Here is a 57,671-nt window from a genome sequence, read left to right on the forward strand (position 1 = left end):
TCCATAAACGTTACAAAGATAGAATTTTAAACATTTATAGAAGCTAAAGCCTTGTACTAAAGTACATAGTTTTAACTAGCGAACTTGAAAAATAAACAAATAGATACGATAGCTCGCAGTATCAACAAAAATACGTCTGCATCTTCTCTTAGTATGAAACAACGACAAGTGCAAGGATATGAAAAAGATATACAGAGTTTTCGTTCAAAAGTAGCTGATTACCAGAAAAAAGTAGCTTCTAAATCAGCAGAGTTAGGAAAGAAAAAGCAAGAATTACTAAAGGCTCAACAAAAGGAACAGAAAAAAATACAAGATGAGCAATTGAACTTTCAAAGAAAATTACAAGAAGATATTGCAATCCAAAAATCTCAATTAGAGACACTTATTGGGATAAACTACTCTGCACAAAACAATTCTGGAGATAACGAAGAAATTATAACTAACAAACAATATGATTTTTTATTTCTCATGCTTCCGAAGATAAAGATGATATCGTTAGAGACTTAGCCGAAGCATTAAGGAATAATGGTTTTGAAGTTTGGTACGATGAATTTGAATTAAAGATTGGAGATAGTCTCCGAAAGAAAATTGATTATGGTTTATCAAATGCTAATTATGGAATAGTCATTGTATCTCCTTCATTCGTTAAGAAAAATTGGACTGAATATGAATTAAATGGTATGGTTGCAAGGGAAATGAATGGGCATAAAGTTATTTTACCGATTTGGCATAAAATATCTAAAGATGAAGTTCTGAAATATAGTCCAACATTAGCAGATAAATTAGCACTAAATACTTCAATTCATACCATAGATGATATCGTTCAAAATTTAAAAAGTCTATAAGAAGGGGTCGCAAAAAGGGTCGCAATTTATCAATATAGAGCAAAGTATTTATTTCACTGGATTTTCAAAGGATTAATAAGGCTTTAATATTGAATAGTTAAAAACTCAATAATCAGATTATCAAATACATAAGTAGTTCGCCAGAAACCTCTAAGAGTATTGAAAGAGGCTGTCTCACAATAGAATTTTGCTATCTATATGATAGTTCCTGTAATGAAATAGCCTCTTGTCTTATTTGTAAAGCTATCAAATATTAAATTATTTGGCAAAGTTTAAACAAAAAGAAAGAGGCAACCTCATTGTGAGACGGCCTCTTTCTGTTTTTCAGAGAGTTGCATTTTTGCAAAAAGAAAGAATAGAAAGAAAAATTAGAGAAATTACACAATCTGTTGGTCGAAAATTGGTCGAACTTTTAAAACAATTTAGACATGAGAGCAACAGTAAAATTTGTACTACGTAACGATTACGTTCGTAAAGATGGTAAGCAACAACTTTGTATGCGTTACATCGCTTACCAAAAAGATTCCTATATTGGTTTAGGAATATCAATCTTACCCAAACATTGGGATGCAAAAGCAATGATGGTTCGTGCGGGAGAGCATCTGGCACATTTATACAACAAAATCATCACTAAGATTTATGAGAAGGCGAAAAGCCTTATTATGAATTTCTACGAGAAGCCTTTGCCAATTCCTCAATTCCGAAAAGAACTATTAGAGATCAAGGACGATGACAACACGGATTTTTATTCTTTCGTAGAACAGGAATTAGAGGTTCTTAAACTAGATAGAGCCAAAGGTACTATTTCGAATTACAAAAAGCTTATTAATACGATGAAGGAATGGAAGCCAACTCTTCATTTCCATGAAATTACATTAGACTTTATCGAAAAGTTCCATGCACACGAAATAGAGCAGGGAAATTTAGAATCAACAGTCAATAAGAAGCATGCTAATTTCAAGTTTTTGATTGGTCGGGCTGTACTTAAAGAAAAGATAGAAAAGAATCCATATGAACGGTTTGCTATAAAAAAGAAGATTAAAGCACAAAATAATGATGTACTGACAGAACAGGAGATTGATAAACTTTATAAAGTATATACAAGCAATACATACACCAAAGGAAAACAAACTGTTTGGCGTAATTTTCTTTTTTCCTGTTATACTGGGCTTTCTTATGCAGAGTTTGATGTAGTTACTTATGCCGATTTAAAACCTTATGTTGTTGATGGCAAGAATTGTCATTTACCTAGTAATGAGAGGTATAAAAATCAAATCCCCTATAAAATTCCGATTATTTCCGACAAAGTAAAATTGTTACTTGCTTCTGGTAAAGATTTTCAGAAGATTTTTATACCTATTACAAATCAAGTAAGCAATAGATATCTGAAAAAGATAATGAAAGACCTAAATATTGAAAAGAAAATGACATTCCATCGAGCCAGACATTCATTCCGAACAATTGCTGCCCGAAAAGGGATTCAAGATAATATTGCAGAACGGATGATGGGGCATGCAGAGGGTAATGACATTAAAGATATATACACGCATCTACATGATGAGGATATTATTCGGGAGATGCTAAATAAGTGGATTGCCTAAGATGTTAATTAAATGCCATTTGAGAGGTATTCTTGGTATATCCTCTCAAATGGCATTTATTGATTGGCATAGCGATTCTACTTAATCAGTCAAAATATAATAAGATACCGAAACTGTTTTATTGCTCGTCTCTGCCTTTTTAATTCCATCGACAAAAATAGAGCTAGTAAAGGTTAATTCATCAGAGATCGTTTCTCCGTCATCGCCATTGGCATATACCGAGATATAGCAATAATCGCCGTATTTCATTTCAAGTTCTGTCGAAAATGGAGATTTAACAAATACTTCTTTGGCGTCTTCCGAAATGTGTTCTATATCTGCATTTTTGGTGGTGTATAGGATGCGAAGTGTCGTGTTTGGGTTATCGCAAGATGCTTCATAACGGACTTTGTAGGTTTTACCAGTTGTATCGTCTCCATCGTTATCGCTACTACATGAAAATATAACGAAAGGGAGAAAAAGAATGAGTGTTCTGATAAGTTTAGTCATTGGATGTATATTTTTAGTGTGAATAATCATTTGATGTATTATTATTATGTAACAATATCGTTTTATTGTAATATGATATTGTTATAAAACGATATTATTGTTTTATTGTTTTATCATTTTATAGCATTGTTTCCCATCTGCTGAAAGGATAAACAAGGCATTCATTTCTTGTCTAGTCTGCAACTTAGGGTTCATAAAGGAAAAACGGGATTCGGCTTTTTGGGCAAGAATGTCAGACGGATTTCTGGATTCATAACGGCTTAAGTAGCCGGGCTTCCATTCTTGAGCCTTTTTTAGTTCAGTCTTGGCAATCTCAAGTTTTTCAGTGGAGTTTGAGATGATAGCTTTAGCAACAAGCTGATTTTTCTTTCCCTTTTGTTTTTCTATTGATTCTTGCCAATGCTTGATGCTCTTTTCGGCAGATTCTATTTTCTTGGTTCTTTCAGCATCAAAACGTTTTTGTAAGATGGCGATACTATCGGTAACAGTTATATCGGAGACTTTCATTTCAAGAAACTCAATCTTTAAATCTGTTTTGATACCGTTTCCCGTTTGCAGATAGTCTGCAATAGCCTTTTCATATTCGGATTGAGAAGTAGAACAGGAAATAACAAAAGGGAAGAAAAGGAGTAAGATATACTTTTTCATAGCAGGGCAGTTTTGACGATGAATACTGTGCTAGCATCTTCTAATGCTTTGTTATTCGACTTTCCTAAAGAAAGGGCTTCTTCAAATTTGTCATGTGCTGTATAGAGTAACTTCCATGCGAAAGGTAATGCGTCTATATCATCTTCGATTTGGTCGGCATGCGTTTGCCACACTTGATCAAAAGCGACTTTCATAAAGCGCTCTTGGATTAATTCTAATGATTCAATTTTAGTCATAAAATGATTATTTTGTGATTAATAATTATGAGCTCACTATTTCACAATAGCGATTCACTTAACCGCAAAAAAGATGCGGTACTCACTTGCTCGAACTAAAGGCACTGGTATACCCGCAAACGAAACAAGCAAGCCCGCACCAAACCGGCACGAGCATTGCACAGTTCATCTCGTTTGCTTATGAAATTACCAGTTTCCCGTTTCGAGGTTATGTGAACGCTAATGTTATGTTTTAATGCGACGCTTCGCATTGTTATTTTCTATGGCAGAGATAGTAAGATTCTTATAATAAGATCACAGAAACCTCTAAATATAAGGTTTTTGAATGAAAATTGGGCTATTGTTCAAACATTTAGTACTTTTGGAAGCGACAAGAGATAGAGTGTTATTCCAAAGTACACACTATTTCCGAATTCAAGTATGATTGGTGTAGTTGGGGTACACATATAAGTGAGTTAGTGGCAAGCCAGACGGTGTGAGCAATGAAATTAAGTAAACATAAAAGAATAATAATGGAAATGTGTAAAATTTGTTCAAATAAGCGTGAGCAAGAAAAGGTATTATGCTCTAGCTGTCAAAGTCTAATTGAAGATTTAGATTTTGACACATTTAATGCAGAAAGAAAGTGGCTTGAAGAACTATTTGTAGGAAGATTTAATAACTTTTTAGTGGTTTTTTCATTGATAGTTACGGCAGGTTTTGCAAATAATCTTGAGAATTGGAAATATCTTGTTTTTTACTTTGGAGCAATATTGTTATCTTTTTGCTGGTTACCTCTTGTTCGCGCTTACCATAAATATGACAATGCGGTAAAAATACTTTTAACTCTCAAAGAATTTAAAGGTAAACCAAATCAAATTGGAATTATGCAGGAGTTATATGGAAAACGAAAAAACAATATATTTAAGAATTTTACAATTTCAAGATGGTTGGCATTTTATATTCCTATTACATGTGTAGTTTTCTTGATTATTGTAGGGTTAGGTATAAATCTTTGTATTATCAAATGAAAACAAATAATGATCTAAATTCATTAGTATCCTAAATAATAGATAAAAAGCCAGCCACGAACATGCGGTTTGCTGTAATGCGGGGCGTATGCCCGCAGAAAATCCTGCCGGATTTTTAAGCGTTCACATCCGCGCGAACATTTGTGAAACCCTGTACTACAGCAAGCCGCCGAACGTTAACAGCAAGTGGTGGGTGATAGTGTGATATTCAAGAGATTCTTTTTTAGATACTTGAGACAATATAAAATACTTTATAGCTTTTGTTGAATTATAAACGAAATTATTGTGTATGACATTTACAGATTTTGAAAAAACAATCAATCTGAAAAATGAGAAAATAAGTGAGAAGATAAAACACAAAAATGTTGGAAACCTATTTTTTTATTTTGACAAAGATCTAAGTAGTGGTTTTCTTGACTATAAACAAATATTTTATGCAAATAACAAATTAATCGATATAAACTCTAATGAATAGTCAAGAATGAAATCTCCATTGATATCTGAAAAGTAATATGATGAAAAAGCCTTTCCATATTTTTGCTTTGTGAATTCGGATAAGGAACGTTTCGATTAACAAGTCTATCATCTGAGAAACATTTAAAACTTTTACTTCAGATTTTTGAGCCTTTTGAGTTTCAAAATAACGGGATAATTGTACTGGAGTCCAATTGTATTCGGTTCTTTCCCATTCAAGAGCCACTTTATGATACTTATTTTTGAGTTCCAGTAAGTATTCGTTCTTTTCCAGAAAATCGGGATCTTTGGCTTTGAAACATTGGGCTGTCTGATCCCAATCTTTGTAAAGGGCTAGAATATTGAGCACTTTTATCGCTCTCGGATAATTAGTACGAAAAAATATCATTTCAAGCTTTACCTGTTTTTTGTTCTTGGGGTTAGGCTTCCCCTTAAAGTTAATTGTGAACATAATTGATAGAGTTAAACCTTCATGAAGCGCAAAAAACGCTATACATAATTCTTTACATGAGAATAGGGTTTTCCTCTATTTAAGGTTTAAAATGGAAAATTGTCCATATAACCTTACTATTATAAATTTCACAATATCAACACCTTAAATACAAATTCATTATCTATGAAAGGTATACCACTAATTTCGTGATGACAACCTTTTCTTTTTTATAAAACATTGATTTCCAAATACCACTTCTAGTCAAATCTGTAGAATGCACATCTTAATGCATATTCGAGGGTTATATTGATATTTTGACTACCCTCAAATATATATTTTTAGGGCTAGCCGGTACATAAAGCATACTTATCTCCCAAATCGCGATGTATCTACACCCTCTACCTTCGGTTTTTTATAATTACCAAACCGATAGGTAAATGATAACCTGAATACAGGTGCATTTGCATATATCTTCATCGTATTGTATTGATTCATATAGTCGATAACCGTATTTGCCGTCCTGCTCTTGAATATGTCTTCTACTTTAAACATCAGTTCGGCATTCCTGTTCATAAAAGTCCATTTCACACCAGCATTCACATCCCACATTTTCTTTATGTCGTAAATGCCCTGTATAGCCCCATGCATATAAAAGCCAGAAAGATCGAACTTAATATCGGGTTTCGATGATATATTGAATGTATTACTGCTGCTAATTACAAACGAGTTCATGCCTCTCTTATATGGCGTGTCGTAAAAATTATCGTCTTTCTGTTCCTGGCGCATAAGGCTAAGTGTTGTTCTCGAATCCCATATTTTATTGATCTTGAACGGTACAACCAAAAACAAGCTGTATTGCTTACTGTAATCAAGGTTTACCATCTGGAATATATTTTCCAGAGCATTTTGCGATTGGTAAGGAAGCTGTATGTAGCGGTCGGGGTTATATTCATAACTTGCCCCAATAATATATTTCTGATTGGCAATGAACGTTAGCTGCGACTTATATTTTTTCGAAAATTTCAGTTCGGGATTCCCCACTGCTTGCGAATATGCGTTAATCTTAAACCTGTCGGTACTCAATGCCCAATAAGGCGGGTAATCTATGTCCGACGAAAAAGAAAACTGCAATATCCGCATAGGGCTGTACATATAAGTAAGGTTGACATTTGCAAACGGCTGAAAATCGTCCCACAATGTCTTTTTTGCTCCCATAATGTCGATAGACGCTTTGAAATAGTTGGCAGACACAGATGCCTGAGCCGACAGTTTAGAGTTGAATGATTTCGAAATCCCTGCAAAAACAGAACCCGTATATTCTTTCTGTTTTGTATCGCTTATCGAATCAAGGCTATTGCTGTCCGGGTCTTTATAATAATCATACTTGTTGTTATTATTCGACATCGAGAAATTTGCACCATAGTTGATTTTCCATGTTTTAGCTACCATTATATTATGGTTGGCATAAAACAGAGCCTTGTTTATTTTCTGTCCTGTCTCCGTCTTGAAAGCTGTTTGCAAGTTTCCATCGGGCAAATAGTCGAAATATTTATCGGTAGCCGGATCGTGATAATAGGTATAATCTACGCCGATATTGAACTGTTTGTGCGAATTATATTCCGTTTTCAGGTTGTGCATATAGTCGTTCCCTGCTTTATGGTTTTGCGAACGGATATCAGTATATGGGATATCGTCTTGCAGGAAGATGGTATGCGACGAAGGTGTATTTTCAGATTCTGACAGTTCGTTTGTGTAAGCCAGGCTTATTTTATCCTTGTTTTTGAATGTATATCCCAGCCCCAGCCTCATATTTATATCCTTATAGTCGGAAGTATGTTTGTTATTCTGCGTAATGTCGTACACATGGTCTTTCGATTCGTGTACAGCATACATGCGGGTTTTACCCCACCCTCGCGCTTTGTTTATCCCTACTGTAAGGTCGGCATTGAAAGATGGTTTTGCATAAAGCAGATTTCCTCTGAGGTTGAAGCCCTCGTAAAAAGCCTGTTTATATTCGGCGCTCCCTTCCCCTTGCAGGGTAGGCAGTTGGGCCGACTGTTCTTTCAATACTACATTGATAGCTGCGCCTCTTACATTATATTGAGGTGGAGCGCTGTACATTATTTCTACATTGGCTACACGCGATGCGGGCATAGATTTTAATAATGAAATAAGTTGCGATACACTCATGCTTGTCTTTTTCCCGTTTAGCAGGATTGCATATTCCGACGAGCCAGCCAGCTGTATTTCATCTCCACTACCCATTATTCCCGGTATGTTCTGCAAAGTTTCGAATGCATTCGATACAGTTTTACCCTGTATCAGTTGGGGAGCGTCGTATATAAGTTTTCCATCCATTGCTTTTACAATGGGGCGTTCGCCATTGACAACGATTTCTTTCAGTTGCTTGTTTACAGGCTCTAATATATAAGGAGGTGTTTCTATATCTGAGTTGCTGATTGATATGGCACTACTCTCAGTTTTGTAGACCATATGCCTCAGAGTTAACATATAATTGCCACTCTCCATACCGGAGAAATGAAACCGCCCTGTACTGTCTGACAATACGGTTTTCACCTTCGTACTATCAGCGACATTGTTGAGAATACAAGTCACACCTTCGACTATCTGGTTCGATTCGTCCATCACCGTACCTGTGAGATTATATTTTTGCGAATGGGAGAAAATAGATAAAGTTAGAAAAAGTAATAGTAGAGTAGGTTTCATAGTTGTATCGTTGTTGATTTTCATATGGCAAAGCTATATATATCGGCTCTAAATCTATGTTTCCGTTTTCCTACTTAGTGTTATCAAGTGTTATCGCCATTTTACTTTTAATTTTTTATTTCCATGTGAATTTAATTTTTATCTTTGACAATTATTGAATTATATAACACTAACGGCGAACAACTATGCAAGAATCTTTTAAGAGCAGGGTGGCTAAGTTCTGGAAATCTTTTTCGGAAGAAGAATATCAGATTCGGGAAATGATGGATAATAAAGCAGAAGGCGAAACTCTTCTGAATTTTGTAGACAGCATATTGCAAATAGCATTTCACAAGGTATATTTCGAAATGGGGATAAACCATGAAGGCAAATACGAACTGATACTCACTCCCGAAGGCGACCGGGCACAGTTGATGCTATTGCACTACTGGTTGCAACACGCGCCCGAACATCTCTGGGAGAAATGGAACTTCTATTCATCCAAGCCTGCACATGGTAAACCGGGTTCGGCAATAGAAATGTTCGGTGTCAGGATCAGCGACGACGATGTAACCATTTATCCCGAAACCGATGGCGACAGGCCGAAAGTCAATATAGAAGTATGTAGCCCTAAACTGATGGCATTGGAAGAAAACAAACGCTATTCCATGTTCTTTATATATATGGATCAGTTTATCGGCGAACTATACTCGATGGAATACATCGGTTATATCGACTTTGTAGAAAACAAGTTGGACAAACCATCGACCAATATGGTAGGCTTGAAAGGAGTAATAGATAAAGCCATAGAAGATAATAAATGGACAAAATATGAAAATCCTACCGAAATATATTCTACTTATAGGCTCGAACCAAGCGAAGAAGAAGACTGGACGCTTCGCGAAGATATTTTTTCGGGTTATACCTCCTGTATTCCCCTTATCAATGATTTCTATAATGGTGAAAACCGCCGGGTAGACGAAGCGAAGGAAAACGGGGTGCATTTCGGGTTCTTATTTTTCGAGAATATAAATATTCCCCGTGAGGATGTAGTCAATTTCAGAGGCGATATAGAAGATAAGATTATCGACCAGGCAGCTACATATGGTATAGCCGAAAGCTTGGGTGGAGCTACAGGCTTCCATTTTTCGTATATCGATTTTATTATATACGATTTCGAAGCATTTGTCAAAGTTGCCAAAGAAGTTCTTGCAAGTTATAACTTCGAAGAAACGGGCTATTCCGATTTCACGCGGGATGCAGAGCCGCAGATTTTTAATTAATAATAAAAACTTGAACCCTGAAACCTCAGTTTCGGGGTTTTATTTTATTTTTTTGAAACAAAATCATTACTTTTGCCGTTCAATAGCCATAGCGTTATATTAGTAGTAAATAAAACCAAATAGAGTTCAGACTGCTCTTATTTATATAATATGCAAAAAAATTTAGTTATAGTCGAGTCTCCGGCCAAAGCCAAGACAATAGAAAAATTTCTCGGTAAGGATTTCAAAGTTATGTCCAGCTATGGGCATATTCGCGACCTGAAAAAGAAAGACCTTGGAATAGACCTGAAACATGGCTATACGCCTCTATACGAAGTGCCCGCCGACAAGAAGAAAGTGGTAGATGAACTGAAAGCCGCTGCCAAACAAGCCGATATAGTATGGCTGGCTTCCGATGAAGACCGCGAAGGGGAAGCCATATCGTGGCACTTGTATCAAACACTGAAACTCGATGAGGAAAAAACGAGAAGAATAGCTTTTCACGAAATAACCAAAGATGCCATTCTCCATGCTATAGAAAACCCGCGCAAGATAGACGTACACCTTGTAGATGCACAGCAGGCACGACGGGTGCTCGACCGCATAGTAGGCTTTGAATTGTCACCCGTACTCTGGCGCAAAGTGCGTCCCGCCCTTTCGGCAGGACGCGTGCAATCGGTTGCCGTACGGTTGATTGTAGAACGCGAACGCGAAATACAGGGATTCAAAGCAGAAGCATCGTATCGTGTAACAGCCATATTCACCAAAGAAGAAAACGGAACAGTATCAGAGATAAAAACGGAGCTCAATAAACGCCTGAAAACAAAAGAAGAGGCTGTCGCTTTCCTCGAAAAACTGAAGAGTGCAAACTTCTCGGTAGAAAACGTGGAAACCAAACCGATGAAAAAATCGCCGGCAGCACCATTTACTACTTCTACATTGCAGCAGGAAGCTTCGCGTAAACTGGGATTTCCGGTATCGATGACAATGATGGTTGCCCAGAAACTATACGAATCGGGAAAGATAACATATATGCGTACCGATTCGGTAAACCTGTCCGATCTGGCAATAAATACATCCCGCAACGAGATAGAAACTGCATACGGTAAACAATATTCTAAAGTCCGTCGTTTTTCTACCAAATCGAAAGGAGCGCAAGAAGCCCATGAGGCCATCCGCCCTACATATATGTCGGAACACACAGTTTCGGGTACAGCCCAGGAGAAAAAACTTTACGAGCTGATCTGGAAGCGTACTATAGCATCGCAGATGGCCGATGCCGAGTTGGAAAAGACGACTATTACTATAGCTATATCGAACGAAAACAGCTTGAAATTCAGTGCAGTCGGCGAAGTTATAAAATTCGACGGGTTTCTTCATGTCTATCTGGAAGGTACAGACGATGAGAACCATGAAGACGAAGCTAGCCTTTTGCCTTCGGTAAAGGTAAACGAACCAATGGCTATGAAAGAAACTATAGCTATGGAACGTTTCACACAACGTCCGAGCCGGTACAGTGAAGCTGCTTTGGTAAGGAAACTCGAAGAGTTGGGAATAGGACGCCCTTCTACTTATGCGCCCACTATTTCCACGATTCAAAACCGCGAGTATGTCGAAAAATCGAATATAGAAGGTACAGAACGCAAATATAATGTCCTTACATTGAAAAAGGACAAGATAACCGATACGGAGAAAAAAGAAATAACCGGGACAGACAAAGGTAAGCTTATACCTACCGATACAGGGATGGTCGTAAACGATTTCCTTACCGAATATTTTCCTAATATTCTCGATTATAATTTCACAGCAACCGTAGAAAAAGAGTTTGACCAGGTAGCCGATGGCGAAGAGAACTGGACGAAAATGATAGACAAATTCTATAAGGTTTTCCATCCTGTAGTAGAAGAAGCGTCGAATATGCAAACCGAGCACAAGATAGGCGAGCGCATATTAGGTACCGACCCTAAATCGGGGCGTCAGGTATCCGTCAAGATCGGACGTTTCGGACCAATGGTGCAAATAGGCACACAGGAAGATGCAGATAAGCCTCAGTTTGCAGGCCTGCAAAAGAACCAGTCGATAGCTACTATTACACTCGACGAAGCCCTCAAATTATTCGATTTGCCGCGTACGCTCGGCGAATTTGAAGGAAAGGAAGTTTCGGCAAGTACAGGACGCTTCGGGCCATATGTGAAGCATAATAGCAAATTTGTTTCCCTGCCTAAAGACTACGATCCATATACTGTGACTATAGAAGATGCTATCCTGCTGATTGAAGATAAACGCAAGAAGGATGCAGAAAAAATAATCAAGACATTTGAAGAAGATGCCGACCTGCAATTATTGAACGGACGTTACGGCCCATATATAGCATATAAGAAGAAAAATTATAAGTTGGCGAAAAATGCAAAGCCCGAAGAATTGACATACGATGCCGTATTGGAAATAATAAAAGAGCAGGACTCGAAAACAGATACTAAAACAAAAAAAAGTAAAAAGAAGTAAAAAACCTTCTTTTTACTTTTTTCATATATAATTCAACAAACTGGCAATAACATCTTAAAATGATATGCCCATGAATAGATTGCTGGAAAATACCTTTGGATATAAAGGAATACGTCTGCTGACTCCTTTATTAGATTTGCTTATAATACATGGAGCATACATGCTTTCTTTCTATATACTGAAGGAAGATTTAGAGAACTTTGCTGTAAACTACAATGCCTATTGGGCAATTCTCCCCTATATTGTTATTGCTTATCTCATTATCAGCCATGTATTCGAATTGGATAAACCTAAGGACTTTTCTATTTTCGGAATAGGATATACAGTATCTTTAGTCATTGTCTTGCTTTTGGCATTTACAATGGCAGTGAGCTTCTTTATCCGCGAATTTGCCCTTCCTAGAAGTATCCTGTTGATTAGTGCTGCATTTCAGGTCTTGTTTATAAGCATCTGGCACCTGCTTACCAATAAGATATATTACGAGTCGAATAAACGCAAGACAGTCTTAGTTATAGGGCGTGAAAAATCGCAACCATTAGCCTATAAACTTCTGGAATCGAGAGGGATGTGGTCGCAGATAAAACATGTATGCGCACCCGATCATCCTAAAGTGTATGATTATATAGACGAATGCGATGTAACTTTCCTTACCGAAGATGTAGAGGAGAGCCTCAAGCAGGAAATTGTTTTCTACTGTGTCGAAAAAGACCAAATACTGCTCTATCAGCCCAAAAATACAGATATATTGCAATTCAACGGAAACATTGTACAGATAGACGATTCTCCTTTGTTAGATGTTAGGGAACTCGGACTATCGGGCAGCAGCGAATCTTTGAAAAGGATTTTGGATGTACTTTTAAGTACAATCGCCCTTGTTATATTCTTAATACCCGGCTTCATTATATACCTCATATTGAAGACCGGAGGATCGGCCTTTTACATGCAGGAAAGGATGACCCGTAACAATAGGATATTCAAAATATATAAATTCAGGACAATGGTCCAGGATGCGGAAGCTATTTCGGGGCCTATACTGGCATCGAACAAGGATAGCCGTATTACGAAATTAGGACGAATATTGAGAGCAACGCGGCTCGACGAAATTCCTCAGATTTATAACATACTTGTTGGCGATATGAGTATCGTAGGGCCACGCCCCGAACGCCCTGTTTTTGTAGAACAATTTGCCAAAGAAATACCGGAATATAATTTGCGCCATAGAGTAAAAGCCGGATTGACGGGTTTGGCACAGGTACAAGGCAAATATAATACAACTGTAAGGGATAAGCTGAAATACGACTTGTTGTATATCAACGGCTATTCTTTTGCTTTGGATTTGAAACTCATAATGCAGACAATGAATATCATTCTGCGCCTAAGCAGCACCGAAGGGGTGAAAAGTGTGACCGAACTCGAAGAAGAAGTGGAAAAGCTGACAAGGCGCCAATAATACAGAATCAATGAAAGATTTTAATCATTTGATACAAAGCCGTCGTAGTACGCGAAAATTTACCGACCAGCCATTAGACCCTTCGCAGGTAGAAGCTATAATGAAAGCCGCTCTGATGTCTCCGGCATCGAAAAGCACCAACCCCTGGCAATTTGTATTGGTAGAAGATAAAGAAGTGCTCGAAAAATTATCGCAATGCAAAAAAATGGGCAGTAAGCTGATAGCCGGATGCGCATTGGCTGTAGTAATCCTTGCCGATCCATTTGCCAGCGATGTATGGATAGAGGATGCTTCCATTACGTCTATAATGATGCAGTTGCAGGCCGAAGATCTGGGGCTTGGCAGTTGTTGGGTGCAAGTACGCGAACGCTTTACAGTAGCCGACACTCCGTCGGACGAATATGTGCGGGAATTACTGGATATTCCGTTGCAAATGCAGGTATTGTCTATTATAGCTTTGGGGCATAAAGCGCAGGAGCGTCCTCCTTTCGATGACGAGAAGCTTCAATGGGAAAAGGTACATATAGGTAAATTTAATATTAATCAGTTAGCAGACTAAAATATGGCAAATAATAATTCATCCTCTTCTTCCGGCAGGTCGAACGACCGTTTGTCTTACGGGCTTGTTATCCTTATTTTTGGGGTATTATTCCTGTTGGACAAAATGGATATCCTCGATCAAATACCGTATGCTAACAACCTGATCAGCATAGGGGCTTTTTTTCTTATCGCCGGATTTGTATTCCTCCTCACCCAGCCTAAGAGAGTAATGGGATGGATATTTCTGGGCGTTGGTATTTTGCTGAATGCTAATGTATTTTTTAGTTGGATGAGTAGTTATTCCAACCTGATAGTCCCTGCCGGGCTGATAATTGCGGGAACAGCAATGATATTGACTTCGAAAAAGAAAAACTGATGAAAGTCGTTCTGATTGGGGCGGGAAATGTAGCTACACAACTAGGCCGTGCATTATATAGTAAATCATTTGATATAGTGCAGGTTTATAGCCGTACAGAAACTTCAGCTTCTTTATTGGCTAAAGAGATTGGAGCAATTGCCATTACCGATATCAGCAAAATTGCTATTGATGCCGATTTCTATATTTTCTCTCTTAAAGATTCAGTATTAGAGGATGTTTTAAAGCAGGTGCCTGAAAACAATGGTATCTGGATACATACGGCAGGCAGCCTGCCTCTTGACATTTTTTGTCCATATACATCCCGTTGCGGGGTTCTTTATCCGTTTCAGACTTTCAGCAAAAACAGGGAAATCTGTTGGGCTGAAATACCATTGTTTGTAGAAGCTTCGGATGAGGCTGTGTTATCAGAGATAAGAAATATGGCTGATAAACTATCAGGAAAAGTATATCCTCTCTCTTCCGAAAAGAGGAAATATGTACATCTTACCGGTGTTTTTGCCTGTAATTTTTCCAATCATATGTACACCTTGTCTAAATTATTCCTCGCAAAAGTAGGATTGCCATTCGATGTGGCACTACCCTTAATTGACGAAACGGCAAATAAAGTGCATACTTTATCTCCCGAAGAGGCTCAGACAGGGCCGGCAGTACGTTACGACGAAAATATAATCCATAAGCATCTCGACTTGATTGAAGATGAGCAAATAAAGAAAATATATGCTTTACTGAGTGAAAGCATACACAAGATGAATAAATAAGCAAATACTATGAGTACTATAAATTACGACCTGAGCAAAATAAAGTGTTTCATATTTGATGTCGATGGCGTATTATCGCCAAATTCTATTCCGCTGTCTCCGGAAGGTGAACCTATGCGCATGGTTAATATCAAAGACGGATATGCCCTTAACATGGCTGTGAAGCATGGTTATGGAGTAGCAATTATAACGGGAGCCGATACAGAATCGGTTCGTTTACGCTTTAGCCGTTTGGGCATCAAGGACATCTATATGAAGTCGAGCATAAAAATAAATGATTTCAACGATTATATATCAAAGACCGGATACAAGCCCGAAGAGATTATCTATTCGGGCGACGATTTGCCTGATTATCATGTAATGAAAGAAGTTGGGCTGCCCGTTGCTCCGGCTGATGCCGCCCCCGAAATAAGAGGGATTGCAAAATATATATCCCATTGTAAAGGAGGTGAAGGAGTTGCCCGCGACCTTATCGAGCAGGTATTGAAAGTGCAGGGAAACTGGATGAGCGAAGAAGCCTTTGGGTGGTAAACGGAAAATAATATCGATTTTTACTCTTCTTATATATATCTTGCACAACAAGTATTTAAGGAAATATTAAAGTTCATTGGCTATAATCCCCTAAAGACAGACTATCTTTATATCAAAACAGAGAGTATATGAAAAGAATCGCTATCACGGGTGCTGCCGGCAATTTAGGAGGACTGCTTGCACAAGGTTTTAAGGACATGGATGTCTATCTAAATCTTCTTATTCACAAGAAAGAGGTTTCGGCAGACTTAAAGGATAAAAGCAATGTTGATATATTCAAAATTGACCTGAACGATAAAGAGACGCTTTATCCGGCATTGCAGGATGTAGATGTTGTGGTACATTTTGCAGGAGTATTGTTCAAAGCCAACCCAGAGAAATTCCTGCCTACTACCAACACCCATTACTTCAAAAACCTACTAGATGCAGCTGTTAAACAAAAGGTAAAGCGCGTAATCCTTATCAGCTTTCCCCATGTGGAAGGAGAGAACACCCCCGACAATCCCGCAAAAGGAGTATTGACCGGACAACCAGAATCTATGCATGCCCGCACCCGTCTCGAAGAAGAAAAGTTACTGTTCCGGTATGGTGAAAAACATGGATTCGAAGCTGTATCGCTGCGGGTAGGCATGGTATATGGAGAGGGAATATTGATGATAGATGCCGCCCAATGGTTTGCACGCCACTATCTGCTGGGGATATGGAAAAAACCGACTTATATTCACCTGATATCGAAAGACGATTTTGTAAATGCAACTATTGCAGCATCTATAAAAGACGGCATAACAGGTATTTACCATATAGGCGATGAAGGAATACAGACCCTACAGCAATTTTTCGACGACATCACCACATATAAAGGGAATCACAAGCCTTGGCGAATGCCCGTTTGGATGATAATGACAGCAGCAAGGGGGTTTGAACTCTTTTCGGCTATATTCAATACCCGCAGCCCATTGACTGTTGATTTCATAAAGATAGGTATGGCGTCATATTATGGAGATACCGGGCGTATGCGAAAAGAGTTATTGCCCAATCTGAAATACAAGACTTACAAAGACGGAATGGAGCTATTCTAAATCCATTACTTACCTAATGGCTGGCAATTGGGGCAATAGTAAACAGTTCCTCCCAAATAGGCCTCTTTTACGATCTCATTGCCACAGTTCGGGCATGGCTCTTTATATGTATTCTTTGACAACAGACATTTGTAGCCGCCAAAATTACCGTAAAAATCCTTTTCGGTATTGCGTCCGCCCCTATCTGTCATATTATGCAGGGTGACTTTCAGGCAATGGAATAAATCGCCTTTTTGCAAGTCGCCTATCGTAGATATTTTGCGTTTGGGATGCAGTCCCGACAGGAACAAAATATCCTGTAATACCCCATTGCCCAGTCCGGGAATGCGCTGTTCGGTAGCCAGCAGGGCTTTTATCGACATATCGCGTCCGGCATTCCGGAATATGCTGTCGAAATAATTGGTGTCAAATTCATCGTTCAAAGGCGATATGCTATTCAGGCTTCCCTTATGATATTTATTATCGAGTTCACCTTTATAGGCATAGATAGAGCCATACATGGATACAGTAAACGCAACGAAACTTTTATCGTCAAACTCTATCAACATCTGGTGCTTTGCCGGATGTTTCTCAAAGGCCGGATAATACTTCAGGTTAGTACCATCGCTGATAGAGAGAGTTATACCAGCGTCGCAATGTATGTCTATGAATGCTCCATGACCGTGTATGGAGTCAATCTCACGCCCAACCAACGTGTCGGGATATAAAAGCGGGTCGCCATTATACCACGTAAATTTGTGCGGGCTTGTGGCTTGTACAACCTTAGCTATCCGTTTCCCTGCCAGTATCGATTCTGCCTGACGGGCAATTGTAGCCGATTCGGGAATTTCCAACATATTCTTTTCTTTATGTAATACGATATCAAAGATAAAAAACTATGGGATCAAAGGCTCTAAATCTGCTATATTTTCTTCGAAAGAGTTCAACTTATCTTTTTCTCCTGCAAGCCAGATGATATCACCTTCTTGAAATTGGATTGCCGGCTCCACATTGATAATGGACGCCTCTCCCCTATCAACGCCAATCACCATACATTCAGTCTTTTCGCGGATGCCTGCACTTACTATCGTTTTCCCTATCAGCGAAGAACCTTTTTCTACCAGATATTGCGACAGGCTGATATGGTGCTGTGCCTCTTCTTCCATTTCCGATGCCTGAGCACGTTTGTCTTGCAGATATTGAGCCAATTGCAGCATTTCTTCATCCGAACCGGATACTACAAGTCTATCGAATGGATACAACCGTTCATTCCCATCGGGAATATTGATTTTTTTGCTCCCCCTTATTATTGTTACGATATTCACACCTGTTTTCTGCCTGAAATTCAGCTCTCTAAGTGTACGCCCTATACTAGAGGATGATTGTGATATCTCGAACTCTTCGATATGTATATTTTTCGATCGTAAATCGTTTGCTACAGTAGGCAGTATAGCAGCCTTCTTCTCATCGAGTAGCTGTTTCAGGTTCAGGTTTTCCAGAAAACGCGCTTCTATCCTGCGCGACTGTTCCTTAAATCCTTCCGAAAAGATTATTAATGTAACTACTGCCAGCGATATTATGACCATTAGAACCGTAAGTTTTGGGAATAACGGGATCAAAACCATCAGCACCAATACAATACATATAATGATACGGAAAGCAACAAGAGAGATTAACGCTCCCCTGTTCAGGCGATTGTCTTGCCACAGGTTCTTAAACTCTGTCGAACGGTTTTTCTTCATCATTATAGCACGCAGAAATGGAGCCATAGCCAATAAGGTTATTATTGCTGAAATAACATTTCCCCAGATACTTCCCGGCACATATTCTACTATGTAGGGGGTGATAAACGACTGAAAGACAAGCAATATAGCAATAGAAACGGTAAAATAGACTGCAACAAGGGTCAAGATGCTTTTCAGTAGCTTTTTCCAATCATTTTGCTTATTTACTGTGTTATACGACGATACACCATATCCCTCTATCAATTTGCTCCATCGGGATGGCATACGTTTTTCTATCCAATTGTAAGCATTTTCGGAATATTTTATACAATATGGAGTGGTAAATGTTGTTATCACCGATACAGCGACAATTATCGGATAAAGTGTTTCTGTAATTACTCCCAGGCTCATACCCAGTGTAGCGATAATAAAGGAGAACTCCCCTATCTGAGCCAAACTGAAACCTGATTGTATAGCCACTTTCAAGCCTTCGCCCGATGCAAGGACACCAAGAGTCGCAAAAATAACGCGCCCGATAAGTACAACCAGAGTCAATAACAAGATGAGCAGTGCATATTCGTAGATCACCGCCGGGTCTATCATCATACCCACCGAAACGAAGAAGACTGCTCCAAAGAGATTTTTCAACGGCTCTATCAAATGTTCTATATGCCGCGATTCGATAGTTTCGGCAAGGACAGATCCCATTATAAAGGCGCCCAACGCTGCCGAAAAACCGACTGCCGTAGCAAAATATACCATACCAAGGCAAAGGCCGATGGCTACTATCAGCAGGGTTTCATCGTTCAGGTATTTCTTCAGCTTTTTCAATAGTGTAGGTATCATGTAAATACCGACAACGAACCACATAAGCATAAAGAATATGAGCTTTACAACACTGTTTGCCAGTTCGCCGCCCTCGAAATGCTGGCTGACGGCAAAGGTAGACAGCAAAACCATCATCACAATGGCAGCAAGGTCTTCCACGATAAGCATACCAAAAACAATACCTGCAAATTTTTTCTTTTGCAGGTTCATATCGTTAAATGCTTTTATAATAATTGTAGTAGACGACATAGACAGCATTCCTCCCAAGAATATACTGTTCATCGGCGACCAATCGGGAATCAGGTTTACAATCAACAGTTCGCCGGCCAGATAGCCGATGATAATCATCGACCCCATATTGATAAGTGTGGCTATGGAAGCTTTGCCCCCCACATCCATCAGCTTTTTGAAACTAAACTCCAAACCCAGTGCAAATAAGAGGAATATAATACCCAACTCGGACCAGATAGTAACATTTCCCATATCCGATATTTCGGGTAATGCCTTGAAAACACCTGATACCTGCTGCTCGGAAATACCCGTTACCTTAACGACCAGTTTCTCTACAAATTCTTTGAAATGGAGGCTAGCCAAAAAACCTGCTACAATATAACCTAATACTACAGGCTGTTTCAGCCATTTGAATATTATAGTTACTATGCTTGCGGTTATAAGAATTATAGCCAGATCGCTTATAAAATCGGGTAAATGAGCCATATGTTAATAAAATTATTTGAGGTGTATTATGTTCTTTTTTCTATTTGAGAAACAACAAAATGCTGCTTCCAGTTCATAAAATTACTAAAAAAATAACTTAATGAAAAGAAAAAATACTTTACGTCGCAAAAAAATAAAGATTTATTACTTTTAGCTACCAGTCAGATTTTAGTGCTTTTAAGGTTCATTTAGTCCGCAATAGGGTCTGGATCATTATCACAATATCCTCTCCGTAACCTTTGCGCGATGCCCAACGCTTTTCTAATGCCCTAACCGTCACCGCTGTGCCTTTTATACCATGAAAATGGCGTGGATCTTTTGTATTTTTCTTAGGATAACCTTTTGCTCCTGCATACAGAGCCAAATGATCGACATGCGCTTCTATACCCTCTCTCCAGGAAATGAATTTTTCGTATGACACTATTTTCTCATCATCTCCTCCCGAGTTAGTTTTTATCCCGCAGGGATTTTTGTAAGTTTCCTTCAATATTCCACCGAATCTGCCATACCCGGTTTCCATAGCCGCCTGGCAGTAGGCAACCACTGGGTCTATACCTAGAGATGGACATATCTCCCAATAAAAATCGGCCAGATTTATAAACAACTGTGTCGCCCTTCTATTTTTAGCCCATTTTTTTGCTTTTTCTTTATCTGTTCTGGGCTTAGATAATATGGAGTAATCTTTTGCTTCTGTGATTGCAAAACTAAAAACAGAAACAAATATTAATAGGAGTATCCTTTTCATTAGGGGTATCAATTTATTATAGTTTCTTTTATTTAGTTTAGGTCTATCGTTTATAATTCTGCAACAACTACAATATTACATTATTCTGTTCATTAATTAAAATTTACAAATTCAAACAGAGTGTTATTTAACATATTTTAAACACACTCATGCTATATAAAAAAATAAGGACACCCTGACGGGCATCCTTATTGCCTGATATTTAGTCGTTTAAGAAATTCTTATTTCTTTGTTGCAGTGAACACAACCACACGGTTCCACTCATCGGTAGGGAACAATTGTTCTTTATCTCCGCTAGCTTTAACAGTGATACGGTCTGATGCGATATTATATTTGTCTATCAATACTTTAGCTACAGCTTGAGCGCGTTGTTCCGACAATCTTTGGTTGACAGTGGCATTACCTGTGCTCTTGTCGGCATAGCCTGTCACTGTTACATTCATATTCGGATTATCGTTCAGGTAACGTGCTGCATTGTAGATATTGATATCCTGATTTTTCTCCAATTGGTCGCTACCAAGACGGAATACTACAACAGCGTTCATCAACACTTCGGTTTCTTCTTTTACTTTTTCTGTTTCTTTCACTATAACTTGAGGTTCCGGCTTGTTTGCCAATTCACTCTTCAAGCGGTTGATTTCGGTATCTTTGTCGTTCAATGAAGCTTTTTGTGCATTGATTTTTTTATTCAATTCATCGAGTTGAGATTGATCGATACCTTCCGCTGCTCTGAAGCCTTTTTTCGACAGGTTGAATTTAAGCCCCAACATAGCGTCAATTACGCCATCATACGATTTATCGGCTTCATAACCATTAAAGTCGTCACGCAATAGGTTGCCGGCCACTTCCAGATTGAGGCTTACAATACTGCTCAAACGAAAATCGGCTTGAAATCCGGCACGGGGGGCGATAATATTGGTAGTTGTTAGGTTGTAATCAGAGTTTTTGAATCCGTGAAAATACCCGAATCCGGCTATACCGTACAAGTTGAATGCCCGGTCTGGCTTATAGCCGCAAAATGCGTTTGTAAGATTCACCAAAGCATCCAGATTGGTTTGGATGTACTTAACCTTGTATGTTCCTTCTATGCCTTCTTCTACCTTGTAGTAGTTTTTAGATTGCCAGCCGCCAACTCCCAAACGGGCACCGAATACAGGTGTAAAATGTTTTCCCAACGAGAAAGCTACATGAGGGGCAATAACGTCGTCGAAAGAAGATTTGCTATGAAATTCTGTGATTGTATAGCTAGCACCACCTTGCAACTGAATATACCAGTTTTCTCCGATTTTGGAAGGGTAGTAAGCCGTTTCTTGTGCCAATGAAGGCATTGCCATCAAGGCAAAAGCCGCAATGCTTAATAGTAGTTTTTTCATTTTCTCAATGTGTTGATTAAATAAAATTTTATAAAGTTTGTCGTGGGCAAAAGTAGATATTTTTTATTTTGCAATCAAATATTAACCAAAATAAGAGCAAGTATGGTTAATTTTTAAGATTATTTTAACGAATATCTTTACTTGCCATTTTAAAAGAAATGGATATAATACATTGATTATTTGGCTTCAATATGGCACCAGTGAAAACGATTGCCAGGTCAATTGTTTTTTGCAGCAATTATTATTTCAGCTCTTTGCAATGCTATACTAATATTATCGCAAATATTTTCTTTCCCTATCATTTGAGGTATCGAGGAGTTTTCTATCACGCTATGAACTTCTTCACCTACCCCGGACAAAACAATCTGAATGCCACCTTTCATTGATTTTTTGCAAAGGCTTTCCAGATTATGAAGCCCTGTGGAGTCTATAAACGGCACTTTGCGCATACGGATAATACGCACCTTCGATTTATCGCCGATAATACGCATACTTTCTTCAAACTTATTGGCTATACCAAAGAAGAAGGGGCCGTCTATTTCATATACCTCAACGCCTTGTGGCAAGGTTAGGACTTCGTCGACGTGTGCAAATTCTGTTTCTTTAGTCAGGTCGAGCTTATCTTTTATAACCGACACCTGAGTTACTTCGTTTATCCGTTTCATAAATAGCACCACTGCTAATATCAACCCGACTTCTATAGCTATTGTGAGGTCGAATATAACTGTAAGGAAAAAAGTGATGAGCAATACTGCAACATCCGACTTAGGATTTTTCAATAATGCCCTGAATGTCCGCCATTCACTCATATTGTACGACACAATAACCAATACTCCTGCCAGGCAAGCCATCGGTATATATTGTGCCAATGGCATCAACAGCAATAAAATCAATAAAAGGACTACTGCATGTATAATTCCGGCAACGGGCGTGCGCCCTCCATTATTTATATTAGTCATAGTGCGGGCTATAGCTCCCGTGGCAGGAATACCACCAAACAAGGGCGTAATAATATTAGCTACACCTTGGGCTATAAGTTCTGTATTCGAATTATGCTTCTCGCCTCCTATTACACCATCTGCCACAGTAGCCGACAGCAACGATTCTATAGCTCCCAGCAGTGCGATGGTGATTGCTACAGGCAGCAGGTCGGTAATCGTCTGCATATTGATATCCGGTATTTCGGCTTCGGGCAGGGTTGTGTTGATGCTGAAACGGTCGCCAATGGTATCTATAACAGTTATGCCAAAGTAGTTTTTCAGGAAATAAACAATTGCCGTTACGATGATAATTGCAACCAGCGAACCCGGTATCTTCTTTACGATCCTGGGAGTAAGAACGATGATTAAAATACTGCCGATGCTTACTATCGTATTCCACCAGTTGATAGTATCAAAGTGCCTGAAGTAGATAATCCACTTACCGACAAAGTCTCCCGGCACTTTTTCTCCATTAAAATCGAGTCCGAATATGTCAGCTATCTGTGTAGTAAATATAGTGACGGCAATACCACTGGTAAAGCCTACGATGATTGGATATGGTATAAACTTGATAATCTTGCCGAGTTTGAACACACCCAATAGCACTAGTATGACCCCGGCTATGATAGTGGCTATAATCAAACCCTGTATTCCATAATTCTGGACAACACCATATACTATAACGATGAATGCCCCGGTAGGACCTCCGATTTGTACACGGCTCCCCCCCAGAAATGAAATGATAAATCCGGCAATAATAGCCGTGATAATACCTTGCTCGGGCGTTACTCCCGATGCGATACCAAACGCCAAAGCCAGAGGCAAGGCTACAATACCTACTATAAGGCCGGACATAAGGTCGTTGACAAACTTTTCCTTATCGTATGTTTTCAACGAAATAAACAACTGAGGAGTAAAATCCTTCAACAGTTTCTTTTTCATAAGGGGTGAACAAAAATAGGAGATTGAGTGTTTAGAAAATAACTTACTGCATATTAATAATGTCTATAAGCATAAGATAATGTCTATAAACAATTTGTATAACTTAACAACTAAGTAACTAACACTAAAGAGAATTTCATCTTATTAGCAATTTCATTTAATGCCCGCAAAGGTATAAAATGATTTTCAATCTTTTCGCCAAATGTATATAAATATTAAATTTGTATAAACTATCATTTAAATTATCTGAAAAAGTTATGGAAAAAAGTATTAAAGGAACTGAGACTGAAAAATGTCTATTGAAATCGTTTGCCGGAGAATCTCAGGCACGGACGCGCTATACATTCTTTGCTAGTGTGGCTAAAAAAGAAGGCTATGAGCAAATAGCAGCCATCTTCCTCGAAACAGCCGACCAGGAAAAAGAGCATGCTAAGCGTATGTTTAAATTTCTGGAAGGGGGCATGGTCGAAATTACGGCCTCTTATCCTGCCGGAAAAATAGGTACGACCGAAGAAAACCTTATCGAAGCTGCTGCCGGCGAGCACGAAGAATGGTATGTAGACTATCCTGCATTTGCCGATATAGCCGAAAAGGAAGGCTTCAAAGAGGTTGCTGTAATGTACCGCATGATAGCCAAGGTAGAAAATATGCACGAAGACCGTTACAGGGCTCTTTTGGCGCGTGTACAAAGCGAAGGGGTATTCTCTCGCGAAGAAGCTATCGACTGGCAGTGCCGTAATTGTGGTTTTGTTATCAACGGTAAGAAAGCTCCGAAGACTTGCCCTGCATGCTTACATCCTCAGGCATACTTCGAACCATTGAAATGGAATTTCTAATAAGGAAAGTGGAATGACAGCAGTTTGCGATGTTGATTCCCACAAAAGATAAAGAGGAAATACTATGAGGGTGTGTCATATAACCAGAACAAGGAGGGGTGTCCCAAAAATAGGATTGCACTGTCAAAAATATTATATTCTTTGTCGTTAACTACATTTCGTTCGGTCGAACGATGTTTCTGAGAATAACGAAGGATCTCGACTCTCAAAAGGAGATCCTTCACTCCGTTCAGGATGACAGAAAGATATGAGAAATTATAAAATTATTGTTGAACAAAATTTAGAGTCTGTTTAAATTTTATAGCTAATCTTTTTTATAGCTGTTTTTAGATGGATTTTACGTGTTTTACTTGCTGGTTTAGCGGGCTAAACCGAGAGCAAAATATGGAAAATACGCTAAAAAGAGCATAAAAAAGTTGCTAAGAACCATATTAAAGAACCTATAAGAAATATTTTCGCTAAAATCTAAACAGGCTCTTAAACAGACTCTTAAAAAAATGTCCCATAAACAAGACCGGAAATTGTCGCCATAATAATAACCAACGCTACGTAGATAACAGTCTTTTGCGTACCCATAACACCCCGTATAACGAGCATATTCGGTAGCGAAAGCGAAGGACCAGCCAACAGCAAAGCCAATGCAGGACCTTTTCCCATACCGGAAGCAAGTAATCCTTGAATGATTGGCACTTCGGTCAATGTGGCAAAATACATAAACGCTCCCGTGAAGCTGGCGAAGAAATTTGACAACAGAGAGTTTCCGCCAACCGCCCACTCAATCCATTCATTGGGTATCACACCCGCAATTGCAGTATTGTCGTGGGATGAGCCGAGCAGAAAACCTGCCGTTACTACACCGATAGCCAAAAGCGGCATAATCTGTTTAGCAAATCCCCATGCCGATAAAGTCCATTCGCGGTTCTCTGCATCTCGCTTATCAAACAGCGTCATAAGCGACAGCGAGGCGATACCAACCACCATAGGTACAAGTGGAATTAGTTTAGTATTCGGTATAAACAGGTTTGCCAATACTGCCGAACCCGCCGTAACAATAACTCCGGCTACGACCCAATGCCATTTAATTTTCAGAATGGCAATAAGCGAATAGGCAAGCATAAGAGCCAGTAATCCTGTGACATACCATTTATAAGTAAATATGTAGAACCATATACTTGAAGTGTCATTTGCTGCCGGAGCACCCCAATTAGCAAAGACAAGTATCAAAACTAAAGTGAAGAAATGAAACATCGTTTGCGACATCGGACGTTTAGCCGGAGAAACGACTATATTCATCTGTTCTTCCTTCTTAGCTTTTTCTTCTTTCCGGTATATAAGTGCCATTATTAAACCGATGATGACAGAAAAAAGAATTGCGCCAATCATACGGGCAACACCCATCTCCGTTCCGAGAATACGCCAGGTAAGAATGATAGATAGTATGCTGATTGCCGGGCCGGAGTAGAGGAACGCGATAGCCGGGCCTAATCCGGCTCCACGTTTGTAGATACTGGTAAATAGTGGGAGAATGGTACAGGAGCATACCGCCAGAATAGCACCCGAAACGGCTGCTACCGTATAGGAAAGCCATTTCTTTGCATTGGCTCCGAAGTATTTCAATACTGCACCCTGACTGATAAAGACCGCTATCACGCCTGCAATGAAAAAGGCAGGCAAAAGGCACATGACAACGTGCTCCTGCGCATACCATTTCGACAAGTCGAGTGTAGCATCAATCGCAGTCGTAAACCGTTCACTACCTAACGGCAGGAAAAATATTGCCGTAAAGATAACAACTATCCAGAGTAGGATTTTCAGCTCTTTTTTAGTTTCCATACAGTTTTTATTATACTCCTAACAATTTGCGGATTTCGCTTTCGGAAGGGACATGACCTTTGATCTTTACTTCGCCGTCCACAACTACACCGGGCAAACTCATTACATTATACTTCATGATTTCCATAATATCTTCTTGTTTGGAGAGATTTATGTCCAGATTGTTTTCCTCGATTACTTTCTTTACAGTTTCGTAGGTTGTTTTACATTTGGCACAACCTGTACCTAATACGATGATTTCCATATTTGTTATTGTTGTTAAATTCCAGTTATAATGTAATAGATTCCGACTATGATAAATATCGCCGCCACAATCCATTTGAACCACTTTTGAAAAGCATTCATTTTGTTATAGAATTTGCCCACATTGCTAACGCTGTATGCCAAAAGCCATGCTATAATTATGACAGGTAACCCTGTGGCTATGGCAAATACAGGAGGAAGCAGCAATCCCGACGGGCTGGCAATGGTTATAGGAATTAAGCCTCCAAAGTAAAGTACACCGCTGTATGGGCAGAAAGCAAGTGCAAAGAGTAGCCCAAGAAGAAATGCATCCCAATAGGTTTTCTTTCCTTCCTTGTTTTCTATCTTTGAGGTCAATTTACTCATTCCCGGAACCTTTATTTTGAGAATATCCAACATAAATATTCCAATAATGACCAATGCTATACCAAGCCACAGACCTCCAATGTTTTGCAATAGTCGTGCTACCTGAAACTGACTTGCTCCAAAATTGAAAATCAGCCCAAGTGCCGTATAAGTAAACATTCTGCCAAGTGTGTAGAATACTCCATTGAAGAGCACCCGTTTTTTATCAGCAATATCTTTGCTTAAATAAGCTGTAGCTGTGATGTTAGTAGCCAGCGGACAAGGGCTGATGGCAGTCATCAATCCCAATACGAAGGCTGTTAATATTGGCCAGTTCGATCCGTCAGCAAGGTTTTGCAAATAGTCCATCATAACCTTTTATCGACTTCGGTTTTGATAAGGTCAGTAAGTTTTTCCGGATTGTCCAAAGCATTGGCAAATGCCTCTTTGGTTATTTCGATATGGTCGTCCCCTTTAGCGATTATGAGGGCATTCCATGTTACTTCGTATTTTTCTACAAGCGAAGCATTTTGTTCTTCATCGGTTTTTACTTCAATGAATTTTACATGAGAATTGTTTGCATAAAGCTCTTTAATAGTCTTTTCTGTTACATCGCCAACGGCAATACAGGTTTTGCAGCGTTGTTTGCCGTGGAAATAGTAGACATTTACAATGGAAGCATCCACTACTTGTTCTTTTTCTTCTGTTCCGGCAACTTGTTCATTGTTCTTTTGCGTATTACCGCCGCAGGCAATTAACATTACGGCAAAAAGTCCGATTAAAATGCTCTTTTTCATGTTGATTGTTTTTAGAATTATCGTTTAACTTTATATCTTCTGTTCGCAGTTCGTAATTCAACGAATATTTCAGGTAAAAAAATAGCTATCAACAGTCTCCTTTCGATGTGGCGACACTTTCTATAAATCCGCCTAACAGTTCTTTTACTAAAGCCCAATTTTCTTTACTGATACAATATTTAACTGTCGGAGGTGTAATCTCCCCCTGTATTAATCCGGCATCTTTCAGTTCATTCAAATGCTGGGATAAGGTGCTTTTGGCAATAGGTAACACCTCCGACATATCCCCGTGAAAACAACATGTCTGATTAGCGAGCATCTGGAGTATTGCTATCCGTATGGGATGCCCCATAGCTTTAGCAAAACGTGCCATCTGTTCCTGTTCCTTTGTAAGTTCTTGCTTTTGCATTGCTTTATTATTTTCAGTTCGCGAATATACGAACAGATTTTCAATTCGCAAAATTACAGTTGAACAATCGTTTGGAGAAAATGGATAAAATAGAGCGCAAACAGGTTCTCCAGCTTCAGGAAGACTTTTTACCCCGGTTGGAAAAGTATGAAAAGCAAATAGTGAAACTCGGGGATCATAGCTCCTATAGTAAAACCGATAAAGATGCGACTTTCATGCGCATGAAAGAGGGCTACGACTTTATACTACAAAAGAAGGTATCCGCTTTTGGGACACCTTCCTCTCTCTATCTAGTCTTCGTGCAAAAACTTATTCTGCCGAACTTCCTTCTATTTTCTTTATTTGCTCTTCCGCCTTATCTCTCAGGTTTTTAGCTTGTTTTTCAGCTTCATCTACCAGTTTTTTACCGGCAGCTTGTGCAGCAGCTTTTGTCAACGGGTTACTAGCTTTCGCTACCAGATTATCCGATTGTTTTTGAGCCTCTTCTACAAGCTTTTTGGCGGCAGCATCCGCTTCCTGACGGATTTTGGCTATTTGCTTTTCTTTTTCTGCCGATACAGTTGCCGACAAGTCGCTACCTTTCTCGCCACCTAATGCTTCGCCGAGAGCAGAAGATATAGTATTGCTTACCAGCGATTTGGTGTCTACGCCGATTTTAGGGCTTGTGAATGTCCCGCCAATAGTAATAGGTACATTGTTGATGAAATTGTTGCTCAACGATTTAGGAAGTGTAATCGTTCCTTTATAATCAATGCTCTGGTCTAATCCTGTAGAACCTTCGAGTTTCATCACACCTCCGTCGCCTATATTCAGGTTGAAAGGCTTGGAAGTAATCTTACCGTTGTCGATAGAGAACGGCAGGTTCAGGTCTTTAGGCGATATTGATTTCAGCGCATCTACTTTCAGTGCTGAGGCAAGAGCGTTCAATGCTGTTACGTTCTGAACTTGTACATTACTGGTTTGCAAAGCTCCGCTACCAGTAAGGCCGGCAAGGGTTTGCAGTATCGATTGTCCCAGCGAGGTGTTGAATTTCAGGTTCATAGAGTATGTACCTATCAGGTTTTCGAAGATAGGAGCGAATTTCCGGATAGACTCTACCGACTTGAACGTTTCGGCAAACGATACGTTCGACAAGGCAAGGTCGAAGTTTACTTTTGGAGTTTTAGGCTCAGATGTATCGTAGTAACCTGATACTTTGCACGAACCTCCCAATGCGTTGGCACTCACATTTTGTAGGTTCAATACACCGTTTTTGATGGACATGTTACCGGCCATATTAGTAATGTTGATTTTGCTATATATCACCTGATTGAGCGCAGCGTTCAATGCAAAATCAAGATTTTTAGGTATAATGATATCTTCGGTGGTCGAAGTAGAACCTTCGGTAGTCTCGCCGGTAGCCGTCTCTTCGCTGATGAAGTCGTTGGCGTTCAGGTAATTTGATTTTATATTCAATTGTCCTTTCAATGTTTGATCTTTCAGTGCATATGCAATGAAGTTTTCGAGGCGTCCGTTTGCCGATATATCGTTCTTGCCTATCTTAACGTCCAGAGCAGGCAGGTTTACGTAGCGAGGAGTGAACTCAAGCGAAGCATTGTTTATCAAAACCTCAGGCATATCTTCTCCTTTGTAAACCATGTTGGTCAGTTTGAGGTTACCCGAAGCCGATACATTTTCGTATTGCTCTTTTTCGATAGCCGACATACGGGTGGCAATGTTGAGGTTGGCATTGAGAATACCGTTCAGTTCAGTTCCTTTTTCCAAAGGATAAACCTCTTTTATCATGCCGAGGTTGAGAGTACCGTTAGCATGGAATTTGATATTCGGGTCGCTCATAGGGGTAGACATATTGAAACTACCGTTAAAAGGATTTCCTCCTAGGTTGAATTTAAAGCTGCTGACATCTACAACCGTATTGTCTAGGCTTCCACCCTTACTGTTTATGTCGACGGCTACATTTATATCATTTACCGATTTAGGCAGCGATGGGTACTGGAACATGGCATCGCTTACATTAATCTTAACATCGAATGCGGGATAAGATTCTCCTTGCCACAATCCTTTTACCGAAGCATCGAGCGAAGCTGTACCTGCAGTTTTCACGTCTTTGAAGTCGGCGGTGTACATAGCCGGAACAAGCGAGAGTATGTCCTTGAACTGCGTGTCGGGTGCATTTAGTTTCAAGTCGAACTCCATGTCTTCATAGTCTTTGCCCAACATGGCGAGCCATCCGTCGATAGAGGCTTTCAAGTCGTTTATAGCCAGTTCGCTCTTGTTGAATGTAAATTTCATATTATCCATATCGGCATTTACATCTGCAAAAACACTAGCCTTCACTTTGTTGAGGAATGGAACCCCTTCCATAATGAAGGAAAGTTCTTCTATTGTAGAATTAGTCTTCAATGTAGTTTCGCTAGCCGAGAAGTCTCCCGATATCTCGCCGTTCCATTTATTGAGGATAGCTTTCATTTTTGTAGAATCGTTCTGGTACACTACATTACAATCGCTAACCGATATTTTTTTCAGGTTCAACTTGAATGGCGAACTGCTTTCGTCAGCCGCTTCGGTAGCTGTAGAATCTGTTTTTACGATATCGTAATTGGCTCGCCCGTCTTCCAGCACTTTTGCAAGGAGGGAAACTTGGTTGAGGTCGATTTTCGATATCTTATAATTATCGCCAAAAAGGCTCATCAGGTCTATAGTTACACTAGCCGATTTAGCGTTGAGCAATGTATCGGCAGCAAAGTCGTCTACACCAATTACTGTTGCCCCATCCAGCGATAGGGTTGCGTTCGGGAAGTTGGAGAAAAGATTCAGTCCGAAGTCTTCGATCTCTACTTTTGCATTCAGTTGTTCATTAGCAACATTCAGCACGGCGTCCTTTATCTTATCTTTGAAAAGAAAAGGGATAGCTACCATTGCTAAAATGATAACACCCACTACGATAGCGGCAATTGTCAATCCTTTTTTCATAAAGTTATAGTTTAATTTGTTTTGTATCTTATAAACGTAATGTTTGTGTATATGTTTTATTTTTTGTGGACAAAACGCTGCAAGTTACTTGTTTTTTGTTAAAAGTTTAAATTATGGTTGCATTATTTAACAAAACGGGCGTAAATGCTTAGCGGCAGATTTTTGGCAGAGCGTTCGGGTATCAGTAGTTCGCCATATTGAATTTGCCTGGCTGCCGGGAAATAATCTTTGATAAGGTTCTCAGCTATCACTGCCGAAAATCCCATAGAATATAGGTTGAGGATAAGGAAAGCATTTTCCTTATGCAATAATTGGCTGCATAGTTGCATCAGTTCGGCAATATTTTCTTCCAATACCCATTTTTCGCCATCAGGTCCACGTCCATAAGCGGGCGGGTCGAGGATGATGCCGTTGTACAGGTTGCCGCGTTTCACCTCGCGCCGGCAATACTTCAGGGCGTCTTCCACCACCCAGCGTATATTATCCAATCCCGATGCTTCCATATTTTGCCGCGACCATGTTACCACCTGCTTTACCGAGTCCACATGAGTAATATCTGCCCCTGCACTACGTGCCGCAATGGATGCACCACCTGTATAGGCAAAGAGGTTGAGCACTTTGGGCGAATCGGCTTTCATGTTTTTTACCGTATCGTATATGAAATTCCAATTCTCCGCCTGTTCGGGAAAAATGCCCACATGCTTGAAGGAGGTTAGTCCTAACCTGAATTTCAGCTTCATGCCTTTATATTGGTAGTCGATATACCATTGGTCGGGCATATTTTTTTGTTGTATCCATGTGCCCTTATCGTTGCCGTCGTGCGATGCTTTTCCTTTCTCGCGTTTGAAGAAGGCGTCGGCGTTTTCCCATTCTTTCTCCGATAGCGATTTGCGCCATACGGCTTGAGGCTCAGGCCTTCTTATAATATATTTTCCGAAACGCTCCAGTTTTTCGTATTCGCCGGAGTCTATCAGTTCGTAGTCAACCCAATGTTGAGGTTTTAAAAGTTGCATAATTTATTTCCCGCTAAGTAATTTTACCTTGAACGAAAGGTCGAGCGAAATCTGGTGTTCGTAACAGAACCCGCTTTCCGTCTTTGGTTTTAACCTTACAAAATTAGGCTTATAAATGATACTTGCGCTAAAATTAGGTAAAAAATTATTTCGTATAGAACTCATATTGACATTTTCAACATAGAGCAAATCGGTCGTTAAGTTATATGTTCTTTTATATACTGCATAAAAGCAATCATGATTTTAATATTTTATCATTGGCTCATACTGTCGCGCCCTCCCGGGCTTACCCTTCCTTTTGGGGCTTAGGCCAAAAGGGACGCAAACAATCTGTGATTGTGCGCAGTATAAAAAAGAACGTTTTGCACCTAGATTCTAACTGCTGATTCGCATAAATAAAGACTATTTGTGATTGATAATATATTTGTTATTCTACTTTAAAGAGAAAAGCTCCTTTAACTCTGTGGTAAAAAATAAAAAGTCGAGACGACTTCATTAATATTATAGGGATATGCAAGCAAATATACCAGTATATTATAAAAAAACAAAAAAATATATTCTCTTGAGGAATTTTAAGCCATCTGCGGTTCAAATTGATTACATTTTTGGTAAAAAACTATCTTTTTGAGCTATTCTTTTCTTTTTGTATATAAAAAATAGAATCAAGGAATAGTAATTTATGACATTTTTTCTTTAAATAAGTTTGCTTATTCATCAATACTTTTCTTTCTTTGTTTTGATTTTTCGAAACAAACTATCTATCATTATAGAAAGAAGCATGCAAAACACAGTAGAAATTAAAGACGTAAAAGACATTGTCATACGTTTTTCAGGCGATTCAGGCGATGGAATGCAATTGACAGGAACCATTTTCTCGAATCTTTCGGCCATCTTCGGCAATGAGATTTCAACATTTCCCGACTTTCCGGCCGAGATAAGGGCTCCGCAAGGAACGCTCTCGGGCGTATCGGGTTTTCAGGTGCATCTGGGTAGCCAGATCTACAACTCGGGAGAGAAAACCGATGTATTGGTGGCGATGAACCCTGCCGCCCTGAAAGTGAATGTGAAATACCTGAAGGAAGATTCGGTAATTGTTGTAGATTCCGACTCATTCACCAAGAAAGACCTCGAAAAAGCTCTGTTTGCAACAGAAAGCCCTTTTTCCGAACTGGGGCTTACCACACAACAGGTAATCAGCGTACCGGTAACTTCCCTGACCAAAAGCAGCCTCGAAAGCACGGATTTGGATATGAAGTCGCGCCTACGCTGCAAGAATATGTTTGCGCTGGGACTTGTTTGCTGGCTTTTCAATCGTCCGCTGGATGTGGCTAACCATATGCTGTCGGCCAAATTTGCCAAGAAACCGATATTGGTAGAAGCCAACCTGAAAGTACTAACCGACGGATACAATTATGGGCAGAATACCGATATGTCGATAGCCTCTTACAGGGTAGAGACAGTAAATATAGACAAAGGGTTCTATCTGGATGTGAACGGTAATGTAGCTACGGCTTACGGCTTGATAGCAGCGTCTGAAAATTCGGGGAAACCTTTATTCTTGGGTTCGTACCCGATAACGCCTGCAACGGAAATCTTACAGGAGTTGGTAAAATTCAAACAACTGGGAGTCAAAGCCATTCAGGTGGAAGACGAAATAGCCGGAGTATGTACCGCAATAGGTGCAAGCTTTGCAGGTAGCCTTGCTGCTACATCTACTTCGGGACCGGGTCTCGCCTTGAAAAGCGAAGCTATCGGCTTGGCGGTAATGGCAGAATTGCCTCTCGTGGTAATAGATGTGCAACGTGGAGGCCCATCTACAGGCTTGCCTACCAAGACGGAGCAAACCGATCTTCGCCAGGCTCTTTACGGACGGAATGGCGAAAGCCCTATCGTGGTGATGGCTGCGGCTACACCTACCGACTGCTTCGATATGGCATATTGGGCATCGAAAATAGCAATAGAACACATAACCCCCGTTATACTGCTTACCGATGGATATATTGCCAATGGTGCTTCGGCATGGCGAATACCCGATATGGAAAAATATCCACCGATAGTGCCGCACGACCAATCGCTGGTAGATGCAAACGAATGGCGTAGCGCTTTGCGCGATGATGTAACTTTTGCCCGCTATTGGGCTGCTGCCGGGCTCGAAGGATATACACACCGTATAGGCGGCTTGGAAAAAGATTACGACTCGGGTGCTATCTCTACCGATGCTGCCAACCACCAGAAGATGATAGACCTTCGCCAAGCAAAGGTAGACAGGATAGCCGAATATATACCTCAGCAAGACCTTATAGGCGACGAAGACGCCGATTTGTTGGTTGTAAGTTGGGGAGGTACTTACGGACATGTGCGCGAGGCCGTGGAAAATGCAAATGCAGAAGGATATAATGTAGCTTTGGCGCATTTCCGCTTTATCAGCCCTTTGCCTGAAAATGCACCGGCTCTATTAAAGAAATTTGATAAAATACTGGTAGCAGAGCAAAACAACGGGCAATTTGCCGGTTTCCTTATGGAGAAAGTGCCGGAGTTGCAACTCTCGCGTTACAACAAGGTGGAAGGTCAACCGTTTTCCATCTCAGATTTAACAGAAGCTATAAAACAACAATTAGGAGGAGAATAATAATATGGACATAAATTTGAAAATGGCCTCATCTTTTCAGGCTAAAGATTATAAAAGCGACCAGTATGTACGTTGGTGTCCGGGTTGTGGCGACCATGCCTTGCTCAACTGCTTGCACAAGGCTATGGCCGAGCTTGGTATAAAACCGCATATGACGGCTGTGATATCGGGTATCGGATGTTCGTCGCGATTGCCATATTATATGAATACTTACGGTTTCCATACCATACACGGACGCGGTGCGGCTGTAGCCACGGGTGTGAAGACTGCCAAGCCCGAACTTTCAGTATGGCTGGCGACGGGCGACGGCGATTGCCTCGCTATCGGTGGCAACCATTTTATACATGCCGTGCGCCGGAATATTGATATAAATATCCTCTTATTGAATAATAAAATATATGGGTTGACCAAAGGGCAGTTTTCGCCTACATCCGACAGAGGATTTGTATCTAAATCGTCTCCTTACGGTACGGTGGAAGACCCATTCTGCCCTTCGGAATTAGCGATGGGCGCACGCGGCAACTTCTTTGCGCGCTGTATCGACGTCGACTTGGCCAACACGACTAATATACTGGTAGAAGCTGCTAAGCATAAGGGTGCATCGGTAGTCGAAATATTGCAGAACTGTGTTATATTTAACGATGCTATTCATAGCAATATCGTAGATAAAGCATGGAGAGCCGAGCGTACTATCATGCTCAAGCATGGCGAAAAAATGCTTTTCGGCATGAATAACGAAAAAGGGCTGGTGATGGATGGATGGCAGCTGAAAAGCGTAACGATAGGGCAGGAAGGTTATACTATCGACGATATATTGGTACACGATGCCAAGTCGGCAGATAATACACTGCACCTGAAGCTGGGGCTGATGAGTCCGGAGAATGGTTTGCCGCTGGCATTGGGCGTAATACGCGATGTTGCCGCCCCTACTTACGATGGTGAATTTATGGCTCAGATGAAGGAGGTGCAAGGGAAAAATCCGGTACGCACCCTCAGGGACTATCTGATGACAAAAGATGTGTGGGAGGTAAAATAATTCTTCCGAAAGAATATTAATACTAGCTTTGTTTAACAATTGGATAAATGAAGAAACGGAAATGTTATCTATATTTAGCCGCCGATTGACATGATTTACCATTATTTAGAGCCTGTTTAAATTTTAGCGAAAATATTTCTTATAGGTTCTTTAGTATAGTTCTTAGCAACTTTTTTATGCTCTTTTTAGCGTATTTTCCATATTAGTAAAATACACAAAATCCATTAAAAAAACAGCTATAAAAAAGATTTGCTATAAAATTTGAACAGACTCTAAAAAATAGCTTTCCCTTTTTTTCGTTTACTATAATGTGAACTAATCTGGTTTTGGTTTGTTCATAATTATAAAATAGAAGAAAAGTTATCCATTATGAAAAAATTATTACTTACCCTTATTATGGCGGCTGCCTTAACAGCTTGTGGTACAGCTTACAATAATCAATTGAAGCAAGTGCAGCTAGGAATGACTCCCGAACAGATAGTAAATCTGATGGGCGAAAAATATAACGTTGTAAGCCAGCAGGACTACAACAACCAAACTTTGGAGTATGTAGACAGGTACAAGAATCATTGGTTTTTCCAATTTGTAGATGGCAGATTATACAAATGGCACAAAGAAACCGAGTAAAGAAAAAACGGTATAACAATGAATACTGAAATGGAAAGGAACCCGTAGCACGGTTCCTTTTTGTTTATTAATGCTAATATATTTTGAAAAATAGTCAATATCTTTGTGCCCTGTATTAGATACTTATCATATTAGAGTTACAGATTAACAGTTTACAATAACAATGAAAAAAGCTTTCGGAATATTATTCATCCTACTCTATTGCATTACTTCAAACGCACAACAACTCAACCTAAGGGATATTACCTCCGGCAAATACTATCCGGCCGGAACTCCCAATAGCGTTTCTTCGGCCGATGGAGAATCGTACTTCCAGATTGATGTAACTTATTCGAAGATAATAAAATACTCATACAAGACAGGGTTGCCCGTAGATACCGTTTTCGATGTAAAAAAGGCAAGGGAATGCACATTCGATTCTTTTCAGGGATTCATTATGAGCCCTGACGAAAAACGGCTGATAGTGTATAATGAATACGAACCCGTTTACCGCCACTCATTCAAGGCTATGCACTATTATTACGATATACGCCGCAACTTGGTGCGTAAGCTCTCCGAGCAGCCGGGCAAGCAATCTATCCCGACTTTCTCGCACGACGGGCGTATGCTTGCCTATGTGATAGACAACAATATATGGCTGTCGAAATTCGATTTCGATACCGAATCGCAGATAACGAAAGACGGCGAATACGGCAAAATAATAAACGGAGCCACCGACTGGGTATACGAAGAAGAATTTAAGTCGACCTGCCTGATGGATTTTTCTGCCGACGGGCAACTATTAGCTTTTGTGCGTACCGACGAGTCGGACGTACCTTTATTTCCTATGCAGATATACAGCAACCAGTTGTATCCCCAGTTTTATGCTTTCAAATATCCGAAAGCGGGAGAACAAAACTCGAAAGTGACCTGCAATGTGTTCGATATAGATGCAAAGACCATCCGCAAGATGAACATCCCTGCCGATACGGAATATATACCGCGCATAGAGTTTCTTCCCGAAGGCGACGACCTTGCCATATTTACACTGAACAGGGATCAGAACAAGTTTAACCTCTATGTGGCAAATGCCCGTTCGGCTGTCGCAAAATCGGTATTATACGAAGAAAACGAGCGATATGTAGATTATGTGAATGTGGAATTTACATACTTTTTTGGCAACCAGTTTATCTACCTGAGCGAAAAAGAAGGCTATTCGCACCTGTACCTGTACGATAAAACCGGCGTGATGCAAAAGCAGCTTACTTCCGGTAACTTCGATGTAACTGCATTTCTGGCAGTCGATCCGGTTTCTAAGGCTGTATTTTACGAAGCGGCAGAAGAAAGCCCGTTGAGAAGGGAAATATATAAGGTAGACATGGTGAAAGGTACGAAGACCAAATTGTCGGCTAAAGCAGGGACTAATACTGCCAAATTCAGCAAAAACGGCAAGTATTTCGTCAACAGTTTCACCAACACATCCACCCCTCGTATAGTGACTGTACACGATGCCGCAGGCAAACAGCTCAGAGTATTGCATGATAATGCGGCACTGCAAGGCTCGTTGTCAGCACTGAATATACCTGCTAAAGAATTTATAACCGTAAAATCTGCCGATGGCAAAGACCTGAATGCTTATATACTAAAACCTTCAGACTTCGATCCTTCGAAAAAATACCCGCTGATAATGATTCAATACAGCGGGCCAAACTCGCAGCAGGTGCGCGACCGTTTCGTGATCGACTGGACCGACTATGCCACCACACAAGGATTTATAGTAGCCTGCGTAGACGGTAGGGGAACAGGGGCTAGAGGAGAAGAGTTTCGCAAATGTACTTACATGAATCTGGGGATATACGAGTCTGACGACCAGATAGCTGCAGCAAAATATTTTGCAACGCTGCCTTACATAGATAGCAACAAAATAGGCATCTGGGGGTGGAGTTTTGGCGGCTATAATGTGCTGATGAGTATGAGCCGCGGAAACGGCATATTCAAGGCGGGGGTAGCGATAGCACCTGTCACCGACTGGCGTTTTTACGATACAGTATATACAGAACGGTATATGCGTACACCGCAGCAAAATGATGCGGGATATGATGCGGGAGCGCCTATAGATCTGGCATCGCAGCTCGAAGGCAACCTCCTGATAGTACACGGTTCGGCCGATGATAATGTACATTTCCAAAATACGATGGAATATGCAGACGCTTTGGTTCGGGCTAACAAGCAATTCGATATGTTTGTATTCACCGACAAAGACCATTCTATACGTGGTGCTGCAAATAGGACTTATTTATACAATAAGGTAATCAACTACTTCAAGAAGAATATGTAAGTCTCGTCCTAAAAAACCGTTACAGTTTTGATTAGACAAAAATATTTATAATTTATGAGATGAAGGTGTCCCAAAAGTGCTAAGAGTGGTGGGTCCCAAAAGTAGGACAGCCTCTTCAGATTTATTCAAATTCCCTTTCCAAGTCCTCCAGTTCCTTTTTTATCTGTTCCAGTTTTTGTAGTATCTGGAATTTACGCGATTCTTCGTCTAATTTTGTTTTGAGTGTTTGTCGTGCGCCTTCCAATTTCATATTTTTCACTTTAACCAGATGATACACAAGCGCAATACTATCTATATCGGCTTTAGTGTATTGACGGATTCCCGTTTCTGTTTTCTTCGGCTTGATAATGCTAAACTTGTTTTCCCAAAAGCGTAGCAACGACTCATTCACATCGAAATGCGCAGCTACCTCCTTGATGGAGTAGTACAGGCGGTCGCTATTTTCCAAGTCTATTTTCATGGAATAAAGGTAGTGATTTTAATCCATTACCTGTCCGTGGTTGGCGGCTATTTGCAGCATTTTATCATATTCTTCGGGGGTAAGATCCATGAAGTAATATTTGGCAGGATTGTCAGGCTCACCTTTCACCCTTACTTCGTAATGCAGGTGCGGGCCTGTCGATTTTCCGGTATTCCCTACTTCGGCAATCTGTTCGCCACGAGTAACTTTCTGCCCCGACATCACTTTGTATTCGCTCAGGTGGGCATAAAGGGTCGTATAGCCAAACCCGTGGTCGACGATGATACATTTTCCATATCCTTGCCGCCAGTCGGCATAGGTGACCACCCCATCGCCCGTAGCATATACGGGTGTACCTATATCAGCAGAAAAGTCCATCCCTGCATGGAAACGTGCCGTACCATATATAGGGTCTATACGCATACCGTATCCCGACGCCATTTTTTTGAGGAACTTGTTAGGTACGGGCTGTATGCTGGGAATGTGTTTCAGGCGGTCTTTCTGGTTTTTTGCCATTTCCAGTACTTCGTCGAAAGAATTGGACTGGATATATATTTGCTTGGCTATATAGTCTATCTTCTTGGTAGTCTGTATTATCAGATTGGCGTTCGATACTTCTTCCAAATGCTCGTACCGGGCAAGGCTGCCCACACCCGAACTGCGGATGGAAGCCGGCAAAGGATCGGAATGGAATATGGCACGGTAGAGGTTGTCGTCGCGTTGCTGCATATCTTTCAGCACGTTTATCATTTCGTCAGCCTTCTTCGATATCACTTCTATCTGTGCATCTTTCAGTTTGTCGTTCTTGTTGCGTTCCTGACTCCAGGGAGTCCCTACAAAGTATTGGAAGAGTATCAACGCAGCCACCCCGACCACGATTCCTGATATTAAATGACGGAAAACCGTGAAGATTTTATCTTTTGTGCTGGGATAAATTCTTTCGTATGTGAGTGTTTGAGGGTTGTACCGGTAATAAATCTTTCGCTTCATTTTAGAACATTTCGCTATTTTTATTGCGCGAGTTCGACAAAAGTAAAGTTTTTGAACTATTTTTGCAAATTGAAACACCATTGTGTAAATACAAAAATGTGAAAATTAGCAAATTGGTGATGCTAAAGAATAAATCTTAAACGTGTAACTTGTTTACTTGTAACTAGTAACTAAATTATGACTTCTAAAGAAATCCGTAACTCTTTCAAATCTTTCTTCGAATCGAAAGGACACCAGATTGTACCATCTGCTCCTATGGTTATCAAGGACGACCCCACACTTATGTTTACCAATGCCGGGATGAACCAGTTTAAAGATATTATTCTGGGTAATGCACCTATCAAATATCCGCGTGTGGCAGACTCTCAAAAATGCCTCCGCGTAAGCGGCAAGCACAACGACCTCGAAGAAGTAGGGCACGATACATATCACCATACCATGTTCGAGATGCTGGGCAATTGGTCGTTTGGCGACTATTTCAAGAAAGAAGCGATAGAGTGGGCATGGGAATATCTTACCGAAGTAATCAAGTTGGACAAAGACCGCCTGTATGTCACCGTATTCGAAGGTAGCCCCGAAGAAGGGCTCGACCGCGATGATGAAGCAGCCGGATACTGGGAAAAATACCTGCCTAAGGACAGGATTATAAATGGAAACAAAAAAGACAACTTCTGGGAAATGGGCGACACAGGCCCGTGCGGCCCATGCTCTGAAATACATATAGACCTGCGCCCGGATGACGAAAGGGCTAAAGTAAACGCATTGGCACTGGTAAATGAAAGCCATCCACAGGTTATCGAAATATGGAACCTTGTATTTATGCAATACAACCGCAAAGCCGACAAGTCGCTTGAGCCACTGCCCGCAAAAGTGATAGATACAGGTATGGGATTCGAGCGCCTTTGCATGGCCGTACAAGGCAAAACTTCTAACTACGACACCGATGTATTCCAGACTATAATAAGGTCGATAGGCGAGATTACAGGAAGCACATACGGGCAAGATGAAAAGAAAGATATAGCAATGCGTGTCATTGCCGACCATATACGCACTATCGCTTTTTCTATTACCGACGGGCAACTGCCATCGAATGCAAAGGCCGGATATGTGATCCGTCGTATCCTTCGCCGTGCCGTGCGCTACGGTTACACTTTCCTTGGCCAGCATAAGTCGTTTATGTATAGGCTTATACCAGCATTGATAGAAACAATGGGCGATGCTTATCCCGAACTTGTACAGCAACAAACCCTGATAGAGAAAGTAATGAAGGAAGAAGAAGAATCTTTCCTTCGCACATTGGATACAGGTATCAAGTTGTTGGATAAGCAAATAGCCGACACAAAGGCTAAAAACAGCGTAGTCCTCAATGGGGCAGATGCCTTTACGCTGTACGATACTTATGGTTTTCCGCTCGACCTGACGGAATTGATCCTTCGCGAAAACGGAATGTCGGTAGATAAAAACGGATTCGATGCCGAAATGCAAAAGCAAAAAGACCGTGCCCGCAATGCTGCCAGCGTGGAAACCGAAGATTGGGTAACGCTAAAAGAAGGTGCCACCGAGTTTGTCGGCTACGATTTTACAGAATACGAAACCGAGATATTGCGTTACCGTAAGGTAAAACAGAAGAATAAAGAATACTACCAGATAGTATTGACTTATACACCTTTCTATGCCGAAATGGGTGGGCAGGTAGGAGACAGCGGTTGGTTGATAGATGGAGATAATGAAGTTGAAATCACAGACACTAAACGCGAAAACAACCTGGCAGTGCATATCTCCTCCAAGTTGCCTCAGGATGTAACTGCTACATTCGTAGCCCGCATCAACAGCAAAAATCGCATTGCTACAGAGTGCAACCACACTGCCACTCACTTACTACACGAAGGCTTGCGTAAAATACTGGGTAACCATGTAGAGCAAAAAGGTTCGTACGTATCGCCTACATTGCTTCGTTTCGACTTTTCGCATTTCCAAAAACTGACGGATAAGGAAATCCGTAAGGTAGAACGCTATGTAACAGGCAAGATCCGTGAAAATATCACACAGGTAGAGATGCGTCATATACCTATTGCCGAGGCAAAGGAGATGGGTGCTATGGCTCTTTTTGGCGAAAAATACGGGGACGATGTACGTGTCGTAAAATTCGGCGATTCGGTCGAACTTTGCGGGGGAACGCATATTTCTTCCACAGGACGTATCGGTTCGTTCCGTATTATCAACGAGAGTTCTATCGCGGCAGGTATCCGCCGTATAGAAGCGATATCGGCACAAGCGTGCGAAGACTATTTTTATACTCAGCAAGATGTGCTTTCCGAAATAAAATCCTTATTCAATAATACACCTAATCTTACTCAGGCTTTGCATAAGTTTTTTGAGGAAAATGCAGAGATGAAGAAAAAGATGGAGGAATATGTGAAAGAAAAGACAATCCAGCTGAAAGAGGTAATAATAAAGAAAAAGCAGGTGATCAACGGAATAGATGTATTCGTCCTGCAAGGCCCTATTCCTGCCGATATCGTAAAAGACATCGCTTTCCAGATAAAGGGCGAATTTCCTCAAAATGCAGCTTTCGTTGGTGCTACTGCTGCCGAAGGCAAGCCGCTACTGACGCTTATGCTGAGCGACGATCTGGTGAAAGATCACAGCTTAAACGCTTCGCAGATAGTTCGCGATGCTGCCCGCAATATACAAGGAGGAGGAGGAGGACAACCTCATTTTGCCACTGCCGGAGGAAAGAATACAGACGGACTTACCACTGCACAGCAAGAGATTTTAGAGAAAATAAAGTAATAGTATCAAACTCACGTTCTTTCAGGTTGTTTTCTTTGTCATATACCTGTACGTCCGGTTTGATACAAAAAGGGGCTAGCCGACTTTTAGCACAGCCCCCTTTTCTTGTAGCCCAAGGCATGGTCTTTATGTTAACAATGGCGAAGTGCGCCAGCAGCTTGTATAATCTATAAAGATCCGGATAGGAAGATAGATAAACTTCAGAAAATCATCTTATACCCTACCCCTCGGATGTTGATTATCTGTACACGGTTGTCGAGGCTCAACTTTTTACGGAGTTTTACCATAAATACATGCAGGCTCCGTGTATTGAAGAAACTGTCGTCGCCCCACAGTTCCAGCAGTATGGCCTTATTTTCCACAATATTATTCTGATTGGAACACAGGCATTCGAGTATAGCCGATTCGCGATGTGATAAGATTTCCACTTTTTGGCTATGGCTAAGTTTCTGCATAAGAGGGTCGAATGTATATGCTCCTATTTCGTATATCTTATTTTTTGGTTTCTCAGTATTTACACGGTTGAGCAAGGCCTTGATACGGACAATAAGCTCTTCCATACCAAACGGTTTTTTCAGATAGTCGTTCCCTCCTATTTCGAAGCCTTGAACCACATCATCTGTTTTCGATTTTGCACTAAGGAAAAGAATTGGCGTAACCTTGTCGCTCTGGCGTATAAGCTGGGTCATACTGAATCCGTCGAGTTTGGGCATCATTATGTCAGCCACTACGATGTCGGGGTTGGTTTTATGGAACAGCTCCAACCCCTCATTGCCATTCGCAGCACATTCTACTTCAAAATCCCTCTTTTCCAATGTGTCTTTTATAATCATCGACAAAGCAGGCTCATCTTCTACCAACAAAACTTTTATTTTCATACAACTTCTATTATAAAGTGTGATCCCCTACCCTCTTTGCTATCCACCTGTATTTTCCATCCGTGTTTCTCCACTATTGTCTTCACATACGACAAGCCCAAGCCATAGCCTTTCACATTGTGGATATTCCCCGTAGAAACCCGGTAAAACTTATCGAAAATCCTATCCTGTACTCCGTTAGGGATACCGATACCATTGTCGGATACAGACACTATTTTCTTCCCGCCTTCCTTATATGCCGACAGCTTAATAAACACACTATCGCCGGAATATTTTACAGCATTTTCTATCAGGTTGCTCATTATGTTCATAAAATGGATTTTGTCTCCTCTTATTTCCAAATCGGGCGGGGTTATTTCTATCTCTATTTCTATCGGTTTAGGAGCATTTAGGAGGAATTTGTTCCTTTGGTCTTCAAATATTTCTGCCAGATGGATGTCGACAGGGTTCAATTTGAGGTTCTTACGCTCTTCTACCGACATATTGAGTATCTGCTCTACGAGGCTGTTCAAGTACATAAGCTGGTCTTTGGATATAGATAGGTATTTATCTCTCTTTTCAGAATCGTCACCTATTCCGAAATTCTGTAAGCCATCTATCGCTGCGTAGGTTACTGAGATAGGTGTTTTGAGTTCATGCGTCATATTATTGATAAAATCCCCCTTTATTTCATCTATTGTCTTCTGCCGCAATATTATCCTCAGCAAATAAACATACGATATGATAAGCAGCGCGACCATAAGCACCGAAATGGCTACAAGCCCAAGCATACTTTTGAATATATGCCAACGGGGCTGTTTCAGGTATAAATGATAAGCTTGCTTTTTATCTTCGGAGAAAGGAAAGACAAATTCTTCGTATTTCACTCTTTCATTTTGCGAAATATCTTCCGGCAACCGCATCAGTACTGAATCGGTTTCTATATTGACACACTCCAGGTAATAAGGGATATTTATTTCCAGAGAACTTAATTCAGCATGCAGTAAACTGTCGAACCGGAGGAAATCAATAGCTTTTAATGTATCGACAGTACGATGAAACCCTTGCTGTACCGATACATTCATACTCTTTGCATCGTCCCATATTTTAACACCGTCTTCGCGCGTACTTTCTATCCTGACCACTACATCGGGCATAATGACACCAGGATAGTGAAGAACCTTATTCTGATTTTGTATAGGTATGCTATCGTCCTTCTGCAATTCGTGTATTGTGGTAATACGCATTGCTATTTCTTTGAAATCGGCATTACCCAGCGCTGTCATTATTGCCGCCTCCATCTTATCATATTGTTCGTTGTGGAAGCTGACAAGCCAATATGCCTGATACCCGCATACCAGTACAAGCATAAGTAAGATGAAAAATGCAATGGATTTTATACGGAATTTCATAAGGTGAAAGCAATTAGAGTCTGTTTAAATTTTATAGCAAATCTTTTTTATAGCTGTTTTTAGATGGATTTTATGTATTTTACTTGCTGGTTTAGCGGGCTAAACCGAGAGCAAAATGTGGAAAATACGCTAAAAAGAGCATAAAAAAGTTGCTAAGAACTATACTAAAGAACCTATAAGAAATATTTTCGCTAAAATTTAAACTGGCTCTTAGTACATGTACAAAAATACAAAACAGAGGCTTTACTTGAAATAGCGATAACACTATATAACAAAACTCACCATTTCGATAGTTATTATTTATCAGCTATTATCATTATTTTTTTGTAAATACAAGCTTTGTGTCGTACCTTTGTAGTCCCTTATTAACAATACCGGAAATAACAGAGAGATTTAGTTTTGCAGGCTGGAATAAATATCAATTCTGCCCGATTCTGACAAAGGTTTGGACACTGGTATTGCTTCTCCCTTCCATCAAATAAGGCTTCTCGGTTATCTACGGAAAAATTTATTTTTTATTACTAAATAACTATGGAAGCTTATAGAGATTTTAAAGGTACGAAGTGGAAAGACAAAATTGAAGTAAACGATTTTATTCTTAAAAATTACACGGAATATACCGGCGACGAATCTTTTCTTGAAGGTGCAACAGAAGCAACAACCAAACTATGGGACAAGCTAAGCGAAATGTTCAAAACAGAAAAGGAAAAAGGCGTTTATGATGCAGAAACAAAAATTCCTTCGCAGATAGATGCGTATGGAGCCGGCTATATCGACAAAGACCTGGAAAAAATAGTAGGTGTGCAAACCGACAAACCTCTCAAAAGAGCCATCTTCCCTAACGGTGGGCTTCGCATGGTACAACAAAGCCTCAAGGAATACGGATACGAACTGGATCCTATTACTACCGAAATATTTACAAAATACCGCAAAACGCATAACGAAGGGGTATTTTCTGCATACACCGACAGTATCCGTCGCGCACGCAGCAACGGTTTGTTGACCGGCCTGCCCGATGCTTACGGACGCGGACGCATTATCGGCGACTACCGCCGTATTGCACTTTATGGTGTAGACCGCCTGATGGCTGAGCGCGAAAAGCGTTACAAAGAGTGTGATCCTATTGTGATGACAGACGAATTGATCCGCTTGCGCGAAGAACTGAATACGCAAATATCTGCACTGAAAGCGCTAAAACGTATGGCTGCTTCTTATGGCTTCGACATCTCGAACCCTGCAAAGAATGCACAAGAAGCAATCCAATGGACATACTTCGGTTATCTGGGTGCTATCAAAGACCAGAACGGTGCGGCAATGAGCCTGGGACGTGTAACTACTTTCCTCGACATATATATTGAACGCGACCTCAGAGAAGGCGTGATTACAGAGCGAGAAGCACAGGAAATGATAGACCATTTCGTAATGAAGCTTCGCATCGTCCGTTTCCTCCGTACCAACGAATACAACGAACTGTTCTCGGGAGATCCTGTATGGGTAACCGAATCGCTGGGTGGTATGACCAACCAAGGACGTTCGATGGTAACTAAGAATAGCTACCGTATGCTGCACACACTGTACAACCTGGGGCCTGCACCTGAGCCAAACCTTACTGTTCTTTGGAGCGAACGTTTGCCGGAGGCCTGGAAGAAATATTGCGCGAAGGTATCTATCGACACATCGTCGCTACAATATGAGAATGACGACCTGATGCGTCCGCAACTGGGTGACGACTATGGTATTGCCTGCTGTGTATCTCCTATGCGTATCGGTCACCAGATGCAGTTTTTCGGAGCACGTGCCAACCTGCCTAAAGCATTGCTTTATACTATCAATGGAGGTAAGGACGAGAAAACAAAAGCACAGGTATTGCCTAAGCACTGGGTAGAAAAAGTATCAGGCGATTACCTTGACTTTGATGAAGTATGGGAAAAATTTGACCGTACGCTCGACTGGGTTGCCGAAACGTATGTAAAAGCATTGAATATCATCCACTATATGCACGATAAATATTCGTACGAAGCACTCGAAATGGCTTTGCACGATGTAGATATTGTCCGTACACAAGCATTCGGTGTATCAGGGCTTTCTATTATTGCCGACTCGTTTGCCGCTATTAAATATGGTAAGGTACGCATAATAAGGGATGCTGACGGCGATGCAGTCGATTATGTAAACGAAGGCAGCTATGTACCGTTCGGAAACAATGACGACAATACCGACCAGTTTGCAATAGACATCGTAGAAACGTTTATGAACAAAATCCGTAAGCGTAAGATGTATAAAGATGCAATCCCTACCCAATCGGTATTGACTATTACTTCGAATGTAGTATATGGTAAGAAAACAGGTAATACGCCTGATGGACGCCGCGACGGAACACCTTTTGCTCCGGGTGCAAACCCTATGCACGGACGCGACACCAAAGGCGCTGTAGCATCGCTTTCGTCTGTGGCCAAACTACCTTTCGAACATGCCAACGACGGTATTTCTTATACATTTGCCATTACCCCTAACACATTGGGTAAGAACAAGGACGAAGAGGCTCAAAACCTTTCGGGATTACTCGATGGATACTTCCTGCAAACAGGGCATCACCTGAATGTAAATGTATTCGACCGCGAACTGCTGGTAGATGCAATGGAGCATCCTGAGAATTATCCTCAGCTTACAATCCGTGTTTCGGGCTATGCTGTCAACTTTGTAAAACTGACTCGTGAGCAGCAGTTGGATGTGATAAACAGAACGATAACAACTACTATTTAATATAGTTACTAAGTTACAAGTTACGAGTTACAAGTCATTTAGTGATATTGTAGCTCGTAATTGTTTTATAAAACAAAATCTTGTAACTTGTAACCTCGTAACTTGTAACTGATATGAACGGCTATATACACTCATTCGAATCCTTCGGGACAAAAGACGGCCCAGGCATCCGTTTTGTATTCTTCCTGCAAGGCTGCCCGCTGCGTTGCCTTTACTGTCATAATCCTGATACATGGAATATGAAGGACAATACCTATGAGATGGCTCCACAAGAGGCGTTTGCCGAAGTGGTCAAGGTAAAGAATTTCGTAAAAGGGGGTGTGACCGTTTCGGGTGGAGAGCCTTTGCTGCAACCCGATTTTATCCTCGAACTTTTCCGTTTGTGCAAGCAGGAAGGTATGCACACAGCTATAGATACATCGGGATATATATTCAACGATAAGGTAAAAACTGTTTTAGATCAAACAGACTTGGTACTTCTCGATGTAAAACATATCAATCCTAAGAAATACGAGGAACTCACTACACGTCCTTTAGAGCCTACATTACGATTTATAGAATACCTTGCCGAAATAAACAAACCCGTTTGGGTGCGTTATGTACTTGTACCCGGCTATAGCAACGATGAGCAAGACCTTAACGATTGGGCAAGATATATTTCCGGCTTCAGTAATGTAGAACGTGTAGACATACTGCCATTCCACCAAATGGGTATCCACAAGTGGGAAAAGATGGAAAAGGATTATAAACTAAAAGAAGTACAGCCTCCTACAAATGAAGAGATAAAGCAGGCGGAGGAGATTTTTAAGAATCACGGATTACCTGTGTGACAAGCCCCCTCAATCCCCCAAGGGGAACTTACAATCGCATATAGGTAAAATAATATTTCTCCACCTTCTTCGATAACAATTGAATATTCAGCATATCCGATGCCTCGGAAATATCTTTTATTGTACCATCATTGTACAATATATCTATGCTGTCGTCTACCTCACTATACATATTCGTATAAACGATGTCGGAAGAGCAGAAGTAAGAAGCCTCTTCCTCGGTGATAGAAAACTCGTGCATATAATTCTTTATATACCCATCCATTTTTTCGGCTGGCAACGGCGCATTCGATATCTCTATCTTAAACAGTTTCCTGTTTATCAGGCACGAACTAAGTTTGGACAAAACGACATCCTCATGGTCTATCCATACTTTCAGCGCACACCAGATATCATTATCATCCAGATTTACAAAGTGCTGCAAAACTTCTTGCTTATTTTCTTCGAAAAACACTGCATCAACATTTTTCTCTAAAAAGTACAGCAAAGATGGCGATGCAAACAACTTCTCTCCTTTTTGCACAAGGTATTTAGCACGGCGAAAAGTGCTTATCATCATTTTTTCGGCAGCCACAGCCGTCTTGTGCAGATACACCTGCCAGTACATAAGCCTGCGAGCCATCAGGAAGTTTTCGATAGAGTATATCCCTTTTGCCTCCACCACCAGACGGTCGTTTTTCAGGTCGAGCATCTTGATTATACGTGCCGAACCTATATTGCCTTCCGTCACACCTGTAAAGAAGCTGTCGCGGCGGAGGTAATCGAGTCGGTCTACATCGAGTTGCCCACTGACGAGTTGGTGCAAGAATCTTTTCGGGTATTCGTCTTTGAATATTGATATGCTAATATCCAACGCTCCCTTCATCTCCTCGTTGAGCATTTGCATTATAGCCAGCGATAGTCTTTCGTGACGTACACCATGCATCAATGTATATTCCAATACATGCGAAAACGGGCCATGCCCTACATCGTGCAACAGTATGCAAGCCATTGCCCCATTTGCTTCCTCGGGTGTTATTTCATGCCCCCTTGCACGCAAGTTGTTTATGGCTTCGCTCATAAGGTACATAGCGCCAATAGAATGGTGTAGCCGTGTATGTTGCGCACCGGGATATACAAAAGAAGCCAGCCCCAGTTGTTTTATCTGTTGCAGGCGTTGAACTACGGGGTGCTGAATAAGGTTGTATAAGAAGGTATTGGGAATAGTTATAAAACCAAATACCGGATCGTTTATTATTTTTTTTCTTTCTGCCATAATATATAAAAGAGCCTACAAAGTTAAAATTTTATCAAGACATACAAACAGTCAGATACTATACTAAAAATTTTATCTGTTTCGATAAATGAAATGAATCAATATAATACGTCCGGAAAATGGCACGAAATACGCAAAGAGATTGATTATCTTTGTTATATAAGGAAAGCTAAGTAAGAATATGAAAGGAAAATTAAAAAGGTTAGTTATCAAGATCAGGTATTATCTGGGATTGGATAAAACAGACGGAGATACTGTTATCAGGAATTATCTGGAAAAAGTTAATTGAAATTTTCCATTTGTGATAAATTAGTTATTAAATTTGTCGCAAAAAACATGGAAATAATAGAAGTCTTTCTCTTGCCAAGTGCTTGGATTGCCCTACTGACACTGGCCTTTCTTGAAATAGTATTAGGAATAGACAACATTGTATTTTTGTCTATCATGTCATCGAAACTTCCGGCTAAGGAGCAACCCAAAGCCCGGACGACAGGCCTATTGTTGGCTATGGTTTTCAGGATATTATTATTATTCTGCATATCGTGGCTTATGAAACTTACGCAGCCCATATTTTCGTTCGACACAGCATGGTTCGACGGATCGGTTTCGGGGCAGAGCATAATCATCGGCGTCGGGGGCTTATTCCTATTGTATAAAAGTGTAACCGAAATACACCACAAACTGGAAGGCGAAAACGATACCGTTAAAGCCAAATCGGGAACAAGCTTCGTTGGCGTTATAGTACAGATAGTAGCACTCGATATTGTATTCTCGTTCGACAGTGTACTTACTGCCGTCGGCCTGGTCAGTTTCAGCGAATTTGGATATGCCGGAGCTATGGCTATTATGGTAACGGCCGTTGTAATTGCTGTATTGGTAATGCTTCTGTTTTCGGGGCCTGTAAGCAAATTTGTCAACGAACACCCTACTATACAAATGCTTGGCTTATCGTTTCTTATACTGATAGGAGTAATGCTTATAGTAGAATCGGCTCATTTGTCGCACATATCTGTTTTTGGCTCCACTGTAGGAGAAATACCGAAAGGCTATATCTACTTTGCCATCGCATTCTCCCTGCTGGTAGAATTTCTGAATATGAAACTACAGAAGAAATCAACACCTGTAAAGCTTAAAGACTCGGAATTGATAGAAGAGGAAAAAGAATAATAACATTTCGCTGTTTCCTCTCTCAATTTATAGTGGGGAGGAAACAGCCAATACGAATTTAATCAATACCTGAACTCATATTCATATTTGCTTTCGTTGCCACAACCATCGGTTGCTATAAAGACAAACTTATGCTTTTGCCCTTTGGTCAATCGTGCGGCATCGAACTTGTAGCGATAGAAAGGAGATTTTACATCTTTCTCGAACAATACGAACTTTCCATCTATTGTTCCTTTATACGATGCTACCCCACTCTTATCATCCGAAATCCTGATCTTTATTTCACGGGCTTTGACCCACGATGCCGGACTGACAGGGGTGATAACAGGAGCCTTGGTATCTGTTGTTATAGCATATGAATGCCCCAACTCGCGGATACGGGCAGTCACTTTTCCATTTTCATATTTGCCGCCTACCCAGCTATACCCACCTTTGGCATTGAGGCGGACAACACCATATTGCGATTTGTTGGCTATCGAATCTTTTTTGAGGGCAATAGACATATCACAATAATTGTGTAAAGGCACAAAGGAGTCATTAACACTATATACGCTGGATAAATACCCTTTCTGTTCCGTTTTTTTCAACATGAAGCAAAGGTCATCGTATAAGAAATCTTTAGGTATGTTTATAGAAAAGCCGTCTGCCGCATAGTTATTGTCATTGTTCCAAACCATACGCGCAGTACATCTTCTTTTTTGCGGGATGGTCTGCTCCCTTCCTTTTACAAAGAAAGGATACTGCGTTTTGTTTCCATACAAATCTTCCAGTTCGTAGCGAAGGCTGTATATGCGGTTTTCATTTATATACAAATATCCATTATTAGCAGCTGTATATATAGGTAATTTGTTTCCTGGTTCGACAAACGATTTTTCGACAAACTTTTTCGTCCTGTACCAATAGTCGAAGTCTGTCATGCTATTTATCATCCTCGTCCGGTTGAAGTCTACAGACGACACATCCGACGAAAATATCATTACACTGTCGCAATAGAGCCTTACTTTCCTTACTCCATAAATATTAGCCGTTCCCGTCATCCGGTCGTATGCCGACACACCGAAACCGATTTTGCCCCATACCTCTACCGTATCTTTCCATTGGGCATAATTCCCGTTTTTGAGTACAGGTATATTTTTTCTGTAAATATCACGGCTAAATTCCACAGCACCCTCTTCGTTCAACGGAAAAATAGCGATAGCGCGTATTTCCGGTGCACGGTTGTCTTTTATATCCATTTTGTAATATTCTATCGGATCCAGGGCTACATCGTCAGCCGTCTTTCTTATCTCGAAATGCACATGCGGGCCTCCCGACGAACCTGTATTGCCGCTATATGCTACCAGTTGTCCTTTTTTTACTGGTATTTCCGTTGGTTTAAGCCTCAGGTCTACCCTGAAACTTTCTTGCTCGTATTGCTTATCTTTCACATACTTCGCTATTTCGGGAGCATATTTTTCCAAGTGTCCGTATACGCTTGTATGCCCTGTTGCAGGATAGTCGATATATAGAGCCAGCCCATAACCCGACGGCGAAACCGATATACGCGATACATACCCATCTTCTATACTGTACACAGGCTTGTTGATAACACCTTCCGTTTTCAGATCGACACCCGTATGGAAATGGTTCGGGCGCAACTCGCCGAAGTTGGCGCTTAGTATTAGCGGTATATCGAGAGGCGAGCGGTATTTATGTTCTTGTGCCGAAATTGTAACAGCATATAGTATGGCAAGTAGAGTGATTATTCTTTTCATTTATATCTTTAAAAAAACAGGTGCAAAAGTAATCTATAAAAAGCTGATGAACAAAATATATATCTAAAAACCTCTTTTACTTATCATTCAACTTGCTATGTTTCAGCCCGTACGAAAAGTAAATTATGAAACCTAAAACAGTCCACCCTATCAGCCGTACCCATGTGCTCCAAGGCAATGCTGCCATCTGTGCAATACAAATCAATGCGCCCAGTATAGGTATTACCGGAACGAAAGGAGTTTTGAACGGACGCTTCAGATCCGGCTGGGTCTTACGCAGCACAATGATAGATATGCACACTATCGAAAATGCCATCAGAGTTCCTATAGACACCAGTTCGCTCAACACATGCAACGGGAACAAACCTGCTATAAGGGCAGTAATGACACTGGCAAATATAGTCGCATTGTGAGGCACTCCGTGTTTATCATGTACTTTCGAAAATACTTTTGGCAGTAATCCATCTTTCGAGATGGCATAATAAATACGCGATTGGCCTAGCATCATAACTAAAATAACAGAACTAAGCCCCGCAATAGCACCAAGCTTGATAAACGGGCTTAACCAAGCCAAGCCTTCGCCCGCGCGGTCGATAGCCAAGGCTATAGGTGCTGCCACATTCAGTTCTTTGTAGTTGACAATACCCGTAAGCACCGTTGTAACCCCTATATACAGCAGGGCACATATAAGTAATGATATAAGTATTCCTTTTGGCATGTCTTTCTGCGGATTGCGCGCTTCGCCTGCTGCTGTAGACAGTGCATCGAAGCCCAGATAGGCATAAAACACGACTGCCGCGCCGCGCAGGATACCGCTCCAGCCATACGACCCAAATTCCCCTGTATTCTCTGGGATATAGGGTGTCCAGTTGCTTGTGTCTATATAAGACAGCCCGAAACCGATAAACAGCAGTATAACACTGACTTTGATAACCACTATAATATTATTCACCCAAGCCGATTGCTTGATGCCCCCGATAAGAAAAGCCGAGACAAAACCGACAATAAATACAGCAGGAAAATTGATAATACGCCCCGTCCAGACCCAGCTACCATCTTTTAGGTGATCGAACGTTGCACCCGCTATCTGCCAGGGAATGTGAATCCCCCACCCTTCGAGCAGGCTAAGCATGTAGCCCGACCAGCCTACTGCGACACTCGAACAGGCAAACAGGTATTCGAGTATTAATATCCATCCGATAAACCAGGCCAGCATCTCGCCCATTGTGGTATAACTGTAGGAATAGACACTGCCCGAAACCGGAATCATAGCAGCAAATTCGGCATAACAAAGCCCCGCCATTACACAGCCTACAGCCGATATTACAAAGGAAATAGTCAATGCCGGGCCTGCATAAGCCGCAGCAGCCTGTCCGGTAATGACAAAAATACCGGTTCCTACTATCGCCCCAATGCCCAACGCAATCAGATTGGTGGCTGAGAGGCTTCGCTTAAGCCCATTGTGTGAATTTCCCGGTTCGTTTAGTATAGTCGAAATATCTTTTTTCTTGAACAACCTGTTTATATTCATATTAAAAACGATTTGTGTAAAAATAACGATTTAGGCGTAATTATTTTGTATTGATTCAATCTTTTAGATAAAAAACTTTGATTTGAAATAAATTAATAAAAACTAAGAGCCTGTTTAAATTTTATAGCAGAACTTTTTTATAGCTATTTTTAGATGAATTTTACGTGTTTTGCTCGCTGGTTTAGCGGGCTAAACCGAGAGTAAAATGTGAAAAATACGCTAAAAAGAGCATAAAAAAGTTGCTAAGAACCATATAATAGAACCTATAAGAAATATTTTCGCTAAAATTTAAACAGGCTATAAGCATTTTGTATTAAACAAAAATAGAAGCATTTGTGTTTTCTATTTATATACAAAACAAATGGAATATGACAGTGATTAAGTTGAAACGCGTATATGACACCCTACAACGAAAACGATGGCTTCAGAGTACTAGTAGACCGCTTGTGGCCCAGAGGTGTAAAGAAAGAAGATCTCAAGTTCGATCTCTGGGAAAAAGATATAACACCTTCTCCCGACCTGAGAAAATGGTTTCACCTCGACCCGGAGAAACGATGGGACTCCTTTGCCGCAATGTATAATATAGAACTAAACAAATCGGAAGCTGTAAAAGAATTTCTTGATATGATAAAATCGAAAAAAGAAGTGACCCTTCTATATGCATCCAAAGAAGCTGAGCATAATCATGCAAAGTTGTTAAAAGCTTTTCTTGACAAGATGCAAAAAGAATCATATCATAAAGTATAATCGTTTTTATTACCTTTGTCTGATATATCCATAATACTTAGAGCCTGTTTAAATTTTAGCGAAAATATTTCTTATAGGTTCTTTAGTATAGTTCTTAGCAACTTTTTTATAGCTCTTTTTAGCGTATTTTACACATTTTACTCTCGGTTTAGCCCGCTAAACCAGCAAGTAAAATACATAAAATCCATCTAAAAACAGCTATAAAAAAGATTTGCTACAGAGCAAACGCATGAAAAAATGATATTCCAGTTTTGACTACTGTAGGGGCGAATTATCATTCGCCCGGAATAGGGGAAATCTGCGGGCGAATGATAATTCGCCCCTACAAAGCTCAGAATTGAGTTTGGATAAATTTCATGCGTTTGCCCTGAGATTTGCTATAAAATTTAAACAGACTCTTAGATTTATGAAAATATCAATAATAGGTGCAGGAAACATGGGGGGGGCTATAGCCTCCGGGCTAGCTGCCAGTGGCTCCGTACTACCCGAAAACATCACTGTAATAGACCACAGGGGCAAAAATATGGAACGGCTGAAAGCTGTATCCGATAAGTTGAATATTGTCGTTGCCGACTATTCATCACTGCAGGAAGCCGATATAGTTATCGTTGCCGTAAAGCCCTGGATGGTAGAAGAACTATTGCATACTCATAAAAATCTCCTAAGCAACCCCAAACAGCTTATAGTTTCTGTAGCTGCTGTTGTTACCCTTGCGCAGTTGCAACAATGGACATCTGCATCACACGCCGTATTCAGGGTTGTACCCAATACAGCAATAGCCGTAAGGCAAAGTATGACATATATTACATCGCTAAACGCCAATAAAGAGCAACAAAACCAAGTAGCATTCATCTTTTCGCTATTAGGCAAAACCGAGATTGTAGACGAAAAAATGATCCCAGCTCTAACCTCGCTCACATCGTGCGGAATAGCCTTTGCTTTCCGTTATATCAGGGCTGCAATGGAAGGCGGAATAGAGATGGGCGTATATCCCGAACAGGCAAAAGCAGGCATCTTACAGACACTTCGCGGAGCAATAGAACTACTCGAAGCCAGCGGCAACCATCCCGAACAGGAAATAGACAAAGTGACCACTCCGGGAGGAATAACAATAAAAGGGATCAACGAAATGGAACACGCCGGGTTCACCTCTGCCGTAATAAAAGGACTTAAGGCCAGCAATATAAAATAATTCCACAACGGTAATCTTTCCTACAGGTATATTTGTTTAATATATGTATTAGATACATAATAGATAATTGAACGAGTATATCTGTTTGCTTTATAGATTATTATAACATTCTTCACAAGAAAATGGCAAATTCGCTATAATCAATTCAGTTATATATATTATCTTTACATATTCCTACTATCCGTACTTTTCGCCGATAAAAAGGGATACTTTCGGGATGACTTTATTGAAAGGGCATTTAGTTTTGCCTAAAAAAACAGTAAGCCACTCCGCCGAGACAGAAGAAAGAAAAACTATATATAATGATTTACAAATGGAATTACGAAGACCTGACCACCCCGCAAAAAGAACACAGAGATAAGCTCGCGAAGGAATTAGGCATCAGTCCTGTCCTTTGCCAACTATTGATACAGAGAGGAATACTGCTCGAAGAGGATGCACAGAAATTCTTTCATCCCAACCTGAGCGATTTACACGATCCTTTCTTATTGCCCGATATGGATAAAGCCATAGACAGGATAGAAAAGGCATTAGGACAAAAAGAGCGTATTTTGATATATGGCGATTATGATGTGGACGGAACAACTGCCGTAGCACTTGTCTACAAATTTTTGCGGAAGTTTACAAC

Annotated in this window: 48 protein-coding genes and 2 pseudogenes (1 of these 50 running past the window's edge); 26 read left to right on the plus strand and 24 right to left on the minus strand. The window is 40.5% G+C overall.

Going from position 1 to position 57,671, the window contains the following annotated elements:
• The first annotated feature begins 84 nt into the window (after positions 1-84).
• The 3 genes from D0T57_RS15645 to D0T57_RS01825 all read left to right on the plus strand — a co-directional run bounded on the left by D0T57_RS15645 (position 85) and on the right by D0T57_RS01825 (position 2,446).
• Complete coding sequence (locus D0T57_RS15645) at positions 85-507, plus strand: hypothetical protein (protein ID WP_221412270.1); 423 nt, start codon at positions 85-87, stop codon at positions 505-507.
• On the plus strand, positions 492-845 hold the full coding sequence (locus tag D0T57_RS15650) for a toll/interleukin-1 receptor domain-containing protein (protein WP_368666895.1): 354 nt from the start codon (positions 492-494) through the stop codon (positions 843-845). The genes D0T57_RS15645 and D0T57_RS15650 overlap by 16 nt, the downstream gene beginning before the upstream one ends.
• Before the next feature lie 428 nt (positions 846-1,273).
• Complete coding sequence (locus D0T57_RS01825; RefSeq protein ID WP_163270288.1) at positions 1,274-2,446, plus strand: site-specific integrase; 1,173 nt, start codon at positions 1,274-1,276, stop codon at positions 2,444-2,446.
• An 81-nt stretch (positions 2,447-2,527) separates the two neighbouring features.
• Here D0T57_RS01825 and D0T57_RS01830 read toward each other — a convergent pair whose 3' ends face one another.
• The 3 genes from D0T57_RS01830 to D0T57_RS01840 all read right to left on the minus strand — a co-directional run bounded on the left by D0T57_RS01830 (position 2,528) and on the right by D0T57_RS01840 (position 3,819).
• On the minus strand, positions 2,528-2,935 hold the full coding sequence (locus D0T57_RS01830) for a hypothetical protein (protein WP_163270291.1): 408 nt from the start codon (positions 2,933-2,935) through the stop codon (positions 2,528-2,530).
• 102 nt (positions 2,936-3,037) lie between these two features.
• Positions 3,038-3,583 carry a hypothetical protein gene (locus D0T57_RS01835; protein ID WP_163270294.1) on the minus strand — a complete coding sequence of 182 codons (546 nt, stop codon included), beginning with the start codon at positions 3,581-3,583 and terminating at the stop codon, positions 3,038-3,040.
• Positions 3,580-3,819: a hypothetical protein gene (locus D0T57_RS01840; RefSeq protein ID WP_163270297.1), complete on the minus strand. Its 240-nt coding sequence runs from the start codon at positions 3,817-3,819 to the stop codon at positions 3,580-3,582. The genes D0T57_RS01835 and D0T57_RS01840 overlap by 4 nt, the downstream gene beginning before the upstream one ends.
• Positions 3,820-4,301: 482 nt before the next feature.
• On the opposite strand from D0T57_RS01840, the gene D0T57_RS01845 reads away from it, so the two are divergent.
• On the plus strand, positions 4,302-4,829 hold the full coding sequence (locus D0T57_RS01845) for a hypothetical protein (protein ID WP_163270299.1): 528 nt from the start codon (positions 4,302-4,304) through the stop codon (positions 4,827-4,829).
• Positions 4,830-5,118: 289 nt separating this feature from the next.
• Positions 5,119-5,304: a hypothetical protein gene (locus D0T57_RS01850; protein WP_163270302.1), complete on the plus strand. Its 186-nt coding sequence runs from the start codon at positions 5,119-5,121 to the stop codon at positions 5,302-5,304.
• Here D0T57_RS01850 and D0T57_RS01855 read toward each other — a convergent pair whose 3' ends face one another.
• Together D0T57_RS01855 and D0T57_RS01860 are read right to left on the minus strand one after the other, a co-directional pair.
• The gene (locus D0T57_RS01855) at positions 5,305-5,754 is read right to left on the minus strand and encodes a hypothetical protein (protein WP_163270305.1); all 450 of its coding nucleotides are present in this window, start codon (positions 5,752-5,754) and stop codon (positions 5,305-5,307) included.
• Between the two features lie 348 nt (positions 5,755-6,102).
• On the minus strand, positions 6,103-8,463 hold the full coding sequence (locus D0T57_RS01860; RefSeq protein ID WP_163270308.1) for a TonB-dependent receptor family protein: 2,361 nt from the start codon (positions 8,461-8,463) through the stop codon (positions 6,103-6,105).
• A gap of 185 nt (positions 8,464-8,648) precedes the next feature.
• On the opposite strand from D0T57_RS01860, the gene D0T57_RS01865 reads away from it, so the two are divergent.
• The 8 genes from D0T57_RS01865 (at position 8,649) to D0T57_RS01900 (ending at position 16,946) form a co-directional block, all read left to right on the plus strand.
• Complete coding sequence (locus D0T57_RS01865) at positions 8,649-9,725, plus strand: hypothetical protein (protein ID WP_163270311.1); 1,077 nt, start codon at positions 8,649-8,651, stop codon at positions 9,723-9,725.
• 150 nt (positions 9,726-9,875) lie between these two features.
• A complete protein-coding gene (gene topA, locus D0T57_RS01870) occupies positions 9,876-12,209 on the plus strand; it encodes a type I DNA topoisomerase (protein WP_163270314.1) in 2,334 nt (777 codons plus the stop codon).
• Positions 12,210-12,279: 70 nt separating this feature from the next.
• Positions 12,280-13,659, plus strand: a complete 1,380-nt coding sequence (locus D0T57_RS01875) for a sugar transferase (RefSeq protein ID WP_163270317.1) — start codon at positions 12,280-12,282, stop codon at positions 13,657-13,659.
• Between the two features lie 10 nt (positions 13,660-13,669).
• Entirely contained in the window at positions 13,670-14,218 is a 549-nt protein-coding gene (locus D0T57_RS01880; RefSeq protein WP_163270320.1) for a nitroreductase family protein, read from the plus strand.
• Between the two features lie 3 nt (positions 14,219-14,221).
• A complete protein-coding gene (locus D0T57_RS01885; RefSeq protein WP_163270323.1) occupies positions 14,222-14,575 on the plus strand; it encodes a hypothetical protein in 354 nt (117 codons plus the stop codon).
• Positions 14,575-15,336 carry a Rossmann-like and DUF2520 domain-containing protein gene (locus tag D0T57_RS01890; protein WP_163270325.1) on the plus strand — a complete coding sequence of 254 codons (762 nt, stop codon included), beginning with the start codon at positions 14,575-14,577 and terminating at the stop codon, positions 15,334-15,336. Before D0T57_RS01885 ends, D0T57_RS01890 begins: the two co-directional genes overlap by 1 nt.
• 9 nt (positions 15,337-15,345) lie before the next feature.
• Positions 15,346-15,867, plus strand: a complete 522-nt coding sequence (locus D0T57_RS01895; RefSeq protein ID WP_163270327.1) for an HAD family hydrolase — start codon at positions 15,346-15,348, stop codon at positions 15,865-15,867.
• A gap of 128 nt (positions 15,868-15,995) precedes the next feature.
• Positions 15,996-16,946 carry an NAD(P)-dependent oxidoreductase gene (locus D0T57_RS01900; protein WP_163270329.1) on the plus strand — a complete coding sequence of 317 codons (951 nt, stop codon included), beginning with the start codon at positions 15,996-15,998 and terminating at the stop codon, positions 16,944-16,946.
• 5 nt (positions 16,947-16,951) lie between these two features.
• On the opposite strand, the gene D0T57_RS01905 is transcribed toward D0T57_RS01900, so the two are convergent.
• The 5 genes from D0T57_RS01905 to D0T57_RS01925 all read right to left on the minus strand — a co-directional run bounded on the left by D0T57_RS01905 (position 16,952) and on the right by D0T57_RS01925 (position 24,234).
• Entirely contained in the window at positions 16,952-17,782 is an 831-nt protein-coding gene (locus tag D0T57_RS01905) for a zinc finger domain-containing protein (protein ID WP_163270331.1), read from the minus strand.
• A 39-nt stretch (positions 17,783-17,821) separates the two neighbouring features.
• Positions 17,822-20,194 (minus strand): cation:proton antiporter, encoded by a 2,373-nt coding sequence (locus D0T57_RS01910; protein ID WP_163270333.1) that lies wholly within the window; start codon positions 20,192-20,194, stop codon positions 17,822-17,824.
• A 184-nt stretch (positions 20,195-20,378) separates the two neighbouring features.
• Positions 20,379-20,939: a glucosaminidase domain-containing protein gene (locus D0T57_RS01915; RefSeq protein WP_163270335.1), complete on the minus strand. Its 561-nt coding sequence runs from the start codon at positions 20,937-20,939 to the stop codon at positions 20,379-20,381.
• Positions 20,940-21,160: 221 nt separating this feature from the next.
• A complete protein-coding gene (locus tag D0T57_RS01920; protein ID WP_163270337.1) occupies positions 21,161-22,312 on the minus strand; it encodes an OmpA family protein in 1,152 nt (383 codons plus the stop codon).
• Between the two features lie 218 nt (positions 22,313-22,530).
• Positions 22,531-24,234: a SulP family inorganic anion transporter gene (locus tag D0T57_RS01925; RefSeq protein WP_163270339.1), complete on the minus strand. Its 1,704-nt coding sequence runs from the start codon at positions 24,232-24,234 to the stop codon at positions 22,531-22,533.
• 257 nt (positions 24,235-24,491) lie between these two features.
• Between D0T57_RS01925 and rbr the strand changes: the two genes are divergently transcribed.
• Positions 24,492-25,070 (plus strand): rubrerythrin, encoded by a 579-nt coding sequence (rbr, locus tag D0T57_RS01930; protein WP_163270341.1) that lies wholly within the window; start codon positions 24,492-24,494, stop codon positions 25,068-25,070.
• Positions 25,071-25,559: 489 nt separating this feature from the next.
• Here rbr and D0T57_RS01935 read toward each other — a convergent pair whose 3' ends face one another.
• The 5 genes from D0T57_RS01935 to D0T57_RS01955 form a co-directional block, all read right to left on the minus strand.
• A complete protein-coding gene (locus D0T57_RS01935) occupies positions 25,560-26,903 on the minus strand; it encodes a permease (RefSeq protein WP_163270343.1) in 1,344 nt (447 codons plus the stop codon).
• A gap of 10 nt (positions 26,904-26,913) precedes the next feature.
• Complete coding sequence (locus D0T57_RS01940) at positions 26,914-27,147, minus strand: thioredoxin family protein (RefSeq protein WP_163270345.1); 234 nt, start codon at positions 27,145-27,147, stop codon at positions 26,914-26,916.
• Positions 27,148-27,161: 14 nt separating this feature from the next.
• Positions 27,162-27,860 carry an aromatic aminobenezylarsenical efflux permease ArsG family transporter gene (locus D0T57_RS01945; protein ID WP_163270624.1) on the minus strand — a complete coding sequence of 233 codons (699 nt, stop codon included), beginning with the start codon at positions 27,858-27,860 and terminating at the stop codon, positions 27,162-27,164.
• On the minus strand, positions 27,860-28,288 hold the full coding sequence (locus D0T57_RS01950) for a nitrophenyl compound nitroreductase subunit ArsF family protein (protein ID WP_163270347.1): 429 nt from the start codon (positions 28,286-28,288) through the stop codon (positions 27,860-27,862). The genes D0T57_RS01945 and D0T57_RS01950 overlap by 1 nt, the downstream gene beginning before the upstream one ends.
• 88 nt (positions 28,289-28,376) lie before the next feature.
• Positions 28,377-28,697: a helix-turn-helix transcriptional regulator gene (locus D0T57_RS01955; protein WP_163270348.1), complete on the minus strand. Its 321-nt coding sequence runs from the start codon at positions 28,695-28,697 to the stop codon at positions 28,377-28,379.
• A gap of 59 nt (positions 28,698-28,756) precedes the next feature.
• Here D0T57_RS01955 and D0T57_RS15755 point away from each other — a divergent pair.
• Positions 28,757-28,933: pseudogene (locus tag D0T57_RS15755) on the plus strand (IS5/IS1182 family transposase); the annotation flags it as partial.
• A 73-nt stretch (positions 28,934-29,006) separates the two neighbouring features.
• Here the strand turns inward: D0T57_RS15755 and D0T57_RS01960 are convergent.
• Positions 29,007-31,670, minus strand: coding sequence for an AsmA-like C-terminal region-containing protein (locus D0T57_RS01960; RefSeq protein WP_163270349.1), 2,664 nt, complete (start codon positions 31,668-31,670; stop codon positions 29,007-29,009).
• 122 nt (positions 31,671-31,792) lie between these two features.
• Entirely contained in the window at positions 31,793-32,683 is an 891-nt protein-coding gene (locus tag D0T57_RS01965; RefSeq protein WP_163270351.1) for a class I SAM-dependent methyltransferase, read from the minus strand.
• A 778-nt stretch (positions 32,684-33,461) separates the two neighbouring features.
• On the opposite strand from D0T57_RS01965, the gene D0T57_RS01970 reads away from it, so the two are divergent.
• The 4 genes from D0T57_RS01970 (at position 33,462) to D0T57_RS01985 (ending at position 39,292) form a co-directional block, all read left to right on the plus strand.
• Entirely contained in the window at positions 33,462-35,312 is a 1,851-nt protein-coding gene (locus D0T57_RS01970; protein WP_163270353.1) for a 2-oxoacid:acceptor oxidoreductase subunit alpha, read from the plus strand.
• A 22-nt stretch (positions 35,313-35,334) separates the two neighbouring features.
• The gene (locus D0T57_RS01975; RefSeq protein WP_163270626.1) at positions 35,335-36,348 is read left to right on the plus strand and encodes a 2-oxoacid:ferredoxin oxidoreductase subunit beta; all 1,014 of its coding nucleotides are present in this window, start codon (positions 35,335-35,337) and stop codon (positions 36,346-36,348) included.
• Between the two features lie 369 nt (positions 36,349-36,717).
• Positions 36,718-36,975: a hypothetical protein gene (locus tag D0T57_RS01980; protein ID WP_163270355.1), complete on the plus strand. Its 258-nt coding sequence runs from the start codon at positions 36,718-36,720 to the stop codon at positions 36,973-36,975.
• Positions 36,976-37,138: 163 nt separating this feature from the next.
• Positions 37,139-39,292, plus strand: coding sequence for a S9 family peptidase (locus D0T57_RS01985; protein WP_163270357.1), 2,154 nt, complete (start codon positions 37,139-37,141; stop codon positions 39,290-39,292).
• 121 nt (positions 39,293-39,413) lie between these two features.
• Here D0T57_RS01985 and D0T57_RS01990 read toward each other — a convergent pair whose 3' ends face one another.
• Positions 39,414-39,752: a MerR family transcriptional regulator gene (locus tag D0T57_RS01990; RefSeq protein WP_163270359.1), complete on the minus strand. Its 339-nt coding sequence runs from the start codon at positions 39,750-39,752 to the stop codon at positions 39,414-39,416.
• An 18-nt stretch (positions 39,753-39,770) separates the two neighbouring features.
• Positions 39,771-40,742, minus strand: coding sequence for a M23 family metallopeptidase (locus D0T57_RS01995; RefSeq protein WP_163270361.1), 972 nt, complete (start codon positions 40,740-40,742; stop codon positions 39,771-39,773).
• Between the two features lie 174 nt (positions 40,743-40,916).
• Here D0T57_RS01995 and alaS point away from each other — a divergent pair, with 174 nt between their 5' ends.
• Entirely contained in the window at positions 40,917-43,535 is a 2,619-nt protein-coding gene (alaS, locus tag D0T57_RS02000; protein WP_163270628.1) for an alanine--tRNA ligase, read from the plus strand.
• Positions 43,536-43,735: 200 nt separating this feature from the next.
• Here the strand turns inward: alaS and D0T57_RS02005 are convergent, their stop codons facing one another.
• Both D0T57_RS02005 and D0T57_RS02010 read right to left on the minus strand, forming a co-directional pair.
• The gene (locus D0T57_RS02005) at positions 43,736-44,413 is read right to left on the minus strand and encodes a response regulator transcription factor (RefSeq protein ID WP_163270363.1); all 678 of its coding nucleotides are present in this window, start codon (positions 44,411-44,413) and stop codon (positions 43,736-43,738) included.
• The gene (locus D0T57_RS02010) at positions 44,410-45,804 is read right to left on the minus strand and encodes a sensor histidine kinase KdpD (protein WP_163270365.1); all 1,395 of its coding nucleotides are present in this window, start codon (positions 45,802-45,804) and stop codon (positions 44,410-44,412) included. Before D0T57_RS02010 ends, D0T57_RS02005 begins: the two co-directional genes overlap by 4 nt.
• 531 nt (positions 45,805-46,335) lie before the next feature.
• Here D0T57_RS02010 and pflB point away from each other — a divergent pair.
• Both pflB and pflA read left to right on the plus strand, forming a co-directional pair.
• Entirely contained in the window at positions 46,336-48,567 is a 2,232-nt protein-coding gene (pflB, locus tag D0T57_RS02015; protein ID WP_163270366.1) for a formate C-acetyltransferase, read from the plus strand.
• 113 nt (positions 48,568-48,680) lie between these two features.
• A complete protein-coding gene (gene pflA, locus D0T57_RS02020; protein WP_163270368.1) occupies positions 48,681-49,397 on the plus strand; it encodes a pyruvate formate-lyase-activating protein in 717 nt (238 codons plus the stop codon).
• A gap of 28 nt (positions 49,398-49,425) precedes the next feature.
• Here pflA and D0T57_RS02025 read toward each other — a convergent pair whose 3' ends face one another.
• The gene (locus D0T57_RS02025) at positions 49,426-50,652 is read right to left on the minus strand and encodes an HD domain-containing protein (RefSeq protein ID WP_163270370.1); all 1,227 of its coding nucleotides are present in this window, start codon (positions 50,650-50,652) and stop codon (positions 49,426-49,428) included.
• 336 nt (positions 50,653-50,988) lie between these two features.
• Here D0T57_RS02025 and D0T57_RS02030 point away from each other — a divergent pair, with 336 nt between their 5' ends.
• Entirely contained in the window at positions 50,989-51,819 is an 831-nt protein-coding gene (locus D0T57_RS02030; RefSeq protein ID WP_163270372.1) for a TerC family protein, read from the plus strand.
• A 62-nt stretch (positions 51,820-51,881) separates the two neighbouring features.
• Here D0T57_RS02030 and D0T57_RS02035 read toward each other — a convergent pair whose 3' ends face one another.
• Together D0T57_RS02035 and D0T57_RS02040 are read right to left on the minus strand one after the other, a co-directional pair.
• On the minus strand, positions 51,882-53,573 hold the full coding sequence (locus D0T57_RS02035; RefSeq protein ID WP_163270374.1) for a M23 family metallopeptidase: 1,692 nt from the start codon (positions 53,571-53,573) through the stop codon (positions 51,882-51,884).
• A gap of 76 nt (positions 53,574-53,649) precedes the next feature.
• Complete coding sequence (locus tag D0T57_RS02040) at positions 53,650-55,104, minus strand: amino acid permease (protein WP_163270376.1); 1,455 nt, start codon at positions 55,102-55,104, stop codon at positions 53,650-53,652.
• Between the two features lie 368 nt (positions 55,105-55,472).
• Here D0T57_RS02040 and D0T57_RS02045 point away from each other — a divergent pair.
• From D0T57_RS02045 to recJ, 3 genes and pseudogenes are all read left to right on the plus strand, one after another.
• A pseudogene (locus D0T57_RS02045) lies at positions 55,473-55,851 on the plus strand (DUF488 domain-containing protein).
• Positions 55,852-56,257: 406 nt separating this feature from the next.
• Positions 56,258-57,043 carry a pyrroline-5-carboxylate reductase gene (proC, locus tag D0T57_RS02050; protein ID WP_163270378.1) on the plus strand — a complete coding sequence of 262 codons (786 nt, stop codon included), beginning with the start codon at positions 56,258-56,260 and terminating at the stop codon, positions 57,041-57,043.
• A 302-nt stretch (positions 57,044-57,345) separates the two neighbouring features.
• Positions 57,346-57,671, plus strand: partial view of a single-stranded-DNA-specific exonuclease RecJ gene (gene recJ, locus D0T57_RS02055; RefSeq protein WP_163270380.1) — the 5' end (the start) only. 1,402 nt of this gene lie beyond the right edge of the window; the window shows 326 of its 1,728 coding nt (coding positions 1-326); the start codon lies at positions 57,346-57,348; its stop codon lies beyond the right edge, outside the window.

This window comes from Dysgonomonas sp. 511 (genome assembly GCF_010501105.1).
Lineage (GTDB): Bacteria > Bacteroidota > Bacteroidia > Bacteroidales > Dysgonomonadaceae > Dysgonomonas.

What these genes read in the sequence shown, in the direction of transcription:
- D0T57_RS01825 (WP_163270288.1), top strand. Translation starts at nt 1,274, where the DNA reads ATGAGAGCAACAGTAAAATTTGTACTACGTAACGATTACGTTCGTAAA.
- D0T57_RS01830 (WP_163270291.1), bottom strand. Translation starts at nt 2,935, where the DNA reads ATGACTAAACTTATCAGAACACTCATTCTTTTTCTCCCTTTCGTTATA.
- D0T57_RS01835 (WP_163270294.1), bottom strand. Translation starts at nt 3,583, where the DNA reads ATGAAAAAGTATATCTTACTCCTTTTCTTCCCTTTTGTTATTTCCTGT.
- D0T57_RS01840 (WP_163270297.1), bottom strand. Translation starts at nt 3,819, where the DNA reads ATGACTAAAATTGAATCATTAGAATTAATCCAAGAGCGCTTTATGAAA.
- D0T57_RS01845 (WP_163270299.1), top strand. Translation starts at nt 4,302, where the DNA reads ATGAAATTAAGTAAACATAAAAGAATAATAATGGAAATGTGTAAAATT.
- D0T57_RS01850 (WP_163270302.1), top strand. Translation starts at nt 5,119, where the DNA reads ATGACATTTACAGATTTTGAAAAAACAATCAATCTGAAAAATGAGAAA.
- D0T57_RS01855 (WP_163270305.1), bottom strand. Translation starts at nt 5,754, where the DNA reads ATGTTCACAATTAACTTTAAGGGGAAGCCTAACCCCAAGAACAAAAAA.
- D0T57_RS01860 (WP_163270308.1), bottom strand. Translation starts at nt 8,463, where the DNA reads ATGAAACCTACTCTACTATTACTTTTTCTAACTTTATCTATTTTCTCC.
- D0T57_RS01865 (WP_163270311.1), top strand. Translation starts at nt 8,649, where the DNA reads ATGCAAGAATCTTTTAAGAGCAGGGTGGCTAAGTTCTGGAAATCTTTT.
- topA (WP_163270314.1), top strand. Translation starts at nt 9,876, where the DNA reads ATGCAAAAAAATTTAGTTATAGTCGAGTCTCCGGCCAAAGCCAAGACA.
- D0T57_RS01875 (WP_163270317.1), top strand. Translation starts at nt 12,280, where the DNA reads ATGAATAGATTGCTGGAAAATACCTTTGGATATAAAGGAATACGTCTG.
- D0T57_RS01880 (WP_163270320.1), top strand. Translation starts at nt 13,670, where the DNA reads ATGAAAGATTTTAATCATTTGATACAAAGCCGTCGTAGTACGCGAAAA.
- D0T57_RS01885 (WP_163270323.1), top strand. Translation starts at nt 14,222, where the DNA reads ATGGCAAATAATAATTCATCCTCTTCTTCCGGCAGGTCGAACGACCGT.
- D0T57_RS01890 (WP_163270325.1), top strand. Translation starts at nt 14,575, where the DNA reads ATGAAAGTCGTTCTGATTGGGGCGGGAAATGTAGCTACACAACTAGGC.
- D0T57_RS01895 (WP_163270327.1), top strand. Translation starts at nt 15,346, where the DNA reads ATGAGTACTATAAATTACGACCTGAGCAAAATAAAGTGTTTCATATTT.
- D0T57_RS01900 (WP_163270329.1), top strand. Translation starts at nt 15,996, where the DNA reads ATGAAAAGAATCGCTATCACGGGTGCTGCCGGCAATTTAGGAGGACTG.
- D0T57_RS01905 (WP_163270331.1), bottom strand. Translation starts at nt 17,782, where the DNA reads ATGTTGGAAATTCCCGAATCGGCTACAATTGCCCGTCAGGCAGAATCG.
- D0T57_RS01910 (WP_163270333.1), bottom strand. Translation starts at nt 20,194, where the DNA reads ATGGCTCATTTACCCGATTTTATAAGCGATCTGGCTATAATTCTTATA.
- D0T57_RS01915 (WP_163270335.1), bottom strand. Translation starts at nt 20,939, where the DNA reads ATGAAAAGGATACTCCTATTAATATTTGTTTCTGTTTTTAGTTTTGCA.
- D0T57_RS01920 (WP_163270337.1), bottom strand. Translation starts at nt 22,312, where the DNA reads ATGAAAAAACTACTATTAAGCATTGCGGCTTTTGCCTTGATGGCAATG.
- D0T57_RS01925 (WP_163270339.1), bottom strand. Translation starts at nt 24,234, where the DNA reads ATGAAAAAGAAACTGTTGAAGGATTTTACTCCTCAGTTGTTTATTTCG.
- rbr (WP_163270341.1), top strand. Translation starts at nt 24,492, where the DNA reads ATGGAAAAAAGTATTAAAGGAACTGAGACTGAAAAATGTCTATTGAAA.
- D0T57_RS01935 (WP_163270343.1), bottom strand. Translation starts at nt 26,903, where the DNA reads ATGGAAACTAAAAAAGAGCTGAAAATCCTACTCTGGATAGTTGTTATC.
- D0T57_RS01940 (WP_163270345.1), bottom strand. Translation starts at nt 27,147, where the DNA reads ATGGAAATCATCGTATTAGGTACAGGTTGTGCCAAATGTAAAACAACC.
- D0T57_RS01945 (WP_163270624.1), bottom strand. Translation starts at nt 27,860, where the DNA reads ATGGACTATTTGCAAAACCTTGCTGACGGATCGAACTGGCCAATATTA.
- D0T57_RS01950 (WP_163270347.1), bottom strand. Translation starts at nt 28,288, where the DNA reads ATGAAAAAGAGCATTTTAATCGGACTTTTTGCCGTAATGTTAATTGCC.
- D0T57_RS01955 (WP_163270348.1), bottom strand. Translation starts at nt 28,697, where the DNA reads ATGCAAAAGCAAGAACTTACAAAGGAACAGGAACAGATGGCACGTTTT.
- D0T57_RS01960 (WP_163270349.1), bottom strand. Translation starts at nt 31,670, where the DNA reads ATGAAAAAAGGATTGACAATTGCCGCTATCGTAGTGGGTGTTATCATT.
- D0T57_RS01965 (WP_163270351.1), bottom strand. Translation starts at nt 32,683, where the DNA reads ATGCAACTTTTAAAACCTCAACATTGGGTTGACTACGAACTGATAGAC.
- D0T57_RS01970 (WP_163270353.1), top strand. Translation starts at nt 33,462, where the DNA reads ATGCAAAACACAGTAGAAATTAAAGACGTAAAAGACATTGTCATACGT.
- D0T57_RS01975 (WP_163270626.1), top strand. Translation starts at nt 35,335, where the DNA reads ATGGCCTCATCTTTTCAGGCTAAAGATTATAAAAGCGACCAGTATGTA.
- D0T57_RS01980 (WP_163270355.1), top strand. Translation starts at nt 36,718, where the DNA reads ATGAAAAAATTATTACTTACCCTTATTATGGCGGCTGCCTTAACAGCT.
- D0T57_RS01985 (WP_163270357.1), top strand. Translation starts at nt 37,139, where the DNA reads ATGAAAAAAGCTTTCGGAATATTATTCATCCTACTCTATTGCATTACT.
- D0T57_RS01990 (WP_163270359.1), bottom strand. Translation starts at nt 39,752, where the DNA reads ATGAAAATAGACTTGGAAAATAGCGACCGCCTGTACTACTCCATCAAG.
- D0T57_RS01995 (WP_163270361.1), bottom strand. Translation starts at nt 40,742, where the DNA reads ATGAAGCGAAAGATTTATTACCGGTACAACCCTCAAACACTCACATAC.
- D0T57_RS02005 (WP_163270363.1), bottom strand. Translation starts at nt 44,413, where the DNA reads ATGAAAATAAAAGTTTTGTTGGTAGAAGATGAGCCTGCTTTGTCGATG.
- D0T57_RS02010 (WP_163270365.1), bottom strand. Translation starts at nt 45,804, where the DNA reads ATGAAATTCCGTATAAAATCCATTGCATTTTTCATCTTACTTATGCTT.
- pflB (WP_163270366.1), top strand. Translation starts at nt 46,336, where the DNA reads ATGGAAGCTTATAGAGATTTTAAAGGTACGAAGTGGAAAGACAAAATT.
- pflA (WP_163270368.1), top strand. Translation starts at nt 48,681, where the DNA reads ATGAACGGCTATATACACTCATTCGAATCCTTCGGGACAAAAGACGGC.
- D0T57_RS02025 (WP_163270370.1), bottom strand. Translation starts at nt 50,652, where the DNA reads ATGGCAGAAAGAAAAAAAATAATAAACGATCCGGTATTTGGTTTTATA.
- D0T57_RS02030 (WP_163270372.1), top strand. Translation starts at nt 50,989, where the DNA reads ATGGAAATAATAGAAGTCTTTCTCTTGCCAAGTGCTTGGATTGCCCTA.
- D0T57_RS02035 (WP_163270374.1), bottom strand. Translation starts at nt 53,573, where the DNA reads ATGAAAAGAATAATCACTCTACTTGCCATACTATATGCTGTTACAATT.
- D0T57_RS02040 (WP_163270376.1), bottom strand. Translation starts at nt 55,104, where the DNA reads ATGAATATAAACAGGTTGTTCAAGAAAAAAGATATTTCGACTATACTA.
- proC (WP_163270378.1), top strand. Translation starts at nt 56,258, where the DNA reads ATGAAAATATCAATAATAGGTGCAGGAAACATGGGGGGGGCTATAGCC.